Origin of the sequence: Devosia insulae DS-56 (assembly GCF_000970465.2) — a bacterium.
In the GTDB taxonomy this organism is placed as follows: Bacteria; Pseudomonadota; Alphaproteobacteria; order Rhizobiales; family Devosiaceae; genus Devosia_A; species Devosia_A insulae.
Genome location: NZ_LAJE02000080.1, coordinates 1 through 48,178 on the forward strand (window position 1 = coordinate 1; position 48,178 = coordinate 48,178).

Below are 48,178 nucleotides of genomic sequence, written 5' to 3' on the forward strand. Positions count from 1 at the left end.
TTACAGGGTCAGGCGACAACGGAGAGCGACACTAGATGGCTCGTCGGCAGCGTCAGAGGTGTATAAGAGACGGAATGAAACGTCCGTCAGGTCCTCGATGAAGGGGAGCGCAACGGAGTGGAGGGCCGGATCCAGCTCTTCCGAATGCGAGGTGGTGGGCTGAATCTCTTTGGCATGAGCGTTGCCCGATGCGGTGGCTGCGATCGAGACCGAAAGCAGCCCGACCGTCGCAATACCTGCACCCTTTCCTACCTCCAGGGCTCCCCGCCTCTTGCGGCCCTGTGATCGATTGTCCCCATGGGGCATACAACTCTCCCTTTTCTGTATATCCGTGCGAATATGAGTCATGCTATGGCGCAATTCTTCATCTTGTAAAGAGTGTCGCCATTATCGGCCGCATCAATTGTTTTCGTGACGGAGAGTTCTTTGGTCGACGGACCGGCTAGCCGCGTCGCCCGGGAAATACGGCGGCGACTCAAGAATAACGACGTCGCCGGCGCGCGGGCCCGCATCGAATATTTTCGCGGGCAATGGGGTGATGTTCCCGCGATGCTGCTGGCGGAGGGGCAGTGCGACTATCACGAGGGGAACTTCGCGGCGGCGATGTTCGCAGCTCGCAAATATGCGGACTGGGTTCCCGGTTCGGCGGTTGCCCAACTGCTGTTGGCCGCTGCAGCCAAGGGCTTGGGCGACAAGGAGTCGGCTTGCCGCCACAGTGCCGCCTATGTAGCCGCCGCTACCACGCCGCCGCCGCCGAACTCCGACATCGTCGTGGCTGATCTGTCAGCAGGCTTTGCAATCAATCGTGCGGGTGAAGCTACCCTCGAGAGTGGCGCCAACAACCTCGTCGGCGTGCTGGAGGGCGAGGGCTGGCGCCCCCATCTCGCCTGGAGCCATCTGCTGCACCATGCGGATTGGGGCGCGTCATTGGGCAACGCCGCGCTGGTGATCTCAGGAATTACCGACAGCGACCTGGGCGAATCTCAACTCGTGGAACTCGAGCAGGCCGCTATGTCGGTTTCCGTGAAGGTCATCAACGGTCCATCCGCCGTACGCGCCTCGCGCCGCGACCGGGTAGCCGCCACGCGAGTCGCGGGCGTCATAGTTCCTCCAGTCGTCCGGCAGCGTGGCCGGTTCCTCCGCACGGCGGCATTGCAACCGTGGGAGCCGCAGATCATCCGGCTTGCCGGTTCGCACAACGGACATGACACGTGGGTCATCGACTCGGAGGCAAGTTGGGAACGCTTCCTTCACGCGCTCGACGGCGACGCGTTCTACTACATCTCTCCCTATGTCGAGACCGTGCAACGCGACGGCCTGCGCCGCAAGGCGCGGATCTACTCGATCTTCGGCAAAGTAATGGCAGAGCATCTGGTTCTCGACCACGCCCATATTGTACACACCGGCACCGCGCGACGCGCAATGCTTGCAAGCCAAGAACAAGTGGACGAGGAGCTGGAATTTATCGATCGCTGGGTCGAAGAATTCCCTCAGATCGTGCCGCTGATGAACGCTTTACAGGCGCAAACCGGCCTCGATATCTTCATGGCGGACATCGGCTTGCTTGAGACTGGCGAGATTGCGTTGTACGAGGCAAACTGCAGCATGCGCGTCATACTGAAGTCAGAGTTGACTGACGAAGGATGTCACCTCGCTGACGCCACCGCACGCATTCGACAGGCGATCGTCGAAGGGCTGGCTGCACGGCGGACCCCTCGTAATGTATAAGGGCTGGAGCTTTGCCGCTCGTTTCTCGGTTCATCGCGTCGCTCCCGATTCAGTTGTGCTGGCGTCTGACGCACGAAAGTTCCTATTGCGGGGAACTGACTATTTCGAGTTGGCGCCGGCGCTGGCGGATCAGGTCCTACGGAGCGAGCCGCCGCTCGGACTAGCGGGTACAACGGCCGACGAAGTGATTGAACGCTTGCAGGGGCTTGGCTTTGTCGAGCGCCATCCGGAAGTTTCTTCGCCCGACGGAGCCGGCACGGCGTTTTGGTCTTCATTCGGGGTGCCGCCCGAGATGGTGCAGGCCAGGCTGGCAGATTTCAGGGTTGCGCTGGTTGATATCTCTGCCGCGTCGGCTGCTCCGTTCGCGGCCGCACTCGACCGCCTGGGCATAACGGTTGTGCCGCAGGTCAAGGACGCCTCGATGGTCGTGGTGCTGTGCGACAACTACCTCGATTCCCGCCTCAGTCAGATCAATGAGACAAGGCTGAATGACCGCCGCACATGGTTGCCGCTGAAGCTCACCGGGGCAGCTGCCTTGGTCGGTCCAGTGATTAGGCCGAGAGCCGGCGCATGCTGGTGCTGCATCGAGCATCGCATGTCGGGTAACCAGGAGGTAATGAGTTTCCTCACCGGCAGCGCCGGTGCCGAGCTGCTCCGCGACGACACAGGGCGTGCCGGCCCGGCGATGGTGGCGGTAGAGTTCGCCGCCCTTGAGCTCGTCAAATTCGTGGTCAACTCGACCGGCAGCCAGCTCGGCGACCACTTGCTGAGCTTCGACCTCCTGGGGCCGGCAATCGCAGCGCATTTCGCGACGCGGCGTCCGACATGTCCGGCCTGTGGCGACCTGCAGCATCGAAGCCCGCTTCGCGCGCCGACAATCCCCGACCTGACAGAAACGGAAAAGCCCTACGTCACCAGCGGTGGCATGCGCGTAAGGTCACCCGCCGACACGGTCGCAAGGCTGTCACGGCAGATCAGCCCTTATACCGGAGTAGTGTCCAGCGTCGAGCCGCAGCCAAGGCCAAACGGTACGTTCTGCTTTGTCGCCAGACATCGCTTCAGCCGAAACGCCGGCAGCCTGTCGTCCCTACGCCACGGCTTGCTCTCCAAGAGCTCAGGCAAGGGCAGTACCCGCGATCAGGCAATGGCCAGCGCCCTATGCGAGGCGGTCGAGCGCTATTCAGGGATCGTCGTCGGCGACGAGATCCGGCAAACACGTGCCTTTTCGGACTTCGCGGCCGGCGACGCGATCGACCCGAGGCTCCTGATGCAGTACTCAGAGCGACAATACGCCCATCGCGCACGTTCGGGGGGATCGTCTCGGACCTTCGTGCCGCAGCCCTTCGCCGCCAACTTCCCAATCGAGTGGACGCCGATCTGGTCACTGACACGGCAGCGTTTCGTCTTCGCGCCGACGGCGCTGATGTACTTTTTCAGCGACGGTCCGGGTCATGTCCAGCTTTTCCCTTCGTCGAACGGCATGGCGTCTGGCAACACATTGGCCGAGGCGGTCTCGCAAGGGTTCCTGGAACTGGTGGAGCGCGACGCTTTCGCTATCTGGTGGTTCAACTCCATTCCCCGACGGGGACTTCAGCTAGGCAATTCTGGCGACCCATACCTCAAGGTCGCTGTCGAGGCGTTCGAGGCTTCCGGCCGCAGCCTCGAGTTGCTGGATGTGACGTCCGACCTGGGCATTCCAACGGTTGTTGCCGTGTCGGCAAGAGCGGAGGGCGACCAGATCATCTTCGGGTCTGGGAGCCATTTCGACCCCCAGATTGCCGTGACGCGCGCAGTGACCGAGGCTATCCAGCACTTGCAGATCACCTCCGAGGAGCCATCGCCGCTACGGCGCCAGTGGTTGGCTCAAAGGCTCGCCGATCATCCCTACCTTATGGCGGATCCGGGTCAAGCTCCGCTCGACATCAGAGATTTGCGACATGGAAAAAGCGACGACGAGACGGAGTTGCAAGCCGCGTTGCGCATCACTGGGCAAGCAGGACTGGAACTTTTGATGCTCGACCTGACTCGTCCCGACATCGGGCTGCCAGTGGTGCGCGTCGTCGTGCCCGGGTTGCGTCATTTCTGGCCTCGCTTCGCCGAGGGGCGGCTCTATGACGTCCCCATTGCGGCGGGATGGCTGCCTGCCCCCCGGGCCGAGGTCGACCTCAACCCGTTTTTTCCGGAGCAGTGATGACGCCGGAGCTCAGGGCTTTCGGGGAAGTCGACCGCCGCATTCAATTGTTCTGGAGGCCCGGGGTGCGGGCCAACCTGGTCGATGGCCGCGTCGTTGTAGAGTTCGCCAACGTTCGGATCAGGTTTCCCGACCAGGTTACGCCTTTCGAAACGCTCTTTCGCCAACTGGAAACCGGCCTGCCGCGGTCTGAATTGGTGTCCACTGTCCAAAGCGGGGACAGCCAGGTGAGCATTGAACTGCTTGCCGCGATTGATGGACTGAGCCGGCGTGGCCTGCTGGAGCATGCGGTGCTGACTTCAGGCGGCGCGGAACTGCTGCGCTTCCTCCCGCAGATGCCGAGCTTTGCGCTTGGCCAAAGATGGCTCTCCCCCGATGCCCGGCTCACCCTGTCGTCCTTCGCTCTGGTAAGGCGCGTGGGTGGAGGGCTGCTGCTCGAGTCTCCATTATCTGATGCCGCCGTCAGACTTACCGCGGCGGCACTCCCACTTTTGGGGGTGCTCGACGGCCGGCCAGCACGGGAGGTAGCAGCCGCTGTTGGCGACGACCTCGCCGCCTGCCTGCCATTGCTGCTTGACGCCCAGTTGCTGGTGTCGGGAGCCTCTGAGCAAGGCGGACTAACGGGACACGAAGGCGTTTCGCTGGGGACGTGGGATTTCCATGACCTGCTGTTTCACGCGCGTAGTCGGGGCGGTCGGCACGCCTACGCATCCGGTGCCGTATACGGCAGGGAGGCGGTAGCGACCGAGCCGGTAGCGCACAAGACGCTGCCCGCCGGCGAGCGGTTCGCCATGCCGCCACCATCTGCGCTCCCGCCGGTCAAGCTTGGGCAGGTGCTGCGCGACCGCCATTCGATCCGAGAGCACGACGACGCAGATCCGATCACTCTGACCGAGGTCGCCACCGTGTTGCATCACGCTATACAACCTTCGGCGAGAAGCTCCCGCCCTTATCCCTCGGGCGGCGGACTCTATGAGCAGGAGATATACCTCTGTGTCCGCGCCTGTGCCGGGTTGCCACGCGGCTTCTACTACTACGACAGTCGAGGCATGAACCTGGTCCGCCTTCCAGCCTCGGACGACGACATGAACGGGATAATGGGTTCTGCCCGAGCGTCACTTGACGCAAAGGCGCCACCGCAGGTGGTGGTCAGCATCGCCGCTCGCTTCGCATTGGTCGGCTGGCGATATCGTTCGATCGCCTACGCCACTATGCTGCGGAACGCCGGTGCACTTTACCAGACCTTCTACCTGGTCGCCCAGGCCCTCGGCCTTGCCGCCTGCGGTATCGGCAATGGCGACATCGATCGGTTCCAGCGAATTACGGGTCAGAGTTTTCTCGAGGAGGGGACGGTGGGTGAGTTCGCTCTGGGGCGCCGGCCTTGAACCTTTTGAGGGTGCTGGCCTGCTTGTTGGTGCTCGGTCATCACGCGGCGCAGTATCTATCGCTGCCTGCTCCCGGCTCGTTCCAAGGCGCGATCGTGCAGTTCTTTTCGGCCGGCTCCTTCGGTGTTGCGATCTTTATCATGCTATCTGGCTACCTGCTCTCGCGACCTTGGTGGGACGGGCTCGAACTCGATAGCCGGACCCTCGGCCGCTACGCATTAAGGCGAGCCGCAAGGATCATTCCCGCCTACTATCTCGCGCTGCTCGGTACGGTTCTGATATCGGTCGTGTTTTTCGAGATTCCTGTTACCGAAACCACCCTCTGGCGATTGCTTGCCGGCATGGCCTTCATCTCTTTCATAACGCCCGAAACGTTCTTCCCAGTTCCCGTAAATGCGCCGTTGTGGACTATCTCGATGGAGGTCTTCTGCTACGCTGCTCTACCCGCCGTGGTCAGCGTCGGGCGTTGGACCGGCAAGCCGTTAGCCGCTACGATCGGGCTGCTGTGCTTCACACTAGCGGTACAGTGTGTCGTGACGATCGCCGGAACGCCTGCGCCGGCCGGCCGCGCCTACTCACTCGTCGACGTCGCCAGGCAGTGGATGCCGAACTACAATCCCGCCGCGTTCCTGGCGATTTTTCTCTGCGGGGTTTTGACGGCAGGTGTGGAGCGGTACATTCCGCGTGTGCTCTCACCTCAGGCCGATGTGGTCGCCCTTTGCAGCCTGGGGGCAATCGGCGCGGTCGTTGGACTGAGTGCTGGAATCGCTCCCCACGGCTACGGGCTTTTCAACGTGCCGTACGCGTTCCCGTTGATCGAGCTTGCAATAGCGGGTGCGCTGCTTTCGCTTCCGAGAGGAACGTGGTTCACACTACTCGACGGATCCCAAGTCGTGAGGCTACTCGCCCGCTGGTCGTTCGGTATTTACCTCTGGCAGATGCTCTGTTTTGAAATTATGCGGACCGCGTTCGGGCTACCGTTTCCGCCCGATGGCCAGAATCCCCTGGTCGAGGGGTTGAGCATGGTCACATCGATAGCAGTTATCCTCCTTGTAGCGGCTGGTTCCTGGCATTTCGTAGAGCGCCCGGTAATTTCAAGCGTCCGGATGCGGCGCTCTGAGGTGTAGCTACCCGGGGCGAGTGTTTGAGTGACTGCAATGGGCCAGAAGCGGACCAACTGCTCCACTGCCACCGCCGGGCAGTTGCCGGACGAGCTCTGCTCCGACCACGCAACCGGAGCGTTTTTCGATGAGGCGACATCGACCTTCTGGCAATACTTCAATCAGTACGTCACCTGGCGCAGATCGGACTATGCTTCATGGATTTCGAGGACTATGTGACGAGACTCTTCGTCACCAGCGGCGGCGCCTAGCAAGCGTAACGCTCAGCGCTGCGATCGCAGAGCGCGCGACGGGTGCAGCACTGTCGCGCAGCATGGCAAGCAGGCCCGGGCCACTACTTCTTTATGACGCAGAAGCTGCTGCCATCCGGGTCGGCCAGCACGACGTGGTCGGCTCCATTCGGACATCGGAGGCATAAAGGTCGAGATGGTGGCGCTGATGGTCGGCCGCATCGGAGGAGTCGACGGTGATCGCCCAGTCCTCGGATGGTTGGCGCAGCGGCACATAGTCGAGCGCCTTCTGGTTGGGAGGATCTCGTTGCCGTGGCGCGCGACCCCGTTGCGAACTGTAGTCGCATTGGGTTTGGCCGGCGCGCTGTTATGGCCGAAGGCGAACCCGCCGACATCGACCATTCGAGCCTGAGATGCCACACATGGGCGACGGCTCTCCCTTCCACCTGCCAAGCGCCCCGATAGCGCAGTCAACGCACCGCAAGCGGGAGAGGTTCGCCGACTGCACGTTCCGTGAAGGCCAGCCCTCACCCTTCGGGCTTTTCAACCTCTCCCACGCGTTGTCGCAGCTCGTACTCGGCTTCATAGGCCGCGGTGTGGCGGCGCTGCAGGCGGAGGCGGAACGCTGCGCCGACAAGGAAGGCGCCGAGACCGCCCAGAACCAGCGGTACCGGTTGGGCCAGCATGTCGACCTGGTAGAAGCCGCCATAAAGGGCAAGCGCCAGCGCCAAGAGCGAAACCGCGATCAGGCCATAGGTCAGGGTGGAACCGTCGGGCTTGGGCGCGTAGCGCGTCGCCGCGGCTCGGGCATTGGCCTTGCGCAGTTTATCCGGCACGGACGCTCCTCCTCAGCTAGACGGCCTGGGGTCGATCAGGGCTGCTTGTAGCGCAGCACGCGCGCCATCTCGGCGGCGGTGTCCCGCAGCCCGTTCGCCTGATCGAGGATTTCGCGCGCCTGCTTCAGCGTCAGGCCGAAAGAGTTGGCGAGAAATCCCGCGGTGTATTGCTGCTGCGGTTTCGGATCGTTCTGGTCGTCGGTCACGGGTGACCTCCTTGGTTGGTTCGGGGCGCCGAAGGGCGCGGGCGTCAGTCTCCCAGCCCCGGCGGCAGGGTGCCGGTGCGATACAGCAGCTGCGGCTCGTCGTAGGTGTCGGTTTCCTGATCGATATTGGCCGAATAGGCCCAGACGCCGGCGCGGGTCGGGCCCATCCGTTCGGCGGCCGCAATGGCGGCCTCGGGGCTTCTGGCCGGCTGGGGCAGATCGGGATCGAGCTTGCGCCCCTTGGCCCTGAAACCCTGGACGAAATACATCGTGGTCATGGCGAAACCTCCTCGAGTAACGCTGCAGTGCAGGCGGTTATGGCGGTGCGACCGCGCGCGGCGCGAACGCACCGGCTGCCTCGTCGCGAGAGGCGACAAAGCGACAACGTTGCAAACGAGGGGGGACCAGATGGCCGGCGAGCCGGATGATCAGAGCCGACGATGGCTGTAACGTTGCTCCTATATGGCCGCCGACACCGGTAAAAACAAGGCGATGCGGTGAAAATAAAGAATGCGAGATCACCAGGTAATTTTCGAACTAATCCCCGAGGGTACAAGTATTTTATGACATATGCGTGTCCGGCGGAATAGGTTGGACATGGCGTCGACAAGCGTGCATGAATGAGGAGCTTTCCGCTGCCCAAGCTGATTTATCGACGGATGTCCCATGATTTCATGCGACGTCGGGCAGACTAAGGATTTTCAAGTGCTTCTGGAGATTTATGCCACGGGAAACCGGGGCGGAGCACGGGCGTCCGGTCCATCGCTGATCGTCGCAGCCGGTCATGTCGCGGCGCTGCCGCGCCACCCGACAGGCAAATCCTGGCGCTACCTCGCCACCATTTCGGACAGCGACGCGCTGATCGCCTCTCGTCGCGAGACCGTCGAGGCAGCGCTGCTGAGCCATGGTTACTTTGCCAGCCGCTGGGCGCTTGGCGTCCACGCATCGCGAGCCTTGTCGCCGCGGCCGGCAGGGCAGGGCGGCAATGGCCTCGCCAGCCTCTGGCAACGCGCCGAGCTGGCATTCCGGCTGCCCGCCTGAAACCTCACCTCACCCCTCCGATCCACATCACCACGCACTCCGGTGCAGAAGGAGCCCGCTATGGCAAAAGGCCAGAAACACGGCAATCGCGAAGCCAAAAAGCCCAAGCAGCTGAAGCTGGTCCCCAAGGCGACGGCGGGAGGCGGGCTGCTCGAGCGGGCGGCGCCCGGCGGAACCCGGAAGACCACCTAGGCGGCTTTGTTTCGAAGCCTCGACACGACGACCCAGTTCAGCTCAGGAGACGACCATGACCATGGAACTTGCATCCGTCAGGGTGGTCCGCAAACCCTGGGGCAAGACCGATCTGCGCCCGTGGAGCGAATTCGGCCACGACGGCGCCGCGATCGGCGAACTGTGGTTCCAGCGCGCTGACAAACAGGCGCCCGAACCCAGGCTGCTGCTCAAGCTGCTGTTCACCGATGAGCCGCTGTCGGTGCAGGTGCACCCGGACAACACCTTTGCCCGCTCGATTGGCCTGCCGCATGGCAAGACCGAGGCCTGGTACGTGCTGGCGGCCGACAAGGACGCAAGAGTGGCGCTGGGTCTGAAGCGCGAACTGACGCGACCGCAGCTCCGCGCCGCCATCGAGGACGGCTCGATCGTCGACCTTATCCATTGGCAGGATGTCACGGTCGGGGAGGGGCTGCTGGTGCCGGCGGGCACCATCCACGCCATTGGCGGCGGGCTGGTGCTGGCCGAGATCCAGCAGCGCAGCGACGCGACGTTCCGGATGTTCGACTACGGGCGCCAGCGCGAGCTGCATCTCGATGGCGCCGTGGGGTCGGCGGTTGCCGGTCCGGCGATCGCGCAGTCGGCTCCGGTGCGGCTGTCGGAGGCCCGCAACGTCGTGGCGCAAAGCGCCTATTTCGTCCTCGAAACCATCGAGCTGATGCCCAACTCGCATTGGGAGATCGATGCGAGCAGCGAAGCTTGGGTGCTGATCCTCGAAGGCGAGGCGGCCTTCGACCTGGCGCAGGTGGCGGCGGGCGAAGCGATGTTCCTCGAGGGGCACCGAGCGACCGTGCGCACCGCAGAACGCGGCGCCAAGGGGCTGATCGCCTATGCGGCCAACGCGCCGCTGCCGAACCTGCTGGTCGGCCGCAACGGCATCCCGATCGAGGTGATGGCCGAGCGCTTTCCCGAGCTGGGGCTGGGGCGGCAGAGGCGGCAGGCAGCGCCGTGGGGGATCCGCTCATGAGGCCGGTTCACCGCGTCGCCTTCATCGGCAATTCACTGCCGCGCCGCTGCGGCATCGCCACCTTCACCACCGACCTGCAGCGGGCGCTGGCGGGCCGAACCCCTGACATCGAGACCACGATCATCGCCATGACCGATGCCGGGCTCCATTACGATTACCCGCCGGAAGTCGGTTTCGAGGTGCGCCAGGAGGAGTTCGCCGACTATGCCGCGGCGGCCGATTTCATCAACGCGGGCGGCTTCGACACCGTCTCGCTGCAGCACGAGTTCGGCATTTTCGGCGGCGAAGCCGGGGGCTATATCGTCACCCTGCTCGAGCGGCTGACGGTGCCGGTGGTGACGACGCTGCACACCGTATTGGCCGAGCCGAACCCGGCGCAGCGCCGGGTGCTCGAGCGGATTCTCGCGCTCTCTGCCCGGGTCGTGGTGATGGCCGACAAGGGGCGCGAGCTGCTGCTCAGCACCTATGGCGCGGCAGAAGCGCAGATCGAGGTGATCCCGCACGGCATTCCGGACGTGGCCTTCGTCGAGCCGGATGCGGCCAAGGCGCGGCTTGGCTGTGCCGGCAAAACGGTGATCCTGACGTTTGGCCTGCTCTCCCCCAATAAGGGGATTGAGGTGATGATCGACGCCATGCCGGCAGTGCTCGCCGCGCGGCCCGACGCCGTCTATGTGGTGCTCGGCGCCACCCACCCGACTTTGGTGCGCGAGCAGGGCGAGGCCTATCGCGAGAGCCTCGTCGCCCGGGCCGGCAAGCTCGGCATTGCCGAGCACGTGGTGTTCCTCGACCAGTTCGTCGACCGGCCGGCTTTGCTCGACCATATCTCGATGTGCGACGTCTACGTCACGCCCTATCTCAACGAGGCGCAGATGACCTCGGGCACCCTGGCCTACAGTTTCGGGCTCGGCCGGGCGGTGGTATCGACGCCCTACTGGCACGCGCTCGAGCTGCTCGCCAAGGGTCGCGGCTGCCTCGTGCCGTTCGGAGATGCCGGCGCCATCGGGGCCGAAATCAGCGCGCTGCTGAACGACGAGCCAAGACGGCAGGCGATGCGGCGGCGGGCTTATGCGACCAGCCGCTCGATGACCTGGGAGCGGGTGGCCGATCGCTATGCGGCGAGCTTTGAGGCGATCCGCGCGCCGCAGCCGCAGGGCCAATCGGTGCGCCTGCACCTTGTCGGACCGGCAGATGACCGGCCTCGCCTGCCATCGCTGTCCCTCGGGCATCTGAGGGTGATGACCGACGATACCGGGCTTTACCAGCACGCCATCCACGCGGTGCCGGACCGGGCGCATGGCTATTGCGTCGACGACAATGCCCGCGGCCTGTTGCTGGCGAGCGCGCTCAACCTCAACCAGTCCGCCCGGCTGCCGGAGACGATGACGGCGACCTACGCCTCGTTCGTGCAATATGCCTTCAACCGCGACACCGGGCGCTTCCGCAACTTCATGTCGTTCGATCGGCGCTGGCTCGAAGCGCAGGGCTCGGAAGATAGCCATGGCCGGACGCTGTGGGCGCTCGGCATGGCGGCGCGGGACGATGTCAGCGCCTCGCGCCGCAGTTGGGCAGCGGAGCTCTTCGCCGCCGCGCTACCGGTGGTTGAGGGGTTCGCCTCGCCGCGCGCCTGGGCTTTCACCTTGCTGGGCTTAACCGGCTACTGCCAGGTGCGCCCGGACGATGATTTCGCCACGCAGCTGCGGCTGCGCCTCGCCTCCCGGCTGGTCGAATTGCTGCGCCAGGTGGAAACGCCAGGCTGGGTGTGGTTCGAGGAGGGGCTCTCCTACGACAACGCGCGGCTTTGCGAGGCGCTGATCCTCAGCGGGCGGGCCACCGGGCTCACCGGCTATGTCGAGGCGGGGCTGCGCACGCTCGCCTGGCTGATGCAGCAGCAGACCAGCCCCTCGGGCCTGTTCAGGCCGGTCGGCACCGCTGGGTTTACCGATGTGCGGCTGCCGCCAAAGCCCTTCGACCAGCAGCCGGTGGAAGCGGCGGCAACCATCGCGGCGTGCTTTGCGGCCTGGTCGCTCACCGGCAGCGCGCTCTGGCAGACGGGAGCATCGCGTGCCTTTGGCTGGTTCCTCGGCCGGAACGATCTGGGGCTGCCGCTGATCGACGCCGAGACCGGCGCCTGTCGCGATGGCCTCCACCCCGATCGCGTCAACGAGAACCGCGGCGGCGAGTCGGTGGTCTCCTATCTGCTCAGCCTGTCCGACATGCAGCGCTTCGAGCGTGCCGGCACCACGCAACCCCACACGCTGGCGCTGACGGGCGCCAGCCGAGACATGCACAGGTTTTCCCATCAGCAGTTCCGAGGCCGCCTTGCCGCCAGCGACATTTCTAAACCGTCAGGCACTCTACCTGCGCCCTGATCCGGCCCGGGTGATCGTCCGGCCCTTCAAGCCGGCCACAGAGCCCAAGGACCTGAAGCCGACCGACAAGACGCGGGCCAACCACATCGTTGACCGCGTCCTGGGGCTCGATGCCGAAACCACCGAGCGGCAGCTGGCGGCGGTGCTCGAGAATTTCTCGGGGCGGCACCGGAACCTCCTCGCCACCTTCGAGGCGCGGGCCGACGAGATGGAGGAGGCGCTGGTGACGCACCTGCCGTTTAGCGTGGCGCAGCGGCGCCTCGTCGGCTCCTACTTCGTGCACGAATATTCCTTCGAGGCCTCGGCTTTGTTCAATCCGAGCATCGTGGTGCATCCGGATCAGTCGCTGGCGCCGCCGGGCGGCCTGCGGTTCGTCCTGAGCCTCCGCGCCGTGGGCGAAGGGCACGTCTCGTCGCTGACCTTCCGGGCCGGCAGCATCGCCAGGGATGGCAGCGTCAGCATAGATCCGACCACCAGGCTCGCCGCCATGCCGCGCGCTACGGGGCTCGTGCCCTGGCCGGGCGATGGGCCGGTCGATCTGGCGTTCAAGGCGGACGAGGATATCAGCGAGCGGGTGATCTTTCCGGTCACCGGCTGGCAATCGAACGGCATCGAGGACGCGCGTTTCGTGCGCTTTACGGATGGCGACAGCCACACCTATTACGCCACCTATACCGCCTATGACGGCCGGGCCATCCGCTCCGAATTGCTGCAGACCGACGATTTCGTCACCTTCCGCATGCGCCCGTTAGGCGGCAGCGCCGCGCGCAACAAGGGCATGGCGCTGTTCCCGCGCAAGCTCGATGGCCGCTACGCCATGATCGGGCGGCAGGATAACGAGAACCTCTACCTGATCTATTCCGACGATCTTCACACCTGGGACGGCGGGCAGCCGATCCTCAGGCCCGAATGGCCCTGGGAGTTCGTGCAGATCGGCAATTGCGGCTCGCCGATCGAGCTCGACGAGGGCTGGCTGCTGTTCACCCACGGCGTTGGTCCGGTCCGCCGCTACGCGATCGGCGCGGCGCTGCTCGATAAGCGCGACCCGTCAAAAGTCATCGCCCGGTCGCGCGAACCGCTGGTGCACCCGGACCCCTCGCAGCGCGAGGGCTATGTGCCCAACGTGGTCTACACCTGCGGCGCCATCCGCCACGGGCCGAGGATCATCCTGCCCTACGCGGTGTCGGATACGTTCTCCAACTTCGCTACCATCGGCATCGAGGCGCTGCTGGGGGCGATGGAGCCGCAATGAGCTCGACCGAACGGATCACCTTCCGATTTCCGTTCATGCTGGCTGGGCTCGATCGCCCGCATCATCCGGGCACCTTCGATCTCATCACCGAGCGCGAGGCGCTGGATGTGTCGTGGCCGGCCTTCCGGCTGAGCATGACGATCCTCCTCACCGAAGCCGGAGGTGTCGAGGCGGTGCCGATAACGCGCGATGAGCTCGACGCGGCGCTCAGGCGCGACAGCGAGCAGCGATAGTACACGTATTGTATGCATTCGCCCGGACGGGGCCATTGACCCGTGCTAGTCTCGTCCACTTGCGCGCATCCCGTGCGCTCGTCTGACATAGATCGGACACTTCAAATGCAGATCCCGACTTGGTTGAAACCCGGCCTGATGGGCGCGGGTGCAGGCGCCATCGCCCTTGCCATTGTGGGCTTCAGCTGGGGAGGCTGGGTCACCGGCGGTACGGCCCAGGATATGGCGAAGAAAGCCTCCACCGCCGCCGTCGCATCTGCCCTCATGCCCTATTGCGTCGATCGCGCCGGCGCCGTCGACGCGGCAGTGACGATGACCGAACTCAAGGGCGCCACCACCTATGCGCGCAAGGGCATCGTCGAGAAGGCCGGCTGGGCCACCCCGCTCGGCGCCGACAAGCCCAACACCGACCTGGCGCAAGCCTGTCAGCTGAAACTCGCCGAAGCGTTCTGACCTTCGCAGCCCTGCCGGACCTGGTGTCCGGCGGGGTGATAGGTCGCGCCAGCGGTCGATCTGGTGCTCTGTAGTTATCCCAACGTGCAGCGGTTTTGCGAAAGAGGGGGTTCTTGGAGGCCCCGCAAGCGCGAGAGCAAGGGTGCGCCGACTGCACGCGTCGTTACCCCCGCTTGGGCAGCGCGCTCGACACCCTGACGATCAGCTTGCCCGGAAAGGTCACCGTCCGGGCCTGTTTCCCCGCTGTGCCGCCGATGCGCTCAAGCAGCAGCTGCATGGCGGCTTTCGACATGTCCTCGGCCGGCTGGTCGAAGACGGTGAGGAAGGGCGAGATCACTGCCAGGTGCTGAACGTCGTCGAAACAGGCGAGCGCCATGTCGTCGGGGACGGTGATGTTGGCCTGGCGGAGCGCCTGCATGACGCCGACGGCGGTCATGTTGTTGACCGCGAAGATCGCCGAGGGGCGCTCGGCGGCGGCGAGCACCTGCTGGGCGGCGCGGTAGCCGCCCATCTGGTCGGTGGTGGTGTGGAACACCAGGTCCTCGTCGAACGGCAGGCCGGCGTCTTCGATCGCCTTGCGGTAGCCGGCAAGCCGCTGCCGGCCGGTCGAGACCTCGTCGGCATCGGTGACGAAGGCGATGCGGCGATGGCCGACCGCAATCAGGTGCGCCACCAGTTGGCGCGCCCCATCGATGTTGTCGAGGGTGACGCTGTCGCAGTCGAGCCCGGCGATCAGCCGGTCGAGCAGCACGATGGGGAAGTTGCCGGCAACATAGCGGCCGAGATTCTGCCTGGAGCTGTCGCCGACCGGGGCGATCAGCAGGCCCTCGACGCGGTGCGAGATCAGGTCGGTGACGTATTCGCGCTCGAGCCGCAGGTCGCTTTCGGAATTGCAGAGCAGCAGCTTGAAGCCGGCACGGCGGGCGGTGGTCTCGGCGCCGCGGACGATGGGGCCGAAAAACGGGTTGGAGACATCGGGGACGATCATGCCGATGAGCCCGGTCTTCTGCGAGATCAGGCTGCTCGCCACTTTGCTCGGCGCATAGTCGAGTTCGGCGATGGCGGCTTCGATGCGCTGCCGGGTTTCCGCCGACACGCCGGGTTGACCGTTGATGACGCGCGAGACCGTCATGGCCGAGACGCCGGCCAGGCGCGCCACATCTCGAACTGTTGCCGTCATGGTGTCCTGCGCCGTCCCCACTGCTTACCTATCCGAACCCCGACGGGCTGTCATCCAGGCTCAGGCCTCGCTGGACGCCGCCCACAGGTTGATGCCGCTTTCCACCGCATGGGCGTCGATTTCACTGAGTTCGCCCTCCGTGAACGGCGCGGCGGCGGCGGCAGCCACCGCCTCTTCGAGCTGCGACAGCCGGCTGACGCCGATCAGCGCACTGGTGACGCGCCGGTCGCGCAGCACCCAGGCGATGGCCATCTGCGCCAGCGACTGACCACGGCGCGCCGCGATGGCATCGAGGGCGCGGACATGTTCGAGCGTTTCGGGGCGCAGCAGCTCCGAAGAAAAGCTGCTGGGCGAGCCGGCTCGGCTGCCTTCGGGGATGCCGCCCAGATACTTGCTGCTGAGCAGCCCCTGGGCCAGGGGGGAAAAGGCGATGCAGCCGATGCCCTCGGCCTCGAGCGTTTCGAGCAGGCCGTCGGTCTCGATCCAGCGGTTGAGCATCGAATAGCTCGGCTGGTGGATGATGCAGGGGGTGCCGAGGCGCTTCAGGATCGCCACCGCCTCGGCGGTGCGCGCCGGGCCGTAGGACGAGATGCCGACATAGAGCGCCTTGCCCTGCCACACTGCGTGGTCGAGCGCCCCCATGGTCTCTTCGAGCGGCGTATGGGGGTCGAAGCGGTGCGAATAGAAGATATCGACATAGTCGACGCCGAGCCGGTCGAGGCTCTGGTTGAGGCTCGCCAGCAGCGATTTGCGGCTGCCCCACTCGCCATAGGGTCCATCCCACATGCGGTAGCCAGCCTTGGTGGAAATGATCAGCTCATCGCGATGGGCGCGGAAGTCGCTGTGCAGCAGGGTTCCGAGATTGGACTCGGCCGAACCCGGCGGCGGGCCGTAATTGTTGGCGAGGTCGAAATGGGTGATGCCGAGGTCGAAGGCGCGCCGGCAGATCCGGCGGATCTGGTCGATGGCAACGCCGTGGCCGAAATTCTGCCACAGGCCGAGCGAGATCGCCGGCAGGTCGAGCCCGCTCCGGCCGCAGCGCCGATAGGACATGGCGTCGTAGCGCCCGGCCGAAAACCCGCTCATCGGCGGCTGGTCCGGCGACGGCTCAACTGGTCGATGGCCACCGCCAGCAGCAGCACCGCGCCACGCGCCGTATCCTGGTAGAAGGTCGGCACGTTCATCAGGCTCATGCCGTTATTGAGGCTGCCCATCAGCAGCGCTCCGACCAGCGCGCCGAAGATGCGGCCGCGGCCGCCGGCCAGCGCCGTGCCGCCGATAATCGCGGCGGCGATGGCATCGAGCTCGAGGAACAGCCCGGCGCTGCCGGCAATGGCGCCGGACACCCGCGCCGTGAGCGCCACCCCGGTAATGCCATAGGCGAGCCCGGCGATGAGAAAGTTGATGAAGATGACCCGCCCGACCTTGATGCCGGAAAGCCGCGCTGCCTCGGGGTTGCCGCCGATGGCATAGAGCTGGGCGCCGAAGCGGGTGCGCCGCATCAGGATATCGGCGGCAATGGCACACAGCGCCACCAGCACCACGAGGTAAGGCACGCCCTGCCAGCTGGCGAGCCAGACCACGGCGACGGTGGCGACCAGCGCCGGCAGCAGCGCCCGCATGATTTCGGCGTTGAGCCTTTGCACGACGCCGAGCGCCGCGCCACGTCGCAGCTCCATGATGCGGAGCGCTGCGAAGAGGGCGAAGCAGGTGAGCGCGAGGCCGATCGAAAGCAGCGGCGGCATGAAGCCGGTGGCGATCTGTTTCAGCGCCTGGGGTAACGGCGCGACGGTTGCGCCATTGGTCGCGATCATCGAGATGCCGCGGAAGTAGAGCATGCCGGCCAGCGTGACGATGAACGAGGAGACCCCCATCTTCGTCACCCACCAGCCCTGCCAGGCGCCCATGGCGAGCCCGACGCCGAGCGAAATCAGCACGGCGACGATCGGGTCGACGCCGAATTTGACCGTCAAGAGCGCCACCACCACGCCGACCAGCGCCACGGCGGAGCCCACCGAGAGATCGAAATTGCGGGTGACGATCAGCATCACCGCGCTGATCGCTGCCAGCGCCACGATCGAGGTCTGCAGCGCGAGGAGGATCAGGTTGCGCTGGGTAAGGAAGGTGCCCTTGGTGGCGAACGAGAAGAACAGCCAGATCACGGCGAGCACGACGAGCAGCGTTGAATCGCGCAGCGACCGGTTGGTGAGGATGCGCGTCAGCAGCGACGGTGCATCGGCGATGGGAGCAGCGGTGGTGGGCATTTCGGTCATCGGTCTACCTGTCGATGGAAGGGGTCAGACACCGGCGGCGAGGCGCAGCAGGCGCGCCTCGCTGAGCCCTGATTTGTCGAGTTGATCGGCCACCCGGCCGTTGCGGAGGACGATGGCGCGATCGCAGATCTCGACCAGTTCCTCGGCATCGGACGAAACCAGGATGATGGCGCAGCCGGCATCGGCGAGCTCGACCCAGATGCGATTGATCTCGGCGCGGGCGCCGACATCGACGCCGCGGGTCGGGTCGATCAGCAGCAGCACCCGCACCCCGGCAGCGAGCCAGCGCGCCACCTGCACCTTTTGCTGGTTGCCGCCGCTCAACGTACCGACCAGCGTATCGATATCGGCGGCCTTGATGCGCAGCCGGTCGAACAGCTGGGTGACCTGCCGCCGCGCTGCCATTGCGTCGATGAAGCCCAGTGACGGCGGCAACGCCGGCAAGTTGGCGAGAATGGCGTTGTCGTAGATCGAATGCTCACCCGAGAGCCCGTCGCGCCGGTCCTGCGCGATGAGGCCGATGCCGGCGGCAACCGCCTGGGACGGATCGGCGAGCGTGATGGGTTGGCCGCGAAGGCGGATCTCGCCACTCACCGCGCCGGGCCAGCCGCCGAACAGCGCCATGGCGGTTTCGACCACGCCGGAGCCGAGGAGGCCGAACAGCCCGAGGATTTCGCCCTCGGCGACCGCCAGATCGACGCCGCTCGCCAGCGGCCTGGAGCTGTCGGCGCTGGCGACAGTGAGGCCATGGGCGGAGAGCGCCGGAGCGCCGATCCGGGCCTGCCGCGCCGATTTGCCATGCGCCACCCGGCTGCCGACCATTTCGGCCACCACGGCATCGCGCGAGGTCTCAGCGGTCTGGAAGGTGCCGCTGATCCGGCCATCGCGCATCACCACGATGCGGTCGGAAATCTCGAACACTTCGGCGAGCCGATGCGAAACGAAGATGATGGCGACGCCGCGCTGCTTCAGCGCCCGCATCCGGTCGAACAGCCGCTCCGCCTCGCGGTCGGTGAGTGCGGCGGTCGGCTCGTCGAGGATCAGCAGCCGGGCATGCTTCGACAACGCCCGGACGATCAGCACCAGTTGCTGGGTGGCGAGATCGAGATCGCCGATTTCCTTCAAGGGGTCGAGATCGAGGCCAAAATCGGCAAGCGCCTGGCGCGCCCGGGCGAGCAGCAGCGGCCGGTCGATCAGCCCGAACCGCGTCGGCTCGGCATTGAGGCCAAGGCTTTGCGCCACCGTGAGATCGGGGGCGACATTCACCTCCTGCGCGAGGAAGGCGACGCCGCCGGCCTCGGCATCGGCGACCGAGGCCGGCCGGAACGGGGTGCCCGCCATCTCGATCTCGCCGCTCCAGGTGCCGGCGGGATGGACGCCCGACAGCACCTGGATCAGCGTCGATTGGCCGGCGCCGTTCTGGCCGAGCAGCGCGACGATTTCCCCGGGAGCGATGGTGAGGTCGACCTGGTCGACCGCCACCACCGCGGGGAAAGTCTTGGTGAGCGCCCGCACCGTCAGCAGTGGGGCGACTGCCGCCGGTGTGGTCTCATGCATGGGCAGGGCGCTCACCGGACCGGTCATGGGCAGACTGGCTTCTGGTCGGGCACGTTGGCGTAAACCTCGTCGGCCGGCAGCCAGTAATCGTGGCTGCAGACGAACTCGGCGATCGTGGCCTGGTCGACATAGTAGATCGGCGTCTTCACCCACGGCATGTCGCGCACGCCGTTATTGATGGTGTCGGCAGCAGTGATCGGCTGGCACTCGGCCAGCGCCACCGCCACCTTGGCAGCCTCGGTGCCCATCTCGTCGGGCGCCGGCCAGACGCTGCCATCCATGCGACCCTCGACGATCGCCTGCATCGCTGCCAGTTCCATGTCCTGCCCGGTAATCGGGATCGAGCCTGCCGGGAGGCCCGCCCCTTCCACCGCCTGCATCACCCCGATCGATTCCCCGTCATAGGAGACGAGGAAAGCCGCGACATTGTTGTTGGTCTGGGTCAGGACGTTTTCGGCAAAGGCCTGTGCCGGCTCGGTCTTCCAGCCCGGGGCGAGCTGATCCATGACGATGGTGATGTCGCCGGCCGCCACTGCCGCATCGATCACATCGTGATAGCCGGCCTGCATGTCGGTGGCGCCGGTCTGGCCGGGGTCGCCGCCGATCAGCGCATAATTGCCCTTGGGCACCTTGGCGAGAATGGCCTTGGCGGCGATCTGCCCGCCGACCCGCGCATCGCGCCCGATATAGGCATCCTGGTCGGCGCCGGTGATCAGGTCGTTGTACGACGCGATCGGGATGCCGGCCGCATTGGCCATCTCGGCGATCTGCGCCGCGACGTTGAAATCCACCGGGTTGATGACGATGGCATCGACACCCTGGGTGATGACGTTCTCGGCCTGCCCGACCTGCACCTGAGCATCGTTCTCCGCCGATTGCACGATCACTTCGTAACCGGCGGCTTCGGCGGTTTTGACGAAGAACGGCATATCGGCATGGAGGTACCTGAACGCCGTCTGCTGCTTCATCATGAAGGCGATCTTCTTGGTGGTGCCCGGCGTGCACTGGTCTTGCGCCAATGCCGCGCCGGTTGCCGATACGGCCACGAGGCCAGCGGCAAGGCCCAGCGCCAGGCGGGCGGTTTTCGACGAAATCATGCGACGTCTCCCTCTTCCGGCCCCCTCGGCCGGTTCTCATTGCTCTGTCGATGGGTGGATGCCAGCAGCGGCGGAAGACCCGATCCACCGCCGCCGCTGGACGTCCCGGCTGCCACGCCGGGAGGACGTAAGCCCAGGCCGACCCGGGCCCGCAGGTTTGCGACCGGGGTCGCAGGTGTGCGACCGGGATCAGCAGGTCGGCTTCTTGTCCGGGACGTTCTTGTAGACTTCGTCGATATTCAGCCAGTAGCTGTGGCCGCAGACGAACGTGTCGATCTCGGCCGCGCCGACGAAGTAGATCGGGGTTTTGACCCACGGGATGTCGCCAGCGCCATTGGCGATGGTGCCGTCGGTCACCAGCGGCTGACAGTTGGCCATGGCGATGGCCGCCTTGGCGCCGGCCACGGCCATCTCGTCGGGCGCCGGCCAGACGCTGCCGGCCTGCCGTCCCTCGACGATCGCCTGCGCCGCGCTCAGCTCCATGTCCTGCCCGGTGACCGGGATGGAGCCGGCTGTGAGGCCCGCTCCGTCGATCGCCTGCAGCACGCCCAGCGACATACCATCGTACGAGACGAGGAAGGCGTGCACCTCGTTGCCGTTCTGGGTCAGGGCGTTCTCGGCATTGGCCTGCGCCGGCTCGGTCTTCCAGCTCGGGGTGAACTGATCCATGACGATCTTGACGTCGCCCGAGGCAACCAGCGGGTCGAGCACCAGGTGGTAGCCCTCCTGCATCTGGGTCGAGCCGGTCTGCCCGGCATCGCCGCCGATCAAGACGTAATTGCCCTTGGGCACCAGTTTCACCACCGCCTCGGCGGCGACTTTGCCGCCTTCCCTGGGGTCGCGGCCGATAAAGGCAGTCTGCCTGGCCCCGAGGATCAGGTCGTCATAGGAGGCGAGCGGGATATTGGCCGCCGCCGCGATCTCGGCGATCTGCGCCGCGACATTGAAATCCACCGGCTGGATGACGATCGCATCGACGCCCTGGGTGATGACGTTCTCGGCCTGCGCCACCTGGGCCTGTGCGTCGTTCTCGGCCGACTGCACCAGCACCTCGTAGCCCGCCTCGTTGGCGGTCTTGGTGAAGAACGGCACATCGGCATTGAGATAGCGAAACGCCGTCTGCTGTTTCAGCATGAAGGCGATGCGCTTGGTGGTGCGGGGCTTGCATTGATCCTGCGCCAGGGCCGGCCCCGCCACCAGCACTGGCGCCACGCCGAAGCTCGAAACCGCCACCGAAACGGCAAGCGCCATCCGCCAGCCGCGGGCCGGGCCCGCTGCATGTTTGGTATCCATAAGTTGATCCTCCCCACCGCGACTGTGCGCGATAGTTACCGGTAACGTAACGTAACATTGGAGTCAATGTGGGGCGGAGGACGCGGGGACGGTTGGTTTTGAATAGGCCGCAGTCGGCGTATCTGCCGGGGGCGGGCAGGGCTATCCGGTTAAGCCCGCCTCAGTCCGCCAGAGCCCAGCCGAGCATCCGCACGAACTCGGCCTGCCAGAACGGGCCACCGTGCTCGCCCGGCAGTTCACGCAGCACCACATCGGCGCTGGCGGCGCTGAGCGCCGCGTGCCACCGGGTGGCGTTGCCGAGAAAGAACGGCTCCTCCGTGCCGGCGGTGAGCCAGGTGCGGGGCAGGGGCGCCGGCAGCTCGGCCGGCGGCCGGTAGCCGGCGCCGGGCGAGGCGGCAAAGATCGTGCCGAAAAGCTCCGGGTGCCGCAGCCCCATGGCGAGGGCCAGTTCGGCGCCGGCCGAGACGCCGGCGAAGACGGTGCGCAGCGCCGGCAGGGCCCCGAACTCCGCCCGCGCCCACGGCATGATCGCCTCGAGGAACCAGCCCTCATGCGCGGCGAACCGTTCCGGCTCGAAGCCCGGCGAATATTCGTGGAGCCGCACCATCTCGTCGGGGTCGCTGCTGCGGTGGGCGCCGACGATCAGCGTCGGTGGGGCGCCGGCCGCCGCGAGGCCTTCGCCCCACGAGGCGATGAGCTGTCCATCGCCACAGAACACTACCAGCTCGGGCGGCGCCGCGGGCACATAGGCCGAGACCTGCCGGCCGTGGTCGTAGTCGAACGTCGTGCTGGCCAGCGCCATGCCGTATCCTCCGCAGGCCGACCAAGCCTGAGCGGGATCGATGATGCAAGGGGAGACCCGAGGCAGTTGCTCACCTCACTCCACGACGAACCCGAAGATTTCCGCCTCGTCGATGGTGATGACGAACTTGCGGAACTGGCCGGGATGCTTGGCGGGTGGGAGTTCGGCCTGGCCCCGCCAACGTACGGCGTGGCGGATGGCGTCGCCGGTGAAGGGGAGGCAGTCGTCGAGGCCGTAGCCGGAGATGGCGCCGCCGCTGCTGTCGAGCAGCCCGACTCGGATCGCGCCATTGGTCCGCACCCTGGCGTTGATGGAGAGCGTCTTGCCGTCAAAACTCAGCGGTCGGGTCACCAGGCGCCCCGGGCGCGGCTGGATGGCGTCGAGCGAGGCGATGCCTTCGTAGCGCAGCGTGGCGATGCCCATACCGAAGCGCACATGCTCGGAGGGGCGACGCGCCTCTTCGTGGTCAAGCTCATAGGGGCCGGCCCACCACCAGTCGTGATGCGCCTCCGAACCACCATGGTAAAAGTACCATTCGTCGCCGACCCGCACCGGCGGGCTGATGATCGACACCATATGCCGGTCCCAGGCATTGCCGCGTCGCGGCGCGAGAAACGGCTGGCCGTTGTCGGCGGGGCGGAAGTGGATGCCGTCATGGCTATAGAGCAGCCGGACCTCCATTTCGTTGTCGACATAGTGGAACACGCCGAGCGTCCCCAGATGCATGGCGCCGACGCGGAACTGGCTGAGCCCGTAATGTGCGGTGTCGAGATTGTCGATCACTTCGTCCGGGGTGGAGATGGCCACCGGGTCGGCCCAATGGAGAAAATCCGCCGACACCGTGCGGAACACTCGGCGCTTGTTCATCAGGTCGGGCCGGCCTGGGAAGTAAGTCTGAAAGCGCGCGCCCTCGAGCCAGCTTTTGCCCGGCGATGTTTCGGGCACTCCGGCGCCGTGCATGCCGCCATGGCGGGTATAGTGGAGGAACAGCCTGGTTTCCGGATCGAAGGTGATGGTCGAGACGTCGGAGAGTTGGCCGCCCGAGGTGCCGAAGGTCGGTCGCTCGCCATAGGGATGCCAGTTGATGCCGTCAGTCGAATAGCCGCAAACCATCTGGTGGCGCTGCCCCTCGCGGGCCAGCGAGAACAGCATGCGATAGCGCGCGTCGCTGCTGGTGGGGTCGATCACCACGGCAGCCGAGTGGATGCCGACATCGGCCCAGGGGTTGTTGGCGTCGGGTGTCGCGCCCTCGACATAGCCCGCGTAGATATTGGTGTCGTGCCCGTCGATTGTCACTTTTCCCAGCGCCGGCTTCTCGAAATCGATGCCGTTGCGGCTCACCGCATAGAGCATGCGGTTCTTCCACGGATGGGTGCGGTGCGGGGTGATCGGCCCGATATCCTCGTACCAGCACTTGATCAGCCCGTCGGTGGGATCCTGGAGCACGTTGAAGTTCGAGTAGGTGAAGTAGAGCGTATTCTCCCACGGGCGGTCGGCCCGGATCACCGGCTCGGCGGTCAGGCGCTGCGGCTTGTGCCAGCGGCGCGTGAGGCAATCGGTCTGCTCGATCAACAGGTTATCGACGAACAGCTGCGGGAGGCGGCCGATCTGCAAGGCGGTGGCGTCGTACATTGGAAATTCCTGAAGTGATGGGTTGTGGCGGGCGGGCCGGTGCAGCCGAGGCCCTAGCTGTCGATGCGTCGTGATGACGGCCGGATGGAAAGTTTCAGCGGCAGACGCTCGTGCGCCGGCGGGGCCGTGACGATCCCTTCGATGCGGTCGATCAGCCGGTTGGCAGCAAGCGCCGCGATCCCCTCCTCGTCGAAGGTCACTGAGGTGATCTGCGGGCGGTGGAAATCCATGTGCGCGTCGCCGAACGAGACGAACGAGACGCCAGCCGGAATCTCGATGCCGTTGTCGGCGAGGGCGGCGAGCGCGCCGCTGGCGATGGCGTCGTTGAAGGCAACGACGGCGGAGAAGCCGGCCCGTGCACCGATCGCCGCCTGCATGGCGTCATAGGCGGCGCCGGCGGTGTAGCCCTCGGTCGCGGCCATGGTGAGCTTGGCTTCGCCGGCACCGGCGGCGAGCGCCGTACGCAAGCCGCCCCAGCGCATGTCGGCAGCGCGGCTGCTGAGCGGCCCGACGCACAGGATGTTGCGGTGCCCGAGCCGAGCCAGGTAGTCGCCGACCTGGTAGCCGCCGCCTTCCTCATCGCGCAGGAAACAGTCGATTTCGGGCAGGTTGTAGGAACCGGAGACCCCGACCATGGCGATGCCGCGGTCGGCCAGCCGATGCAGCCGTAATTCCGTCTGCGCCAGGGCCCAGCTCATGGTGAAAAAGGCGCCATCCATCCGCAGTCCGATCACCCGGTCGATCGCTTCCTCGGTGGTTTTGACCGAGCCGTCGGTGCCGAGCAGAAACACGGAATAGCCACGGGCGTGGGCGGTAGCCTCGATCGCTTTGAAGGTGCGCAGAAACGCCACGTTGGTGATGTCGGGGGTGAGGTAGGCCAGCGTCTGGGTGCGCTTGGCGTGCAGCGAGCGCGCCATGTGGTTGGGCTGGAAATTAAGCCGCTGCACCGCGTCGCGAACGCGGGCGGCGAGGTCCTCCGACACCGGCTTGTTACCGTTGACGACGGACGAAACCGTCGAAATCGACACGCCGGCTTCGCGCGCAACGTCCTTGATGGTGGCAATCGATCTGCCCATGGCGTCAGTCAGTCCCCCTCTCGCACGTTCGGCCGGCCGTCATCTCTTTGCAACTGGAGAAACGGTTCTCCATTCTTGTCGCCTTGGCTTGGGATTTAGCAGATCATGACCAGCAAATGCTGTCAACGTGCGCTGAGAAACGTTTCGCAAAATCGATTGACTCCCATTCCATTTGGTGCCGAGTATGGGTGGACGCCCGGGGGACATCCGGCGCACAGAGGAGGGTGACGTGACGAAATCGTATCGAAACGAGGGGATGGCGCGGGCGCGTCGTCTGGCCGGCGCAGTTGCCACGCTGGCGATCCTGGCGGGTGCCGGCGGTGTCGCCGCCCAGGACAAGTCGTTGCTGGTGATGGGCGGGCAGGGACACGAGGACAACATGCGGGCCATCGGCACCGCGGCCGGCGGCACCGACATTCTGGGGCCGTTCGAAGCCGAGACAGGCATCAAGGTCAGCTGGAGCGCCGCCACCAATCCGCAACTGCAGGAGGCGCTGCAGCGGCTGGGGCCGCTGTCGAGCACCGCCGAGGACGTCATTTTCGTTCATCAGTTCGATACCAATGCCCGGTTGCCCGATTTCCTCGAGCCGCTCGATGGCTATCTCGCCGATGCGCCGATCGAGGGTTTTCCCCACGATTGGGCGCCGGGAGTAGCGGCCGCGTCGGTGTTCGACGGCAAGCGCTACCTGATCCCGTTCCGCTGCGGTGCGATGACGCTATGGTACAATGACCAGATCTTCGCCGAGCGGGGCGTCGGCGCCGGTCCCAAGGTGCCCGAAGACATCTACGAGATCGCCAAGGCTGCCACCTATACGCGCGACAATGGCGAGCAGGTGTTCGGCGTCGCCTTCCGCGGCACCAGCTGGAGCATCACCGAGGATCTGGCGGCGCTGTCGCGGGCCTATGGCGGCGAAATGGTGCTGCCCGACGGTACCGTCACCGTCAACCAGCCGCCGGTGGTCGAGGCGGTCAACCTGCTCAAGCGCCTGTTCAAGGACGGGCTCATGCCACCCAACTGGGCGACGCTCGACCAGACCGGCGTGAACCAGCTGTTCAAGGACGATCGGGTGGCCATGACGCTGGGCGGCACCAACTACGACAAGACGTTCAACGATGGCCAGAGCCTGGTCAGCGGCCATGCGGTCGCCACGCGCTGGCCGCTGGTCAAGGACCTGCAGACGGCCGATCGCTCGTCGGGCGCCGGCACCGTGTTCTACTGGGGGCTCGGCATTCTCAAGGGGTCGCAGCACAAGGACGCCGCCTGGGAGTTCATCCGGCGCATCAGCAACCCGCAATCGGTCCATGCCCTGGCGGGCAACGGCTCGGGACCCTGCACGGGAGCGGAACTGGCAGTATCGGCCGAGGCCGACCCGGCCATGGCGATCCAGGCCGAGATCTTCGCAGCGGCCAACAACCCGTTGCCGGTGAACGAAAACATCAACCAGATCCGCGACGCACTGGGCGAGACGATCCAGAACATCGTCGTCAACGACCTCGACACGCAGGCTGAACTCGATGGCCTCGCGCGTCGCCTCGAGCGTCTCTACCGCTGACGGCGATTGGCGACCGGCGGGCGCTCCCAGCCCCCCGGTCGCCGCTTCCCAATTTATCCGGAGACACATTGTGCGGCTTTCGCGCCCGTCGGTCATCGCACTCGTTCTGCTCACGCCTTTGCTTGCTGCGCTCGGCTTCTTCATCGTCGTGCCGGCGTTTCAGCTGCTGTGGATTTCGCTCACCAACCTGACACCGGGCCGGCCTGCCGAGTTCATCGGGCTCGACAATTACGGCTACGTGCTGAGTGATCCGGCGTTCATCGCGGCGCTGTTGCGCAACATCGCCTTCGTGCTCGTTGTGGTGGTGCTCGAAGTGGGCGTGGGCTTTGCCATCGCGCTGGTGCTGCAGCTGCGGTTCCCGCTGCGCTCGTTATGGTTCGCCATCATCCTCGCGCCTTTCGCCGTCAGCCCGATCGTCGCGGTGGTGATGTGGAAATACATGCTCGACCCCACCTTCGGCATCGTCAACTACGCCATCGCCAGCCTCGGGCTGCCGACGGTGCCGTGGATGACCGACGCCGCGACCTCGATGGCGGTGATCATCATCGTGGCGGTGTGGAAGGAGTTCGCCTTTACCACCATCGTGCTGTTCGCGGCGCTGACCTCGATCCCCAAGGAGCTCTATGAGGCCGCGCATGTCGATGGCGCCAACCCCTGGCAGAACCTGATCCATATCAAGATTCCGCTGATCGCGCCGGCCATCGCGATCGTCCTGCTGTTCCGCATCATCTTCACGCTGCGCGAGTTCGGCATTCCCTGGACGCTGACCGGCGGCGGGCCGGGCACGGCCACCGAGATTCTCTCGATCTACCTCTACAAGCAGGCGTTCCGCTATTCCGATTTCGGTGCCGGCGCGGCGATCGGCTGGATCATGCTGGCGGTCACCGTCCTGCTCTCAAGCTTTCTCATTCGCCGCACCTATCGCGGCATGTTTCCGGAGGATCGGTGATGAACATCCACCAGCTTCGCCGTTTCGGTTTCGGTATCGTCAAGTGGCTGCTGCTCGCGGCCGTGCTGCTCTGGGCTGCCTTTCCGATCGTCTTCATGGTGATGAGTTCGTTCAAGCCGCCGGGCGAGATCTGGGCCTATCCGCCGCGGCTGTGGGGCAGCACCGCGACACTCAGCAACTACGAGGAAATCGGCCGCTACAGCCCGACCTATTTCCGCGACCTGGGCAACAGCGTGCAGGTGACGCTGGGCGGGGTGCTGCTCACGATCCTCACTGCCACGGCAGCCGCCTTCGTGTTCTCGCGCATCCGCACCGGCTGGCTGAAGCTGCCGGGGCTGCTGATCATCGTCATCCGCATGTTCCCGCCGATCGTCGTGATCATTCCGCTGTTCCCGCTGATGAGCGCCCTGGGCCTCCTCGATACGGTGACCCCGCTGATCCTTGCCGGAACGGCGTTCTCGGTGAGCATCGCCACCATGCTGCTCAAGGCCTTCATCGACGATATCCCGGTCGAACTCGAACAGGCCGCGATGATCGATGGCTGCAACCAGTTCCAGGCCTTCGTCCGCATTACCTTGCCGCTGATCGCACCAGGCATTGCGGCGGTGGTGGTGTTCGTCGCCGTCGGCTTGTGGAACGAGTACCTGTTCGCGCTGATCTTCACCTCGACCGAGGCGCGCACTGCGCCGGTGACTATCGCCATCGCCATGTCGAACCCGGACGGGGCGCGCTGGGGGCAACTGCTGGCCATGTCCACCATTCACCTCGTGCCGGTGGTGGTGCTGGTGATGGCAGTGCACAAGCAACTTGTGCAGGGCATGACGACAGGGGCGGTCAAAGGGTAGGGCTCTCAAACCTGCGGGGATGCCGGGATCGAATTATCGACCCCGGCATCTTGTGATGCTGATCGTCAGTTGCTGGCGGTTGCGTCGGCCCAGCTCTTGACCAGTTCGTCGTAGTTCACCGTCTGCCCTTGCTCCTTTTCGTTCTCGATCTTGAGCTGCGGGGCGAGGTTGCCCTTGGCGACGGCATCGGCGTTCCAGTAGGCGAGGTCGTGTTCTTCGGCCAGCTTCGGACCGATATCACCCTGCACGCCGGCGCGTTCGAGCCGCTCCAGCACGCTTTCCTGCTCGGCACACAGCGAGTCCATCGCCTCCTGGGCGGTCTTGGCGCCGGAGGACGCATCGCCGATCGCCTGCCACCAGAGCTGCGCGAGCTTGGGGTAATCGGGCACATTGGTCCCGGTCGGCGACCACTGCACGCGGGCCGGCGAGCGGTAGAACTCGATCAGGCCGCCGAGCTTGGGGGCGCGGTCGGTGAAGCTCTGGTGCCGGATCGTCGACTCCCGGATCAGGGTCAGGCCGACATGGCTCTTCTTCACGTCGACGGTCTTGGAGGTGACGAACTGGGCGTAGAGCCAGGCCGCCTGGGCCCGGTCGACCGGGGTCGACTTCAGCAGCGTCCAGGACCCCACGTCCTGGTAGCCGAGCTTCATGCCGTCCTTCCAGTACACACCATGCGGTGACGGCGCGAACCGCCACTTGGGCGTACCGTCGGCGTTCACCACCGGCAGGCCTTCCTTGACGAAGTCGGCGGTGAAGGCGGTGTAGGTGAACATCTGCTGGGCCACGAGGCCCTGCGACGGCACCGGGCCGGACTCGCTGAAGGTCATGCCTTGTGCTTCGGGCGGCGCGTAGGCCTTCATCCAGTCGAGATACTTCTGGATCGAGTAGACCGCCGCCGGGCCGTTGGTGTCGCCGCCGCGAGCCACGCACGAGCCGACCGGGCGCGAGGCCTCGTCGACTTTGATGCCCCATTCGTCGACCGGCACGCCGTTGGGCAGGCCCTTGTCGCCGTTACCGGCCATCGACAGCCACGCGTCGGTGAAGCGCCAGCCGAGCGAGGGGTCTTTCTTGCCGTAGTCCATGTGCCCATAGACCTTCACCCCGTCGACCTCGCGACCGGTGAAGAACTCGGCGATATCCTCGTAGGCGCTCCAGTTCACCGGCACGCCGAGGTCGTAGCCGTACTTGGCCTTGAAGTCGGCCTTGTTGGTTTCGTCGGCGAACCAGTCGGCGCGGAACCAGTAGAGGTTGGCGAACTGCTGGTCGGGCAGCTGGTAGAGATCGCCATCGGGCGCCGTGGTGAACTTGGTGCCGATGAAGTCAGCGAGGTCGAGATTGGGGTTGGTAACGGCCGCGCCTTCACCCGCCATCCAGTCGGTCAGGCTGCGGGCCTGCTGGTAGCGCCAATGCGTGCCGATCAGGTCGGAGTCGTTGACATAGGCATCGTAGATGTTCTCGCCAGACTGCATCTGCGTCTGCAGCTTTTCGACGACGTCGCCTTCGCCGATCAGGTCGTGGGTGATCTTGATGCCGGTGAGGGCGGTGAAGGCCGGAGCCAGCACCTTCGACTCATACTCGTGGGTGGCGATGGTTTCCGACACGACCTTGATGTCCAGGCCGACATAGGGCTTGGCCGCGTCGAGGAACCACTGCAGTTCTGCTTCCTGAGCGGCGCGGTCGAGCGTCGACATGTCGCCGATCTCGGTATCGAGGAACTTCTTTCCCTCATCGATACTTTGTGCCCATGCCGGGCTGGTCGCCAGCAGCAAGACAACCGCCGCGGTCGATGTTAGTAGGTGCCGTCGCATTGTGATCCTCCCATGGATGCATTTGCGATTTGGGGGCGACCGTTGCCGCGGTCGTCCCCAGCCTAGTCTTCCCTAGACAAACCGGAACACGCAGAAAGCGTAGACCAGCGATAGGGCAAGAGCCCACCAGAGGTCCGGGCCAACCAGCCCGAGCCAGGCAAGATGAATGAAGCCGCTGCCGAGCAGCGAGATGAACAGGCGGTCGCCCCGGGTGGTCTCGAAGCGCAGCACGCCGACGCGCGGATGCCCGCCGGGCGAGAAATATTCCCACACCGCCATGCCCGCGATGAGCAGGCCGATGACGATGAAGAAGGTGGCGGTGGGCAACGTCCATGCCATCCATGAGAGGTTCATCGGCGGCTCCTCACACGCGGCCCAGGGCAAAGCCCTTGGCGATGTAATTGCGGACGAAATAGATGACGAGGGCGCCCGGGATGATGGTCAGCACGCCGGCTGCCGCGAGTACGCCCCAGTCTAGCCCCGATGCCGAGACCGTGCGGGTCATGATCGCCGAGATCGGCTTGGCGTCGGTCGTCGTCAAGGTGCGGGCGATGAGCAGCTCGACCCAGGAGAACATGAAGCAGAAGAAGGCGGCGACGCCGATGCCCGAGGCGATCAGGGGTACGAAGATCCGCACGAAGAAGCGCGGGAACGAGTAACCGTCGATATAGGCGGTCTCGTCGATCTCCTTGGGGACGCCCGACATGAAGCCTTCGAGGATCCACACCGCCAGCGGCACGTTGAACAGGCAATGGGCGAGGGCAACCGCGATATGGGTGTCGATCAGCCCGAAGGCCGAATAGAGCTGGAAGAACGGCAGCACGAACACCGCCGGCGGCGCCATGCGATTGGTGAGCAGCCAGAAGAACAGGTGCTTGTCGCCCAAGAAGCGGTAGCGCGAGAAGGCGTATGCGGCGGGCAGCGCCACCGCCACCGAGATCACGGTGTTCAGCACCACGTAGATGATCGAGTTGATGTAGCCGTTGTACCAGCTGGGGTCGGTGAAGATCACCGCGTAGTTGCGCAGCGTGAAGGTCCGGGGCCACAGCGTGAAGCTCGAGGTGATCTCCACGTTGGTCTTGAAGCTCATGTTCACGAGCCAGTAGATCGGCAGCATCAGGAAGATGATGTAGAGCGTCGGCACCAGCCACGACGTCCGCGGGCCATTGCGGCCCGCCCGGCGCAGCCGGCTCGTCCGGGTCGCAACGGTGGGTGCCGAGGTGGTGGCGTCGGCGCGGATCACGGTGGAGCGGCTGGCGTCGTCGGTCATCGGCCGCTCTCCTCGCCGTAATTGGTCATGACCGTGTAGAACACCCAGCAGACCAGCAGCACGATCAGGAAGTAGACCAGCGACATGGCTGCCGCCGGACCGACGTCGAACTGCCCGATTGCCATCTTGACCAGATCGATCGACAGGAAGGTCGTCTCGTTGCCAGGCCCGCCGCCGGTAACGACGAAGGGCTCGGTGTAGATCATGAACGAGTCCATGAAGCGCAGCAGCACCGCGATCAGCAGCACGCGGTTCATCTTGGGCAGCTGGATGTAGCGGAACACCGACCAGCGCGACGCGCCGTCGATCTTGGCGGCCTGGAAATAGGCATCGGGGATCGACACCAGCCCGGCATAGCAGAGCAAGACGACCAGCGAGGTCCAGTGCCAGATATCCATCACGATGACGGTGACCCAGGCGGCCAGCGGGTCCTGCACATAGTTGTAGTTGATGCCCAGCCGCGCCAGCGTGTAGCCGAGCAGGCCGATATCGACGCGACCGAACACCTGCCAGATCGTGCCGACGACGTTCCACGGAATGAGCAGCGGCAGCGCCATCAGCACGAGGCAAACCGAGACGCCCCAGCCGCGCCGCGGCATGTTGAGCGCAATGAACACGCCGAGCGGGATCTGGATCGCGAGGATGATCGCCGAGAAGATCAGGTTGCGCAGCAGCGCCTGCCAGAAGCGCGGCGAGTGCAGCAGTTCCTCGAACCACTCGACGCCCACCCAGAAGAACACGTTGTTACCGAACGTGTCCTGCACCGAATAGTTGACCACCGTCATCAGCGGGATGATGGCGGAAAAGGCGACGAGCAGCAGGACCGGCAGCACCAGAAACCAGGCTTTGTTGTTCCAGGTTCTGTCCATGCTCAGGGCTCCAGCTCGAGGCGCCAGGAATCGGCGTAGAGGTTGATGCCGCGCTGATCGAAGCTGAGCCGCGGATCGGCCGGGATCTCCTCGTGCTCGGGCACGATGACGGCCACCTCGTGGCCCTCGAGTTCGGCATGGACGATCTTGCGGCGGCCGATGTCCTCGATCTTGGTGATACGCGTCGGCAAGCCTTCGCGGCCGAGCCGGAGATATTCAGGGCGAATGCCCAGTTCGATCGTCGAACCCTGGCCGACCTCGATGCTGCCGGGAAGCTCCACCGCCGAGCCGCCAAGTCGCGCGGTGCGCCCATCGAGTTCGACCGGCAGCACGTTCATGCCCGGTGAGCCGATAAAGTAACCGACGAAGGTGTGGCGCGGCTTTTCGAACAGTTGGCTCGGCGTGCCGATCTGGACGATCTGCCCCTCGTACATGACCACCACCGTGTCGGCGAAGGTCAGGGCCTCGGTCTGGTCGTGCGTCACGTAGACCATGGTGTAGCCGAAGCGCCGGTGCAGCTGCTTCAGCTGGCTGCGCAGCTGCCATTTCATGTGCGGGTCGATGACGGTGAGCGGCTCGTCGAACAGGATCGCGTTGACATCCGAGCGCACGAGGCCGCGGCCAAGCGAGATCTTCTGCTTCTGGTCGGCGGTGAGACGCCGGGCGCGGCGGTCGGCCCGATCGGTGAGCCCGATCATTTCGAGGATTTCGGCGACCCGGCGGTTGATCTCGTCTTCGGGCAGGCGGCGGTTGCGGAGCGGAAACGCCAGGTTCTGCGCCACTGTCATGGTGTCGTAGATCACCGGGAACTGGAACACCTGGGCGATATTGCGCTGCTCGGTCGAGCGCTCAGTCACGTCCTCGCCATTGAACAGGATCTTGCCTTCGCTTGGCGTGACCAGCCCTGAAATGATCGACAGCAGGGTGGTCTTGCCACAGCCGGACGGGCCAAGCAGCGCGTAGGCGCCGCCGTCGTCAAAGGTGTGGTTCACTTCCTTGAGGGCGTAATCCGCCGCGCTTTTCGGGCGCGCCAGGTAGGAGTGCTGAAGCTGCTGCAACTCGATGCGGGCCATCATGCAGCCTTTCCGAGCGTGGTCGCGCCGACGGCCCGACCATCGCGGTCGAACACCAGCAACCGGCCGGGATCGACAAACATCTCTACCGTCCGGTCGGCCTCGAAGTCGTGCACGCCGGGGGCGAGGATCACCCACCGCACGTCGGCGAACCCGACATGAATGAAGCTCTCCGAGCCGGAGATCTCGGTGACCACGACGCGGGCCGTCAGCGCAACGGCGTCGGCGGACATCGGCGTGAGGGAGAGATGGTGCGGCTGGAAGCCAATCGTGTAGGGGCCATCGGCAATGCCGGCGATCTCCCGCGGCACCGGCAGCCCGACCTCGCCATCGAGGACGAACCGGTCACCCTGCTTGTTGAGCACGATGGTGTTGAGCGGCGGATCGGCAAAGGTGCGGGCGGTTATGAGATCGACAGGCCGACGGAACACCTCGATGGTCGGCCCGAACTGGGTCACGCGTCCCTCGCTGAGGGTCGCCGTGCGGCCGCCGAGCAGCAGCGCTTCCATCGGCTCGGTCGTGGCGTAAACGAAGATCGATCCGGCCTCGGCGAAAATCCGCGGCAGCTCGGTGCGCAGTTCCTCCCGCAGCTTGTAATCGAGATTGGCCAGCGGCTCGTCGAGCAGCACGACGCTGGCATTCTTCACCATGGCGCGGGCCAGCGCCGTGCGCTGTTGCTGGCCGCCCGACAGGTTGAGCGGCAGGCGGTCGAGATAGGGGCCGAGCCGCATCAGTTCGGCGGCCCGCCGCACCTTGGCGTCGATTTCGGCCCGCGGCACGCCGGCGACCCGCAGCGGGGAGGCGATGTTCTCGTAGACCGTGAGCGTCGGGTAGTTGATGAACTGCTGGAACACCATGGCGACGTTCCGCTTCTGCGGGGCGACGCCGGTGACATTGTGCCCGTCGAACCAGATGCTGCCGCTGGTGGGTTTGTCGAGACCGGCCATCAGCCGGATCAGGCTGGTCTTGCCTGAAAGCGTCGGTCCCAGCAGCACGTTGAGGGTACCGTGCTCGAGGCTGAGCGACACATCGTTGATGTGCGTCTCGGCCCCGACGAGCTTCGATACATTCCTCAGTTCCAGCATCGCATCACCCCACGGCCGCCTGCCGGGCCACGCCCGACCGGATGAATTCGTCGAGCGCCACCAGGTTGATCGATGCCGCGTGAAGCCCGCGTTTGGTCCGGCGCCACAGCACATCTTCGAGTGTGATGGCCCACTCGTCGGCGACTAGGTAGCGAACCTCGGCCTCATACAGGTCGTCGCCGAAATTCCGGCCAAGATCGGAATAGCTTCTCGCGATGCCCAGGATCTTGCGGGCGAGTGAGCCGTAGAGGCGGACCAGGCGCTGCGCATAGGCGAGGTCGAGAAAGGGATAGTCGCGCTTGAGACCGGCCACCGTCTGGGGGTACCCGGTCGGTGCAAATTCGCCGCCCGGCAGCGGGGCCGTCCCGGTCCATGGGCTGCCCCTGGGGCCGAGCAGCTCGGCTACCTTGTCGAGCGTCGCCTCGGCGAGGCGCCGGTAAGTGGTGAGCTTGCCGCCGATGACGTTGATCATTGGCCCCCCATCGGGGCCTCTCGAGAGCTTCAGCACGTAGTCTCGCGTGGCTTCCTGGGCGCTGGAGGCGCCATCGTCGTAGAGCGGGCGAACGCCGGAATAGCTCCAGACGATGTCGCCGGCCTCGACCGGCTTGTTGAAGTACCCGCTCGCTGCACCACACAGATATTCGATCTCGTGCTGCGAGATCATCGCGTCGGCCGGATCGCCCTCGTAGTCCTCGTCCGTCGTGCCGATGAGGGTGAACTCGCCCTCGTAAGGGATAGCGAAGATGATGCGGCCGTCGGCGTTCTGGAACATGTAGCAGCGGTCATGCTCGTAGTGCCGCCGCACCACGATGTGGCTGCCCCTGACGAGCCGAACGCTGTCCACGGTGGTCTGCGGCGATGTTGTTGCCGATACCCGGTCTACCCATGGGCCCGACGCGTTGATCAGCAGTCGGGCCGCCACGACGCTGCGCTGCCCGGTGGTGAGCTCGTGCAGCCCCACCTGCCAGAGGCCGCCCTCGTTGCGGGCCGAAACCACCTTGGTGCGGGTGCGGATGGTGGCGCCGCGGTTGGCGGCATCGCGGGCATTGAGCACGACCAGCCGGGCATCGTCGGCCCAGCAGTCCGAGAATTCGAAGGCCGTGACGTAGCCGGGCTGCAGCGGCAGACCCGCGGGGTCGGCGCGCAGGTCGAGCGTCCTGGTCGGAGGCAGCAGCTTCCGGCCGCCCAGCGTGTCGTAGACAAACAGGCCCAGCCGCAGGAACCAGGCCGGCCGCAGGCCCTTGTGGTGCGGCAGCACGATGCGCAGCGGCCAGATGATGTGGGGAGCGATGCTCCACAGCACCTCGCGCTCCATCAGCGCTTCGCGGACCAGCCTGAATTCGTAATGCTCGAGATAGCGCAACCCGCCATGGATGAGCTTGGTGGCCGCGGACGAGGTGCCGCTCGCCAGGTCGTTCATTTCAGCGAGGAACACCGAATAGCCACGACCAGCCGCGTCCCGGGCGATTCCGCACCCGTTGATACCTCCGCCGATGACGAAAACGTCATGGACGACAGCATCGGCCATCGCACGCCCTCTCTCCCTCGGCCCTCGTCCCAGTATCTGGTTAACGAAAGGCGAGTGGAGCTAATGCGAAACCAAAATGAATGTCAATCGCAAGTCATCCGCAACATCAGAGTTGATCGCGACGAACTTGGATTTGCTCTTAAGTCTCAATGGTTTCGATTAGCGCCACGCCGGAGTCACGGCAGATCTGGCGAATGGCCGGGCGGGTACAGCGGTCGGTGATGAAACTATTGACCTGGCTCAGGTGGGCGATCCGGACGGGCGCGGTGCGGTCGAACTTGGTCGAGTCGGAGACCAGCACGACGTGACGGGCGTTGGCGATAATGGCCTGCGCCACCTTCACTTCGCGATAGTCGAAATCGAGCAGCGCCCCGTCCTCGTCGATGGCCGATGCCCCAATAACGGCGAAATCCACCTTGAACTGACGGATGAAATCGACTGCCGCCTCACCCACCACGCCGCCATCCGAAGGGCGGACGATGCCGCCGGCAATTGCCACTTCGAAATGCGGGTAGACGCGCATCCTGTTGGCAACATTGATATTATTGGTAATGATCATCAGGTCGCGATGATCCAGCAGGGCGTGGCTCACCGCCTCGGTGGTGGTGCCGATATTGATGAACAGCGAGGCGTTGTTGGGGATGAGCCGGGCAGCCGCGCGCCCGATCGCTTCCTTCTCTTCGGCCGCGATCAGTCGCCGCGCCTCGTACTGCATGTTCTCGAGGCCGGAAGGATAGACCGCTCCGCCGTGAATGCGCTTAAGCCTGCCGCCGGCGCAGATGTCGTTGAGGTCCTTGCGAATGGTCTGGGGCGTCACGCGAAAATGGGCGACGAGCTCCTCGACCAGCACCCGTCCCTTGACCATGGCCAGCGCCACGATCGCTTCCTGCCGCTCGACGACGTCCATTCGCTTTCCTTTCGTTTGCGATTGGTAAGCGAAAAGAAGGCGGGAGGGAAGGTGACGTGCGCCCCCTGCTGGTTGGCTGGTCGAATGTCCACCTTTGGGCCGACGTTGCTGGTCAGGCGAGATGCAGGCGGTGGATCTCCACCGGTTGCAAAAGCCCTTGCAGCTATAGTGGCTAGAGGTTGTAGCGTCGGCCCGGTGCTGCTGGAGATCGATCATGGCCACACTTTGTGCCGAACGCCTTGCTGTCGCGGGGAGAGGCTGAATGGGAGCCGGACATAGCCATGGCGGGCGCCCGGCGAGCGGTTCGGCCGGGGCGCGGCATCGCCGCAACCTTCTCATCGCGCTGGGGCTGACGACGGCGTATCTGGTTGCCGAAGTGGTCGGGGCGCTGATTTCGGGGAGCCTGGCGCTCCTCGCCGACGCGGCGCACATGCTGACCGATGTCGGCGGAATGGCGCTGGCGCTCTTGGCGATCTGGTTCGCGGCGCGGCCGCCGAATGCATCCAAGACCTATGGGTACCTGCGCACCGAGGTGCTGGCGGCGCTGGCCAATGCGGTGGTGCTGCTGGTCCTCGCTATCTACATTCTCTACGAGGCGTATGAGCGGGTGCTGGAGCCGCCCGAGGTGCTGTCGACGCCGATGCTGATCGTCGCGGTGATCGGCCTCGTGGTAAACCTCATCAGCATGCGGCTGCTCGCCGCCGGCTCCAAGGAAAGCCTCAACCTCAAGGGCGCCTATTTCGAGGTGCTGGCCGATATGCTGGGCTCGATCGGCGTCATCGTTTCGGCGCTGATCATCATGTTCACCGGCTGGACCCTGGCCGATCCGATCATCGGGGCGGCAATCGGGCTGTTCATCGTGCCGCGCACCTGGGCGCTGCTCAGGCACGCCGTGAACATCCTGCTCGAAGGCACGCCGGCCGGCTTCGATCTCGGCGGGCTCGAGCGCGCCCTGCGGGCGCTGCCCGATGTCACCGACGTGCACGACCTGCATGTGTGGACCATCACCTCCGGCATCGATGCGATGAGCGGGCACCTCGTGATCGGCGATGGCGCCGACCAGCAGGCGCTGCTGCTCAAGGCGCGCGAACTGCTGCACGAGCAGTTCGGTATCGAGCATTCGACCATCCAGATCGAGACGGCCGCCAGCCGCGCCGCCGAGGCAGAGATGCCGGTGTAGGGGGATCCCCGCCCAGGCCCGAACTGACAGTTCGGCGTCCGGGAACTGTATGGTCTGAGCGCGCCTCAGATCGTCTTCGGTGCAAACAACCGGTCGCGCGAGCCTTGCAGGTGCTCTCGCATGCGCGTCCGCGCCGTTTCCGGGTCGGCGGCGTTGATCGCTTCGAACACGGCGGAGTGTTCGGTGAAGACGTGCTGCAGGCCGTCGCTGGTCGAGCGCAGCGAAATGCCGTGGAAGCGCATGCCGACGGCGATGTGTTCTTCCAGCGCCTGCATGGCAGTGGAAAAATACGGGTTGGCCGAGGCCTGGGCGATGCTGAGGTGGAACATGAAATCGGCATCGGCGCGGTGCGCCTGCCGGTTGGTGGCATCGCGCAGCAGGCTGAGCGCCGATTTGATCCGGGCCAGCGCTTCGGGGGTGCGGCGCTGCGCTGCCATCGCGGCGGCTTCGGGCTCGATGGTCAGGCGGAAATCATAGCAGTGCTGCAGGTCGGAGAGGTTCTCCATCTGGCCAAAGCCGAGCGGCTCCTTCAGCCCCTGTTCGCGCACGAAACTGCCGGCGCCCTGGCGCGAATAGATCAGCCCCTGGTCGCGCAGCCGCTGCAGCGCATCGCGCACCACCGGGCGAGACACCTGGAACTCGGCGGCCAGCGCATGCTCGGTGGGCAGCCGGGCATCGACCGCATAGGCCCCCGACTTGATGGCCCGCTGGATGCGGTCGAACACTGCGTCGGAGAGGCTCCGCCGGACGTTGAGACCTTCGCTCATGGTCATGCGAGGCGCTCCTCCTCTGCGTGAAACGGATGCAGCAGGTGTTGCAGCGTTTCAGGCCCGCCAAAGCCGCCCGATTTGGTGACAAAGGTCAAGCCGCCGCCTTGCGCCAAAGGCAGGCCGGGCAGGGCTTCACCGATGAGATCGAGCACCCGGACGCCCAGCCGCTCGAGCAGCACCTGCGCGGTGGCGCCGCCTGAGAGGACGAGCAGAGCACCGGGCGGTGGGGCGAGGCGCTTGAGCGTGTCGGCAAGGGCATTGGCCACCGACTTGCCGTCGGCGGCGGTGGCGCCGGGAGTTGCCTGCAGCACCGTCAGCCGCGCCGGGGCGGGCAGTGTGGCCGGACCGACGCCGTTCGGCGCGGCGAGATAGGCGAGGCCGGGGTCGGCGGCCCGGAGTTGAGCCAGCTGGGCGAGGGTGATCGGGTCGGTCGAGCCGATCACCAGATAGGCGTGGCGGTGGCGCAGGCTCACATCCGGCGCCGGGGCATCGGGCGCCATGGCGCGGGCCATGGCTTCGGCGAGGCCGCGGGCGCCGATCGGCAGGTCGTGCGCGGTGCCGAGCGCCGCGGAGATATCGGCATCGGTCTCGATATCGGGAATGCTGGCGCGGCCGGCATGGGCGCCGAGGCGGGGGGCGATGGCGACCGGCGCCGCAACGCCGAAGCCGCCGAGCCACCCCTCGCGGACCCAGCGGCCGAAGCCCGGGATGGCGGGGATGACGAGGCTTTTGCGATGCGGGATGGCGTCGAGTTCGGCGGCGATCTGGCCCTTGAGGCGGGAGTCGACCTTCTTGAACAGCCGGGTGCCGGCGGGCAGGGCAGCGAGGGCGGCGGCCACCGCGACGCGCGCTTCGGCGGGTGGCAGGTCGCGGCTGTCGGTCGAGACGCCGATGACGCGGGCGCCGCCGGCAATCGCCGCGCCGAGCGCCGCCGGGCTCAGCGCCACGGCGGTCGAAATCGAGCGCATGGCGAAGGGCGCCGCGGCGTCGAGGGCCCCCGTCAGGTCATCGGCGATGATCGCCAGCTCAGGCATGTGGCGCCGCAATGCTGGCGCGGCGGCTGGCCTGCACGTCCGGATCGGGGTCGAGATTGGCGGCCAGCAACCGCTGCGTATAGGGGTGCTGCGGGGCGTCGAAAATCTGCGCCGTGGGGCCGCGTTCGACGATCTCGCCGGCCTGCATGACGATCACCGTATCGGCGAAATCGCGCACCACGCCCAGGTCGTGGGCGATGAACAGGAAAGCGATGCCGAGCCGCCGGCGCAGGCTGTCGAGCAGGGCGATCACCTGGGCCTGGATCGAGACGTCGAGCGCCGAGACCGCCTCGTCGCAGATGATCAGCTCGGGCTCGAGCGCCAAAGCCCGGGCGATGGCGATGCGCTGGCGCTGCCCGCCCGAGAACTGGTGCGGATAGCGCTCGGCATGCTCGGGCGCGAGCCCGACCTGGTCGAGCAGTTCGGCGACCCGGGCCCGGCGCTGTGCCCGGTCGGGCATCAGCCTGTGGATGTCCCAGCCCTCGGCGATCAGCTGGTACACCGACATGCGCGGGTTGAGCGACTGGGTCGGATCCTGGAACACCATCTGGATCTCGCGGCGCACCCCGAGCAGCTCGCGCGCCCCCATGCGGAGCAGGTCGCGGCCCTTCCACAGCGCCTCGCCGCCATCGGCGTCCTCGAGCCGCAACAGGGTGCGGGCCAAAGTCGATTTGCCCGAGCCGCTCTCCCCCACCACGGCGAGGCTCTGGCCGCGCAGCAGGGTGAGCGAAGCGCCCTTCAGCGCGGTGAAGCCGCCATAGCTCTTCTTGAGGGCCTTGGTTTCGAGCAGCAGCGGCGCAGCTTCGAGCAGCTTGATCTCGCCCTTGCCGGGCGCGGCACCGATCAGCTTTTTGGTATAGGCGTGCTGCGGGTGGTGGTAGACGTCGCGTACGCTGCCGGTTTCGACGATCTCGCCCTGGTTCATCACCACGACGCGGTCGGCGATTTCGGCGACGACGCCGAGATCGTGGGTGATGAGCACCAACCCCATGCCGGTCTCGGCCTGCAGCTCTTTGAGCAGCGCCAGCACTTCGGCCTGGATGGTGACGTCGAGCGCCGTGGTCGGCTCGTCGGCGATCAGGATGTCGGGTTTCAACATCAGCGCCATGGCGATCATCAGGCGCTGGCGCTGGCCGCCGGAGAACTGGTGCGGGTATTTCCGCATCGCCGCTTCGGGGTCGGCAATGCCGACGCGGGCGATCAGCTCGAGCGCCCGGGCCCGCGCCATGGCGGCGGGGCGGCCGTGCGCGGTCATCATCTCGACGATCTGCCAGCCCACCGTATAGACCGGGTTCAGGTGGCCGAGCGGATCCTGGAAGATCATGGCGATCTTCTTGCCGTTGAGCGCCCGGTGCTCCTCGTAGCTGACGCGCAAGAGATCCTTGCCGTCATAGAGGATTTCACCCGAGACGATGCGGGCCGGCGGGGTATCGAGCAGGTTCATCACCGCATTGGCGGAGACCGATTTGCCCGAGCCGCTTTCGCCGAGGATGGCGAGGGTTTCGCCGCGGCCGACCGACCAGCTGACATCTTTCACCGCGTGCACGGTGCCGCGGGCGGTGTGAAAATCCACCGACAGGTTTTTGACGGTGAGCAAAGCCTCAGCCATGGGTGGGGCTCGCTGGTTTGGCGCCCGATGGCGCAGTGCTTCGGGCTTCGAGGCGCCAGCGCTGGTTGGGATCGAGCGCGATGCGCATCCAGCCCGAAAGCAGGTTCAGCGCCAGCGCGGTGATGACGATCAGGAGGCCCGGCCAGAAGGCCAGCCACCAGGCGGTGGTGAGGTAGGGGCGGCCCTGCGCCACCATCAGGCCCCAGGTGATATCGGGCGGCTGCACGCCGATGCCGAGAAAGCTCAGCGAGCTTTCGGCCAGCATGACGAAGGCGAAATCGAGCGTCGCGATGGTCAGGAGGGTCGGCGCCACCACCGGCAGGATGTGGCGGAAGATGATGCGGCGATGCGAGGCGCCCATCACCACCGCGGCCTGGACGAACATCCGCTCGCGCACTTCCAGCACTTCGGCGCGGGTGGTGCGGAGGTAAATCGGGATGCGGGTGATGGCGAGCACCAGGATCATGTTGGGGATCGAGGGCCCGAGCACGTAGAGCACCACCACGGCGAGCAGCAGCGAGGGGAACGACATGATGACGTCGGCGAGCCGCATGATCACCTGCGAGGTGGTCTTGCCCATATAGCCGGCGACCAGCCCGGCGGCAGCGCCGACCAAAGCCGCCGCGGCGACGGTGCCGGCGGCGATCAGGATGGTCGAATGCGCGGCAACGATCAGCCGGGCCAGCATCGGCCGGCCCAGCGAGTCGCCGCCGAGGAAGAACTGCCAGCCGCGGGCGAAGCTGAAGGGGGCAAAGTTGCGCCCCCTGAGGTTCTGGTCATTGGCCATTTCGCCCAGCAAAGCCGGGCCGAGCAGCGCCGCGACGACGATCAGCAGCAGGATCACCGCCGAGGCGAAGGCGAGCTTGTCGCGCCACAGCATGGCGAGCAAAGGCGGCGCGGCGCGCGGGGCCGGAGCGGGGGATTTGGCGAGCGACGTATCGGTCACGGGCGACATGTCCTTAGTGCCGGATGCGCGGATCGAGCAGCGAATAGCCGATGTCGATCAGGATGTTCATGAGGAAGATGGCGAGGGCGGTGACCATGATTGCCGCCAGCACGACGTTGAAATCGCGCTGCAGGATCGAGTCGATCATCAGCTTGCCGACGCCGGGGAAGCCGAAAATGGTTTCGACGATCACCGCGCCATTGAGCATGGCCGCGGCCTGGTCGCCGATCACGGTGATGACCGGCAGCATGCCGTTGCGCAGCGTGTGGACGAAGATCAGCGGCAGGTTCTTCACCCCCTTGGCGCGCGCCGTCTTCACATAGGGGGCGCTCAGTGCCGACAGCATCGAGCCGCGCACCACCTGCACCACGAGGCCGAAGGGCCGGATGAACAGCACGGCGATCGGCAGCACCCAGTGGAGCGGCGTGCCCACACCGGAGGTCGGCACCCAGCCGAGGCCGATCGAGAACACCACGATGGCGACGATGGCGATCCAGAAATCCGGCGCGGAAGCGCCGACCAGCGAGACGATCGAGACCAGCCGGTCGAAAAAGCCGCCGACCCTGAAGGCGGCGAGCGAGCCGAGGACGATGGCGGCGACGACGACGATCGCCATGGTGATGAGCGCCAGCGGCAGGGTCCAGGCATAGGCCTCGAGCACCACTTGGAGGGCAGGGCGGGCCTTGCGCAGGCTGTCGCCGAAATCGAGCTGCAGCAGATCGAGCAGGTAGCGCCAGAACTGCTCGATGATCGGCAGGTCGAGCCCGTGCAGCGCCCGGAACTCCTGTTTCATCTGCTCGGTGGCGTCGATCGGCAGGAACAGCACGGCCGGGTCGCCGGTCAGGCGCGACAGGAAGAACACCAGCACCATCAGCCCGAACAGGGAGAGGAGGCTGGCGATCGCGCGTTGTCCGATCAGTCTGGTCATGGCGCTCTGGGTTTCCTTATGGGCAGCGGCGCCGGACGCGGGGTCCGGCGCCGCCAGCAGTTTAGTCTCGAACCGGCTTACTTGAAGCCGATCTCGCTCAGCTGCAGCTGCTGGTTGGTGGCGATGGTCGGAGTGAAGGCGAGCCGCTCGCTCACCCGGCTATGGCCGACCATGTGGAACAGCAGGGCGTCGGCGACGATGTCCTTCTGCACATAGGCGAACAGCTCCGACCAGAGCGCGGCGCGCTCCTCGCCGGTCGCGGCGCTGGCCTTTTCGATCAGCGCATCGACCTTGGGGTCGTTGACGCCCGACTGGGTGCCCTGGCTGTGATACTTGAAGTACATCGAGAACACCGGATCGCCGCGCGAGTTATCGTGCTGGGCGACGACGAGCTGGGCCGGACGCCCCTCGGGATAGGGCTTGGAATAGAACTGCTCGTGCTCGGCCACTTCGACCATGCGCAGGCTGGCGTTGAAGCCGGCTTCGTTGAGCATGTCGACCAGCGCCTCACCCACTTCGGTGACGTGCGGGAAGTTCTCGGTGCGGGCGATCACTTCGACCGGCGCCTTGACGTTGACGCCATCGGCGGCGGCAGCGGCGAGCAGCGCCTTGGCGCCTTCGAGATCATAGGCCGGCGGGGTGAGGGTGGCGTTCCAGCCCAGCGTCGTCGGCGGCACCATGGCGACGGCGAGCTCGGTGCCGGCGGCGAGCACGGTGCCGATAAAGGCCTCGCGGTCGATGGCGGCATTGAGCGCCTGGCGGACGCGCAGGTCACCCATCGGCTCGACGGTCTGGTCGATGCGGAGGTAGACGGTTTCCGAGTTGGGGTAGGTGAAATCGGTCTTCGGGTTGGTGGCTTCCACCTCGGTGATCTGCGGGGCGATATCGGCTTCGCCGGCTTCCACCATGGCGGCGCGCACGGCCGGCTCGGAGCGGAACAGGTAGGTCGCCTTGGTCACCGCGGGGGCAGTGCCCCAATAATCGTCGCGGCGGGTCAAAACGATCTGCTGGCCGGCGGTCCACTCGGTCATCTTAAAGGGGCCGGTGCCGATCGGATCGCGCACGAACTCGATCGGCGTCTCGGAGGGAACGATGGTGACCAGCGACATCAACAGCGGCAGGATCGGCTGCGCCGGCGTGGCGGTGACGTCGATGGTGTTGGCATCGACAATGTTGAAATCGAGCTTGGTGTCGGCGAAGTAGCGCTTGGACTCGCAGGTGATCTGGTCGCTGAACACCCGATCGAACGAGTGCTTGACGTCGGCGGCGTCAAAATCGCTGCCATCGGAGAATTTGACGCCCGGATGCAGCTTGAACTGCCAGGTGCCGTCGCCCTTGTCTTCCCAGCTGTCGGCGAGGCGCGGCATCAGCCCCTTGTCGCCGCGCACGTCGAGCTCGGTCAGCGTCTCGGAGATGTTCTCCATGATGACGCGGCCGATATTGGAGCGGGTCGCCATGCAGGGCTCGACGAGGTCGAGTTCTTCGCTGAGCACCACGGTAATGTCGGTATTGGACTGCGCCATGGCGGGGGCAACCAGCCCCGTAGCCATGAGGGCGCCGGCCAGAACGTTCTTGATGATCAAGGCATCCTCCCAACGCAGCTTTCACGATCTGGCGCGGGCCGAGCTGCGAACAACCCACGCGAAACTCCCGGCGCCGAATTGCCAGCGCCCGGCGCCGCCCCGTGCGGTCGCCTCGATGCCGCTCAGGCGGTCACCGATCGGGCTGCACCTAACCCGAGTGCAGCGAAGGTTGTCAAATTAAAAGTGTATGAACGAGCCTTTTGGTTGCGCGAAAGAACGCTAATGCATTGAAAATGCGTAGATATATTTCGCGTCAGATCAAGGTGGAAGTTGCTGACAACCGTGATAATAACTTGACAACATGTGTTTCGGTGTGACTTTTGCGGCCAACAGCAAATGGGGGAGAGATGACTCCGGACGAGATCGCCGCGCGGATGAATGGTCGGTTGGTCGGCACCGCCGATGGCCGCTACGAGGCGTTTCTCGCCTCGCCCATGGTGCAGAACCACGCTGCCTTCATCGAGCTGATGGATGACGGCACGCTCGCCTGCCTGTGGTTCGGCGGCACGCTCGAAGGCAAGTCGGATATCTCGATCCACGGCACGGTGCTGGCGCCGGGCGCCGAGGCGTTCGGTCCGACGGTGCAGCTCAGCCACGATACCGAGCGCTCGGAGCAGAACCCGGTGCTGGCGCGGGACGCCGAGGGGAATTGGCAGCTGATCCATACCGCCCAGCCGGCCGGCAACCAGGATGAATGCCTGCTGCGCAGCCGGCCCATCCGCCTCGAGGGCGACCGGCTGGTCGGCAGAGCGCCGCGCGACCTCGACCTGCCGCTTGGCACGTTCGTCCGCGCCCGCTTCGTTCGCCGCAAGGATGGGGCGACGCTGATGCCGGTGTTCCGCTGCATCTCGCGGCCCGGGCAGCGCTGGAACGGCAGCCACGATACCGCCGGCGTCGCGGTCAGCCATGATGACGGCCGAAACTGGGTGCTCAGCGAAGTGCCTGATTCGATCGGCTCGGTGCACATGACCATCGTGCCGCTCGATGGCGATCACCTCGCCGCCTTCTACCGCCGCCGGCAATCCGATTTCGTCCACCGTTCGGAAAGCCGCGATGGCGGGTTCAGCTGGTCGGCGCCGGCGCCGACCGATGTGCCCAACAACAACTCGTCGATCAACGTCATCCGCCTCGCCGACGGCCGGCTCGCCATGGTGGGCAACCCGACCTCCGCCGCGACTTCGGCCGATCGCCGGGTGTCGCTCTATGACGAGATCGAAGCCGGCGACGACCGCCCCGACGCCAGCGGTGGCTGCGCTCCGGTGTGGGGCGTGCCGCGCGCCCCGCTGACGCTCAGCGTCTCATCGGATGGCGGGCTCACCTGGCCGCTCCGCCGCATCATCGACGACAGCCCCGGCACCTGCCTCACCAACAATTCGGTCGATGGGCGGAACAAGGAGCTGTCCTACCCATACCTCCTGGAAGGGCCGGACGGCGCGCTGCATGTCGCCTACACCTACTTCCGGCGCGCCATCAAATATGTCCGTCTCCCCCAGGGATGGATCGACGGAGAACACTCGTGAGCGACATTATCGGCATCACCATGGGCGACCCGGCCGGGGTCGGCCCGGAAATCTCGGTCAAGGCGGTGGCCGAGATGCGCGCCGAGGACCGCGCCCGCACCCGCATCTATGGCAACCGCGCGACGCTGGAGCAGGCGCTGGCGGCGACCGGGCTGGGGCTAGAACTCGATGGCCTGGTGATCGACCTGCCGGTCGAAGGCGGCCCGTTGCCCTGGGGCAAGCTCGATCCGCGCGCCGGCGATGCAGCGTTCCGCTTCATCGAAAAGGCGGTGCGCGATGCCGAGGCCGGCCTGATCGGCTGCATCGTCACCGCGCCGATCAACAAGGAAGCGCTGAACCGCGCCGGCCACCACTATGATGGCCATACCGGCATGCTGGCGGCGCTGACCGGGCAGAAATCGGCCTTCATGCTGCTGGGCTCGGAGCGGCTGAAGGTGATCCATGTGTCGACGCATGTGTCGCTCAAAACCGCCATCGACCGCGCCACGCCCGAGCGCATCCTCGCCACCATCCGCGCCGGCAACGCGCACCTGAAGCGGATCGGCTATGCCAGCCCACGCATCGCGGTGGCCGGCATCAACCCGCATTGCGGCGAGAACGGTCTGTTCGGCAGCGAGGACGACCAGCAGGTGGTGCCGGCCGTCGCCATGGCGCGGGCCGAAGGCATCAATGCCGAGGGGCCGATCTCGGCCGATACGGTCTATCACCGCGCCTATAACGGCGCCTTCGACCTGGTGATCGCCCAGTATCACGATCAGGGCCACATCCCGATCAAGCTCGTCGCCTTCGATACCGCGGTGAACGTGTCGCTGGGCCTGCCGATCGACCGCACCTCGGTCGACCACGGCACCGCCTTCGATATCGCCGGCACCGGCAAGGCCAACCACACCAACATGAATTCCGCCATTGCCTATGCGCGGCGTCTCGTTGCGGGGATGAAGTCATGAATCCTGCCACCACGTTCCCCGTCCACGGCGTGTTCAGCGCCGCGGCGACGCCGGTCCTTGCCAATGGCGGGCCGGACCACGCGAGTTTTGCGAGCCACGCCAAGGCGTTGCTGGCGGAAGGCTGCGACGGCATTGCGCTCTTGGGCACCACCGGGGAAGCCAACTCGTTCAGCCTGATGCAGCGCCGCCAGCTGCTCGAGCACGTCATCACCGCCGGGGTCGATCCCAGCCGGCTGTTGCCCGGGACGTCGCAGACCAATGTCGCCGATACGGTGGCGCTGACCCGGCATGCGCTCGATGCGGGCGTTGCCGCCAGCGTCGTGCTGCCGCCCTTCTACTACAAGGGGGTGAGCGACGAGGGGCTGTTCCGCTTTTATGCCGAGGTGATCGAGGGGGTGGCGAGCGATAGCTTGCGCGTCGTGCTCTACCACATCCCGCCGATCGCCCAGGTCGGCATCTCGCTCGAGCTGACCGCCCGGCTGCGCGAGGCGTTTCCTGATATCGTCATCGGGGTCAAGGACAGTTCGGGCAAGCTCGAAAGCATGGCGGGTTTCGCCTCGGCGTTCGAGAATTTCGCCGTGCTGGCCGGCGCCGACCCGCTGATGCTGGCGCTGCTGAGGGC

The 48,178-nt window shown here is 65.7% G+C and carries 44 protein-coding genes; 18 read left to right on the plus strand and 26 right to left on the minus strand.

From position 1 onward, the window contains the following. Positions 1–426: 426 nt before the first annotated feature. From VW23_RS05425 to VW23_RS05440, 4 genes are read left to right on the plus strand one after another with little or no spacing between them, the layout of a single operon-like run. Entirely contained in the window at positions 427–1,728 is a 1,302-nt protein-coding gene (locus VW23_RS05425; protein WP_069908572.1) for a hypothetical protein, read from the plus strand. Beyond that, on the plus strand, positions 1,721–3,919 hold the full coding sequence (locus VW23_RS05430) for a TOMM precursor leader peptide-binding protein (protein WP_069908573.1): 2,199 nt from the start codon (positions 1,721–1,723) through the stop codon (positions 3,917–3,919). Before VW23_RS05425 ends, VW23_RS05430 begins: the two co-directional genes overlap by 8 nt. Continuing rightward, positions 3,919–5,304, plus strand: a complete 1,386-nt coding sequence (locus VW23_RS05435) for a SagB family peptide dehydrogenase (protein ID WP_069908574.1) — start codon at positions 3,919–3,921, stop codon at positions 5,302–5,304. Before VW23_RS05430 ends, VW23_RS05435 begins: the two co-directional genes overlap by 1 nt. Then, positions 5,301–6,431, plus strand: coding sequence for an acyltransferase family protein (locus tag VW23_RS05440; protein WP_069908575.1), 1,131 nt, complete (start codon positions 5,301–5,303; stop codon positions 6,429–6,431). Before VW23_RS05435 ends, VW23_RS05440 begins: the two co-directional genes overlap by 4 nt. A gap of 751 nt (positions 6,432–7,182) precedes the next feature. Here the strand turns inward: VW23_RS05440 and VW23_RS05450 are convergent. The 3 genes from VW23_RS05450 to VW23_RS05455 are packed head-to-tail and all read right to left on the minus strand — an operon-like array spanning position 7,183 to position 7,975. Continuing rightward, positions 7,183–7,491, minus strand: coding sequence for a hypothetical protein (locus tag VW23_RS05450; RefSeq protein WP_069908577.1), 309 nt, complete (start codon positions 7,489–7,491; stop codon positions 7,183–7,185). A 35-nt stretch (positions 7,492–7,526) separates the two neighbouring features. Continuing rightward, on the minus strand, positions 7,527–7,697 hold the full coding sequence (locus VW23_RS28865) for a hypothetical protein (RefSeq protein WP_176730332.1): 171 nt from the start codon (positions 7,695–7,697) through the stop codon (positions 7,527–7,529). Positions 7,698–7,741: 44 nt separating this feature from the next. Further along, a complete protein-coding gene (locus tag VW23_RS05455; protein ID WP_069908578.1) occupies positions 7,742–7,975 on the minus strand; it encodes a hypothetical protein in 234 nt (77 codons plus the stop codon). Positions 7,976–8,402: 427 nt separating this feature from the next. Between VW23_RS05455 and VW23_RS05460 the strand changes: the two genes are divergently transcribed. The 7 genes from VW23_RS05460 to VW23_RS05485 all read left to right on the plus strand — a co-directional run bounded on the left by VW23_RS05460 (position 8,403) and on the right by VW23_RS05485 (position 14,243). Then, positions 8,403–8,738, plus strand: coding sequence for a hypothetical protein (locus tag VW23_RS05460; protein WP_069908579.1), 336 nt, complete (start codon positions 8,403–8,405; stop codon positions 8,736–8,738). 60 nt (positions 8,739–8,798) lie between these two features. After that, positions 8,799–8,930 carry a hypothetical protein gene (locus tag VW23_RS29635; RefSeq protein ID WP_280138968.1) on the plus strand — a complete coding sequence of 44 codons (132 nt, stop codon included), beginning with the start codon at positions 8,799–8,801 and terminating at the stop codon, positions 8,928–8,930. A gap of 55 nt (positions 8,931–8,985) precedes the next feature. After that, the gene (locus VW23_RS05465; protein ID WP_069908580.1) at positions 8,986–9,936 is read left to right on the plus strand and encodes a class I mannose-6-phosphate isomerase; all 951 of its coding nucleotides are present in this window, start codon (positions 8,986–8,988) and stop codon (positions 9,934–9,936) included. Beyond that, positions 9,933–12,305 (plus strand): glycosyltransferase family 4 protein, encoded by a 2,373-nt coding sequence (locus VW23_RS05470; RefSeq protein WP_069908581.1) that lies wholly within the window; start codon positions 9,933–9,935, stop codon positions 12,303–12,305. Before VW23_RS05465 ends, VW23_RS05470 begins: the two co-directional genes overlap by 4 nt. Next, entirely contained in the window at positions 12,256–13,557 is a 1,302-nt protein-coding gene (locus tag VW23_RS05475; RefSeq protein WP_069908608.1) for a glycoside hydrolase family 130 protein, read from the plus strand. The genes VW23_RS05470 and VW23_RS05475 overlap by 50 nt, the downstream gene beginning before the upstream one ends. Then, positions 13,554–13,790 carry a hypothetical protein gene (locus tag VW23_RS05480; protein ID WP_069908582.1) on the plus strand — a complete coding sequence of 79 codons (237 nt, stop codon included), beginning with the start codon at positions 13,554–13,556 and terminating at the stop codon, positions 13,788–13,790. Before VW23_RS05475 ends, VW23_RS05480 begins: the two co-directional genes overlap by 4 nt. Before the next feature lie 105 nt (positions 13,791–13,895). Beyond that, on the plus strand, positions 13,896–14,243 hold the full coding sequence (locus VW23_RS05485; RefSeq protein ID WP_069908583.1) for a hypothetical protein: 348 nt from the start codon (positions 13,896–13,898) through the stop codon (positions 14,241–14,243). A 163-nt stretch (positions 14,244–14,406) separates the two neighbouring features. On the opposite strand, the gene VW23_RS05490 is transcribed toward VW23_RS05485, so the two are convergent. The 9 genes from VW23_RS05490 to VW23_RS05530 all read right to left on the minus strand — a co-directional run bounded on the left by VW23_RS05490 (position 14,407) and on the right by VW23_RS05530 (position 25,153). Then, entirely contained in the window at positions 14,407–15,423 is a 1,017-nt protein-coding gene (locus tag VW23_RS05490; protein WP_069908584.1) for a LacI family DNA-binding transcriptional regulator, read from the minus strand. 60 nt (positions 15,424–15,483) lie between these two features. Continuing rightward, positions 15,484–16,509 (minus strand): L-glyceraldehyde 3-phosphate reductase, encoded by a 1,026-nt coding sequence (mgrA, locus tag VW23_RS05495; RefSeq protein WP_069908585.1) that lies wholly within the window; start codon positions 16,507–16,509, stop codon positions 15,484–15,486. Further along, a complete protein-coding gene (locus VW23_RS05500; protein WP_084645598.1) occupies positions 16,506–17,696 on the minus strand; it encodes a sugar ABC transporter permease in 1,191 nt (396 codons plus the stop codon). The genes mgrA and VW23_RS05500 overlap by 4 nt, the downstream gene beginning before the upstream one ends. Before the next feature lie 24 nt (positions 17,697–17,720). Next, the gene (locus tag VW23_RS05505; protein ID WP_069908610.1) at positions 17,721–19,253 is read right to left on the minus strand and encodes a sugar ABC transporter ATP-binding protein; all 1,533 of its coding nucleotides are present in this window, start codon (positions 19,251–19,253) and stop codon (positions 17,721–17,723) included. Positions 19,254–19,276: 23 nt separating this feature from the next. Then, positions 19,277–20,350, minus strand: coding sequence for a sugar ABC transporter substrate-binding protein (locus VW23_RS05510; RefSeq protein ID WP_069908586.1), 1,074 nt, complete (start codon positions 20,348–20,350; stop codon positions 19,277–19,279). A 189-nt stretch (positions 20,351–20,539) separates the two neighbouring features. Further along, complete coding sequence (locus VW23_RS05515) at positions 20,540–21,643, minus strand: substrate-binding domain-containing protein (RefSeq protein WP_069908587.1); 1,104 nt, start codon at positions 21,641–21,643, stop codon at positions 20,540–20,542. A 160-nt stretch (positions 21,644–21,803) separates the two neighbouring features. After that, entirely contained in the window at positions 21,804–22,445 is a 642-nt protein-coding gene (locus VW23_RS05520; protein ID WP_069908588.1) for an alpha/beta hydrolase, read from the minus strand. A gap of 75 nt (positions 22,446–22,520) precedes the next feature. Then, positions 22,521–24,077 carry a hypothetical protein gene (locus tag VW23_RS05525; RefSeq protein ID WP_069908589.1) on the minus strand — a complete coding sequence of 519 codons (1,557 nt, stop codon included), beginning with the start codon at positions 24,075–24,077 and terminating at the stop codon, positions 22,521–22,523. A 53-nt stretch (positions 24,078–24,130) separates the two neighbouring features. Beyond that, positions 24,131–25,153 carry a LacI family DNA-binding transcriptional regulator gene (locus VW23_RS05530; RefSeq protein WP_069908590.1) on the minus strand — a complete coding sequence of 341 codons (1,023 nt, stop codon included), beginning with the start codon at positions 25,151–25,153 and terminating at the stop codon, positions 24,131–24,133. 229 nt (positions 25,154–25,382) lie between these two features. On the opposite strand from VW23_RS05530, the gene VW23_RS05535 reads away from it, so the two are divergent. From VW23_RS05535 to VW23_RS05545, 3 genes are all read left to right on the plus strand, one after another. After that, positions 25,383–26,705: an ABC transporter substrate-binding protein gene (locus VW23_RS05535; RefSeq protein ID WP_176730333.1), complete on the plus strand. Its 1,323-nt coding sequence runs from the start codon at positions 25,383–25,385 to the stop codon at positions 26,703–26,705. Between the two features lie 70 nt (positions 26,706–26,775). Further along, positions 26,776–27,654, plus strand: coding sequence for a carbohydrate ABC transporter permease (locus VW23_RS05540; RefSeq protein WP_176730334.1), 879 nt, complete (start codon positions 26,776–26,778; stop codon positions 27,652–27,654). Further along, positions 27,654–28,499, plus strand: coding sequence for a carbohydrate ABC transporter permease (locus VW23_RS05545; protein ID WP_069908592.1), 846 nt, complete (start codon positions 27,654–27,656; stop codon positions 28,497–28,499). Before VW23_RS05540 ends, VW23_RS05545 begins: the two co-directional genes overlap by 1 nt. 65 nt (positions 28,500–28,564) lie before the next feature. On the opposite strand, the gene VW23_RS05550 is transcribed toward VW23_RS05545, so the two are convergent. The 8 genes from VW23_RS05550 to VW23_RS05585 all read right to left on the minus strand — a co-directional run bounded on the left by VW23_RS05550 (position 28,565) and on the right by VW23_RS05585 (position 37,039). Then, complete coding sequence (locus tag VW23_RS05550; RefSeq protein ID WP_069908593.1) at positions 28,565–30,307, minus strand: ABC transporter substrate-binding protein; 1,743 nt, start codon at positions 30,305–30,307, stop codon at positions 28,565–28,567. A 72-nt stretch (positions 30,308–30,379) separates the two neighbouring features. Then, the gene (locus tag VW23_RS05555; RefSeq protein WP_069908594.1) at positions 30,380–30,661 is read right to left on the minus strand and encodes a DUF2160 domain-containing protein; all 282 of its coding nucleotides are present in this window, start codon (positions 30,659–30,661) and stop codon (positions 30,380–30,382) included. 10 nt (positions 30,662–30,671) lie between these two features. Continuing rightward, positions 30,672–31,577, minus strand: a complete 906-nt coding sequence (locus VW23_RS05560; RefSeq protein ID WP_244513402.1) for a carbohydrate ABC transporter permease — start codon at positions 31,575–31,577, stop codon at positions 30,672–30,674. Then, a complete protein-coding gene (locus VW23_RS05565; protein WP_069908595.1) occupies positions 31,574–32,446 on the minus strand; it encodes a carbohydrate ABC transporter permease in 873 nt (290 codons plus the stop codon). Before VW23_RS05565 ends, VW23_RS05560 begins: the two co-directional genes overlap by 4 nt. Before the next feature lie 2 nt (positions 32,447–32,448). Beyond that, positions 32,449–33,519, minus strand: coding sequence for an ABC transporter ATP-binding protein (locus VW23_RS05570; protein ID WP_069908613.1), 1,071 nt, complete (start codon positions 33,517–33,519; stop codon positions 32,449–32,451). Continuing rightward, positions 33,519–34,604, minus strand: coding sequence for an ABC transporter ATP-binding protein (locus tag VW23_RS05575; protein ID WP_069908596.1), 1,086 nt, complete (start codon positions 34,602–34,604; stop codon positions 33,519–33,521). Before VW23_RS05575 ends, VW23_RS05570 begins: the two co-directional genes overlap by 1 nt. Before the next feature lie 4 nt (positions 34,605–34,608). Continuing rightward, on the minus strand, positions 34,609–36,132 hold the full coding sequence (gene glpD, locus VW23_RS05580) for a glycerol-3-phosphate dehydrogenase (RefSeq protein WP_069908597.1): 1,524 nt from the start codon (positions 36,130–36,132) through the stop codon (positions 34,609–34,611). 139 nt (positions 36,133–36,271) lie between these two features. Beyond that, positions 36,272–37,039, minus strand: a complete 768-nt coding sequence (locus VW23_RS05585; RefSeq protein ID WP_069908598.1) for a DeoR/GlpR family DNA-binding transcription regulator — start codon at positions 37,037–37,039, stop codon at positions 36,272–36,274. 262 nt (positions 37,040–37,301) lie between these two features. On the opposite strand from VW23_RS05585, the gene VW23_RS05590 reads away from it, so the two are divergent. After that, positions 37,302–38,219: a cation diffusion facilitator family transporter gene (locus VW23_RS05590; RefSeq protein WP_069908599.1), complete on the plus strand. Its 918-nt coding sequence runs from the start codon at positions 37,302–37,304 to the stop codon at positions 38,217–38,219. Between the two features lie 65 nt (positions 38,220–38,284). On the opposite strand, the gene VW23_RS05595 is transcribed toward VW23_RS05590, so the two are convergent. The 6 genes from VW23_RS05595 to VW23_RS05620 form a co-directional block, all read right to left on the minus strand. Beyond that, on the minus strand, positions 38,285–38,992 hold the full coding sequence (locus VW23_RS05595) for a FadR/GntR family transcriptional regulator (protein WP_069908600.1): 708 nt from the start codon (positions 38,990–38,992) through the stop codon (positions 38,285–38,287). Beyond that, the gene (locus tag VW23_RS05600) at positions 38,989–40,023 is read right to left on the minus strand and encodes a four-carbon acid sugar kinase family protein (RefSeq protein WP_069908601.1); all 1,035 of its coding nucleotides are present in this window, start codon (positions 40,021–40,023) and stop codon (positions 38,989–38,991) included. Before VW23_RS05600 ends, VW23_RS05595 begins: the two co-directional genes overlap by 4 nt. Beyond that, a complete protein-coding gene (locus tag VW23_RS05605; RefSeq protein WP_069908602.1) occupies positions 40,016–41,632 on the minus strand; it encodes an ABC transporter ATP-binding protein in 1,617 nt (538 codons plus the stop codon). The genes VW23_RS05600 and VW23_RS05605 overlap by 8 nt, the downstream gene beginning before the upstream one ends. Further along, the gene (locus VW23_RS05610) at positions 41,625–42,587 is read right to left on the minus strand and encodes an ABC transporter permease (protein ID WP_069908603.1); all 963 of its coding nucleotides are present in this window, start codon (positions 42,585–42,587) and stop codon (positions 41,625–41,627) included. Before VW23_RS05610 ends, VW23_RS05605 begins: the two co-directional genes overlap by 8 nt. 4 nt (positions 42,588–42,591) lie before the next feature. Continuing rightward, positions 42,592–43,506 carry an ABC transporter permease gene (locus VW23_RS05615; RefSeq protein ID WP_069908604.1) on the minus strand — a complete coding sequence of 305 codons (915 nt, stop codon included), beginning with the start codon at positions 43,504–43,506 and terminating at the stop codon, positions 42,592–42,594. A 77-nt stretch (positions 43,507–43,583) separates the two neighbouring features. Beyond that, positions 43,584–45,056: an ABC transporter substrate-binding protein gene (locus VW23_RS05620; RefSeq protein ID WP_141728231.1), complete on the minus strand. Its 1,473-nt coding sequence runs from the start codon at positions 45,054–45,056 to the stop codon at positions 43,584–43,586. 380 nt (positions 45,057–45,436) lie between these two features. On the opposite strand from VW23_RS05620, the gene VW23_RS05625 reads away from it, so the two are divergent. From VW23_RS05625 to VW23_RS05635, 3 genes are all read left to right on the plus strand, one after another. After that, a complete protein-coding gene (locus tag VW23_RS05625; RefSeq protein WP_069908605.1) occupies positions 45,437–46,609 on the plus strand; it encodes a sialidase family protein in 1,173 nt (390 codons plus the stop codon). Further along, complete coding sequence (gene pdxA, locus VW23_RS05630) at positions 46,606–47,556, plus strand: 4-hydroxythreonine-4-phosphate dehydrogenase PdxA (RefSeq protein WP_069908606.1); 951 nt, start codon at positions 46,606–46,608, stop codon at positions 47,554–47,556. Before VW23_RS05625 ends, pdxA begins: the two co-directional genes overlap by 4 nt. After that, on the plus strand, positions 47,553–48,178 hold a 626-nt coding region (locus VW23_RS05635; protein WP_069908607.1), incomplete at its 3' end, for a dihydrodipicolinate synthase family protein. The genes pdxA and VW23_RS05635, both read left to right, overlap by 4 nt.

What these genes read in the sequence shown, in the direction of transcription:
- VW23_RS05430 (WP_069908573.1), top strand. Translation starts at nt 1,721, where the DNA reads ATGTATAAGGGCTGGAGCTTTGCCGCTCGTTTCTCGGTTCATCGCGTC.
- VW23_RS05435 (WP_069908574.1), top strand. Translation starts at nt 3,919, where the DNA reads ATGACGCCGGAGCTCAGGGCTTTCGGGGAAGTCGACCGCCGCATTCAA.
- VW23_RS05455 (WP_069908578.1), bottom strand. Translation starts at nt 7,975, where the DNA reads ATGACCACGATGTATTTCGTCCAGGGTTTCAGGGCCAAGGGGCGCAAG.
- VW23_RS29635 (WP_280138968.1), top strand. Translation starts at nt 8,799, where the DNA reads ATGGCAAAAGGCCAGAAACACGGCAATCGCGAAGCCAAAAAGCCCAAG.
- VW23_RS05465 (WP_069908580.1), top strand. Translation starts at nt 8,986, where the DNA reads ATGACCATGGAACTTGCATCCGTCAGGGTGGTCCGCAAACCCTGGGGC.
- VW23_RS05470 (WP_069908581.1), top strand. Translation starts at nt 9,933, where the DNA reads ATGAGGCCGGTTCACCGCGTCGCCTTCATCGGCAATTCACTGCCGCGC.
- VW23_RS05480 (WP_069908582.1), top strand. Translation starts at nt 13,554, where the DNA reads ATGAGCTCGACCGAACGGATCACCTTCCGATTTCCGTTCATGCTGGCT.
- VW23_RS05485 (WP_069908583.1), top strand. Translation starts at nt 13,896, where the DNA reads ATGCAGATCCCGACTTGGTTGAAACCCGGCCTGATGGGCGCGGGTGCA.
- VW23_RS05490 (WP_069908584.1), bottom strand. Translation starts at nt 15,423, where the DNA reads ATGACGGCAACAGTTCGAGATGTGGCGCGCCTGGCCGGCGTCTCGGCC.
- mgrA (WP_069908585.1), bottom strand. Translation starts at nt 16,509, where the DNA reads ATGAGCGGGTTTTCGGCCGGGCGCTACGACGCCATGTCCTATCGGCGC.
- VW23_RS05500 (WP_084645598.1), bottom strand. Translation starts at nt 17,696, where the DNA reads ATGACCGAAATGCCCACCACCGCTGCTCCCATCGCCGATGCACCGTCG.
- VW23_RS05505 (WP_069908610.1), bottom strand. Translation starts at nt 19,253, where the DNA reads ATGCATGAGACCACACCGGCGGCAGTCGCCCCACTGCTGACGGTGCGG.
- VW23_RS05510 (WP_069908586.1), bottom strand. Translation starts at nt 20,350, where the DNA reads ATGATTTCGTCGAAAACCGCCCGCCTGGCGCTGGGCCTTGCCGCTGGC.
- VW23_RS05515 (WP_069908587.1), bottom strand. Translation starts at nt 21,643, where the DNA reads ATGGATACCAAACATGCAGCGGGCCCGGCCCGCGGCTGGCGGATGGCG.
- VW23_RS05520 (WP_069908588.1), bottom strand. Translation starts at nt 22,445, where the DNA reads ATGGCGCTGGCCAGCACGACGTTCGACTACGACCACGGCCGGCAGGTC.
- VW23_RS05525 (WP_069908589.1), bottom strand. Translation starts at nt 24,077, where the DNA reads ATGTACGACGCCACCGCCTTGCAGATCGGCCGCCTCCCGCAGCTGTTC.
- VW23_RS05530 (WP_069908590.1), bottom strand. Translation starts at nt 25,153, where the DNA reads ATGGGCAGATCGATTGCCACCATCAAGGACGTTGCGCGCGAAGCCGGC.
- VW23_RS05545 (WP_069908592.1), top strand. Translation starts at nt 27,654, where the DNA reads ATGAACATCCACCAGCTTCGCCGTTTCGGTTTCGGTATCGTCAAGTGG.
- VW23_RS05550 (WP_069908593.1), bottom strand. Translation starts at nt 30,307, where the DNA reads ATGCGACGGCACCTACTAACATCGACCGCGGCGGTTGTCTTGCTGCTG.
- VW23_RS05555 (WP_069908594.1), bottom strand. Translation starts at nt 30,661, where the DNA reads ATGAACCTCTCATGGATGGCATGGACGTTGCCCACCGCCACCTTCTTC.
- VW23_RS05560 (WP_244513402.1), bottom strand. Translation starts at nt 31,577, where the DNA reads ATGACCGACGACGCCAGCCGCTCCACCGTGATCCGCGCCGACGCCACC.
- VW23_RS05565 (WP_069908595.1), bottom strand. Translation starts at nt 32,446, where the DNA reads ATGGACAGAACCTGGAACAACAAAGCCTGGTTTCTGGTGCTGCCGGTC.
- VW23_RS05570 (WP_069908613.1), bottom strand. Translation starts at nt 33,519, where the DNA reads ATGGCCCGCATCGAGTTGCAGCAGCTTCAGCACTCCTACCTGGCGCGC.
- VW23_RS05575 (WP_069908596.1), bottom strand. Translation starts at nt 34,604, where the DNA reads ATGCTGGAACTGAGGAATGTATCGAAGCTCGTCGGGGCCGAGACGCAC.
- glpD (WP_069908597.1), bottom strand. Translation starts at nt 36,132, where the DNA reads ATGGCCGATGCTGTCGTCCATGACGTTTTCGTCATCGGCGGAGGTATC.
- VW23_RS05585 (WP_069908598.1), bottom strand. Translation starts at nt 37,039, where the DNA reads ATGGACGTCGTCGAGCGGCAGGAAGCGATCGTGGCGCTGGCCATGGTC.
- VW23_RS05590 (WP_069908599.1), top strand. Translation starts at nt 37,302, where the DNA reads ATGGGAGCCGGACATAGCCATGGCGGGCGCCCGGCGAGCGGTTCGGCC.
- VW23_RS05595 (WP_069908600.1), bottom strand. Translation starts at nt 38,992, where the DNA reads ATGACCATGAGCGAAGGTCTCAACGTCCGGCGGAGCCTCTCCGACGCA.
- VW23_RS05600 (WP_069908601.1), bottom strand. Translation starts at nt 40,023, where the DNA reads ATGCCTGAGCTGGCGATCATCGCCGATGACCTGACGGGGGCCCTCGAC.
- VW23_RS05605 (WP_069908602.1), bottom strand. Translation starts at nt 41,632, where the DNA reads ATGGCTGAGGCTTTGCTCACCGTCAAAAACCTGTCGGTGGATTTTCAC.
- VW23_RS05610 (WP_069908603.1), bottom strand. Translation starts at nt 42,587, where the DNA reads ATGTCGCCCGTGACCGATACGTCGCTCGCCAAATCCCCCGCTCCGGCC.
- VW23_RS05615 (WP_069908604.1), bottom strand. Translation starts at nt 43,506, where the DNA reads ATGACCAGACTGATCGGACAACGCGCGATCGCCAGCCTCCTCTCCCTG.
- VW23_RS05620 (WP_141728231.1), bottom strand. Translation starts at nt 45,056, where the DNA reads ATGGCTACGGGGCTGGTTGCCCCCGCCATGGCGCAGTCCAATACCGAC.
- VW23_RS05625 (WP_069908605.1), top strand. Translation starts at nt 45,437, where the DNA reads ATGACTCCGGACGAGATCGCCGCGCGGATGAATGGTCGGTTGGTCGGC.